This window comes from Ruegeria sp. AL1, from assembly GCF_056540905.1.
Genome location: NZ_JBQFXP010000005.1, coordinates 57,184 through 111,542, shown reverse-complemented (window position 1 = coordinate 111,542; position 54,359 = coordinate 57,184). Strand labels below are relative to the sequence as shown.

61 protein-coding genes (2 of these 61 only partly in view) are annotated in these 54,359 nt (G+C 60.2%); 26 read left to right on the top strand and 35 right to left on the bottom strand.

All coding sequences use genetic code 11. The features are described from left to right. On the top strand, positions 1–702 hold the 3' portion of the coding sequence (locus ACRZ9X_RS09685) for a hypothetical protein (protein ID WP_480518216.1). 291 nt of this gene lie to the left of the window's left edge; the window shows 702 of its 993 coding nt (coding positions 292–993); the start codon falls outside the window, past its left edge; it ends in the stop codon at positions 700–702. On the opposite strand, the gene ACRZ9X_RS09680 is transcribed toward ACRZ9X_RS09685, so the two are convergent. Genes ACRZ9X_RS09680 through fdhD form a run of 5 tightly spaced genes read right to left on the bottom strand, consistent with a single transcriptional unit; the run spans position 699 to position 5,286 of the window. After that, positions 699–2,768, bottom strand: a complete 2,070-nt coding sequence (locus tag ACRZ9X_RS09680) for a molybdopterin-binding protein (protein WP_480518214.1) — start codon at positions 2,766–2,768, stop codon at positions 699–701. The genes ACRZ9X_RS09685 and ACRZ9X_RS09680 overlap by 4 nt on opposite strands. A 2-nt stretch (positions 2,769–2,770) precedes the next feature. After that, on the bottom strand, positions 2,771–3,262 hold the full coding sequence (mobB, locus tag ACRZ9X_RS09675; protein ID WP_480518212.1) for a molybdopterin-guanine dinucleotide biosynthesis protein B: 492 nt from the start codon (positions 3,260–3,262) through the stop codon (positions 2,771–2,773). Then, entirely contained in the window at positions 3,259–3,909 is a 651-nt protein-coding gene (gene mobA / locus ACRZ9X_RS09670) for a molybdenum cofactor guanylyltransferase MobA (protein WP_480518210.1), read from the bottom strand. The genes mobB and mobA overlap by 4 nt, the downstream gene beginning before the upstream one ends. 1 nt (position 3,910) lies before the next feature. Continuing rightward, the gene (locus tag ACRZ9X_RS09665; protein ID WP_480518208.1) at positions 3,911–4,348 is read right to left on the bottom strand and encodes a hypothetical protein; all 438 of its coding nucleotides are present in this window, start codon (positions 4,346–4,348) and stop codon (positions 3,911–3,913) included. Continuing rightward, entirely contained in the window at positions 4,345–5,286 is a 942-nt protein-coding gene (gene fdhD, locus ACRZ9X_RS09660; protein ID WP_480518206.1) for a formate dehydrogenase accessory sulfurtransferase FdhD, read from the bottom strand. The genes ACRZ9X_RS09665 and fdhD overlap by 4 nt, the downstream gene beginning before the upstream one ends. On the opposite strand from fdhD, the gene ACRZ9X_RS09655 reads away from it, so the two are divergent. Both ACRZ9X_RS09655 and ACRZ9X_RS09650 read left to right on the top strand, forming a co-directional pair. After that, the gene (locus ACRZ9X_RS09655) at positions 5,285–5,995 is read left to right on the top strand and encodes an AzlC family ABC transporter permease (protein WP_480518204.1); all 711 of its coding nucleotides are present in this window, start codon (positions 5,285–5,287) and stop codon (positions 5,993–5,995) included. The two genes, fdhD and ACRZ9X_RS09655, sit on opposite strands and share 2 nt — an antisense overlap. Then, positions 5,992–6,324: an AzlD domain-containing protein gene (locus ACRZ9X_RS09650; protein WP_480518203.1), complete on the top strand. Its 333-nt coding sequence runs from the start codon at positions 5,992–5,994 to the stop codon at positions 6,322–6,324. Before ACRZ9X_RS09655 ends, ACRZ9X_RS09650 begins: the two co-directional genes overlap by 4 nt. Here the strand turns inward: ACRZ9X_RS09650 and ACRZ9X_RS09645 are convergent. From ACRZ9X_RS09645 to ACRZ9X_RS09615, 7 genes are all read right to left on the bottom strand, one after another. Next, positions 6,313–6,945 carry a hypothetical protein gene (locus ACRZ9X_RS09645; protein WP_480518201.1) on the bottom strand — a complete coding sequence of 211 codons (633 nt, stop codon included), beginning with the start codon at positions 6,943–6,945 and terminating at the stop codon, positions 6,313–6,315. The two genes, ACRZ9X_RS09650 and ACRZ9X_RS09645, sit on opposite strands and share 12 nt — an antisense overlap. Positions 6,946–6,963: 18 nt before the next feature. Then, the gene (locus ACRZ9X_RS09640) at positions 6,964–7,098 is read right to left on the bottom strand and encodes an aa3-type cytochrome c oxidase subunit IV (protein ID WP_480518199.1); all 135 of its coding nucleotides are present in this window, start codon (positions 7,096–7,098) and stop codon (positions 6,964–6,966) included. Between the two features lie 68 nt (positions 7,099–7,166). After that, positions 7,167–7,727 carry a hypothetical protein gene (locus ACRZ9X_RS09635; protein ID WP_480518197.1) on the bottom strand — a complete coding sequence of 187 codons (561 nt, stop codon included), beginning with the start codon at positions 7,725–7,727 and terminating at the stop codon, positions 7,167–7,169. Beyond that, positions 7,714–9,552, bottom strand: a complete 1,839-nt coding sequence (locus ACRZ9X_RS09630) for a glycerophosphodiester phosphodiesterase family protein (RefSeq protein WP_480518195.1) — start codon at positions 9,550–9,552, stop codon at positions 7,714–7,716. The genes ACRZ9X_RS09635 and ACRZ9X_RS09630 overlap by 14 nt, the downstream gene beginning before the upstream one ends. Positions 9,553–9,616: 64 nt before the next feature. After that, positions 9,617–10,066, bottom strand: a complete 450-nt coding sequence (locus ACRZ9X_RS09625) for a DUF6173 family protein (RefSeq protein WP_480518193.1) — start codon at positions 10,064–10,066, stop codon at positions 9,617–9,619. Positions 10,067–10,070: 4 nt separating this feature from the next. Next, a complete protein-coding gene (locus ACRZ9X_RS09620) occupies positions 10,071–11,117 on the bottom strand; it encodes an MBL fold metallo-hydrolase (protein WP_480518635.1) in 1,047 nt (348 codons plus the stop codon). Then, positions 11,117–12,820, bottom strand: a complete 1,704-nt coding sequence (locus ACRZ9X_RS09615) for an acyl-CoA dehydrogenase family protein (protein ID WP_480518191.1) — start codon at positions 12,818–12,820, stop codon at positions 11,117–11,119. The genes ACRZ9X_RS09620 and ACRZ9X_RS09615 overlap by 1 nt, the downstream gene beginning before the upstream one ends. 137 nt (positions 12,821–12,957) lie before the next feature. Between ACRZ9X_RS09615 and ACRZ9X_RS09610 the strand changes: the two genes are divergently transcribed. Then, positions 12,958–13,908, top strand: a complete 951-nt coding sequence (locus ACRZ9X_RS09610; RefSeq protein ID WP_480518189.1) for an L-threonylcarbamoyladenylate synthase — start codon at positions 12,958–12,960, stop codon at positions 13,906–13,908. Here the strand turns inward: ACRZ9X_RS09610 and ACRZ9X_RS09605 are convergent, their stop codons facing one another. Next, the gene (locus tag ACRZ9X_RS09605) at positions 13,909–14,463 is read right to left on the bottom strand and encodes a YqgE/AlgH family protein (RefSeq protein ID WP_480518187.1); all 555 of its coding nucleotides are present in this window, start codon (positions 14,461–14,463) and stop codon (positions 13,909–13,911) included. Positions 14,464–14,611: 148 nt separating this feature from the next. On the opposite strand from ACRZ9X_RS09605, the gene ACRZ9X_RS09600 reads away from it, so the two are divergent. Both ACRZ9X_RS09600 and ACRZ9X_RS09595 read left to right on the top strand, forming a co-directional pair. Further along, entirely contained in the window at positions 14,612–15,424 is an 813-nt protein-coding gene (locus ACRZ9X_RS09600; protein WP_480518185.1) for a protein-disulfide reductase DsbD domain-containing protein, read from the top strand. Between the two features lie 4 nt (positions 15,425–15,428). Then, entirely contained in the window at positions 15,429–15,854 is a 426-nt protein-coding gene (locus tag ACRZ9X_RS09595; protein ID WP_480518183.1) for an NUDIX hydrolase, read from the top strand. Here the strand turns inward: ACRZ9X_RS09595 and ACRZ9X_RS09590 are convergent. The 5 genes from ACRZ9X_RS09590 to ACRZ9X_RS09570 all read right to left on the bottom strand — a co-directional run bounded on the left by ACRZ9X_RS09590 (position 15,845) and on the right by ACRZ9X_RS09570 (position 22,824). Continuing rightward, complete coding sequence (locus ACRZ9X_RS09590; RefSeq protein ID WP_480518181.1) at positions 15,845–19,246, bottom strand: efflux RND transporter permease subunit; 3,402 nt, start codon at positions 19,244–19,246, stop codon at positions 15,845–15,847. The genes ACRZ9X_RS09595 and ACRZ9X_RS09590 overlap by 10 nt on opposite strands. Before the next feature lie 5 nt (positions 19,247–19,251). Beyond that, positions 19,252–20,706: an efflux RND transporter periplasmic adaptor subunit gene (locus tag ACRZ9X_RS09585; RefSeq protein ID WP_480518179.1), complete on the bottom strand. Its 1,455-nt coding sequence runs from the start codon at positions 20,704–20,706 to the stop codon at positions 19,252–19,254. 106 nt (positions 20,707–20,812) lie between these two features. Continuing rightward, positions 20,813–21,355, bottom strand: coding sequence for a molybdenum cofactor biosynthesis protein B (moaB, locus tag ACRZ9X_RS09580; RefSeq protein WP_480518177.1), 543 nt, complete (start codon positions 21,353–21,355; stop codon positions 20,813–20,815). A gap of 108 nt (positions 21,356–21,463) precedes the next feature. Further along, a complete protein-coding gene (locus ACRZ9X_RS09575) occupies positions 21,464–22,063 on the bottom strand; it encodes a metallophosphoesterase family protein (protein ID WP_480518175.1) in 600 nt (199 codons plus the stop codon). Next, positions 22,063–22,824 (bottom strand): uracil-DNA glycosylase, encoded by a 762-nt coding sequence (locus tag ACRZ9X_RS09570; protein ID WP_480518633.1) that lies wholly within the window; start codon positions 22,822–22,824, stop codon positions 22,063–22,065. Before ACRZ9X_RS09570 ends, ACRZ9X_RS09575 begins: the two co-directional genes overlap by 1 nt. A gap of 85 nt (positions 22,825–22,909) precedes the next feature. On the opposite strand from ACRZ9X_RS09570, the gene ACRZ9X_RS09565 reads away from it, so the two are divergent. From ACRZ9X_RS09565 to ACRZ9X_RS09520, 10 genes are all read left to right on the top strand, one after another. Further along, the gene (locus tag ACRZ9X_RS09565) at positions 22,910–23,575 is read left to right on the top strand and encodes a scavenger receptor class F, member 2 (protein WP_480518173.1); all 666 of its coding nucleotides are present in this window, start codon (positions 22,910–22,912) and stop codon (positions 23,573–23,575) included. A 59-nt stretch (positions 23,576–23,634) separates the two neighbouring features. Next, positions 23,635–24,570, top strand: coding sequence for an aspartate carbamoyltransferase catalytic subunit (locus ACRZ9X_RS09560; RefSeq protein WP_480518171.1), 936 nt, complete (start codon positions 23,635–23,637; stop codon positions 24,568–24,570). Further along, a complete protein-coding gene (locus ACRZ9X_RS09555) occupies positions 24,567–25,085 on the top strand; it encodes a hypothetical protein (RefSeq protein WP_480518169.1) in 519 nt (172 codons plus the stop codon). Before ACRZ9X_RS09560 ends, ACRZ9X_RS09555 begins: the two co-directional genes overlap by 4 nt. Then, positions 25,070–25,456: a hypothetical protein gene (locus ACRZ9X_RS09550; RefSeq protein ID WP_480518167.1), complete on the top strand. Its 387-nt coding sequence runs from the start codon at positions 25,070–25,072 to the stop codon at positions 25,454–25,456. The genes ACRZ9X_RS09555 and ACRZ9X_RS09550 overlap by 16 nt, the downstream gene beginning before the upstream one ends. Continuing rightward, a complete protein-coding gene (locus ACRZ9X_RS09545; RefSeq protein ID WP_480518165.1) occupies positions 25,453–25,905 on the top strand; it encodes a hypothetical protein in 453 nt (150 codons plus the stop codon). The genes ACRZ9X_RS09550 and ACRZ9X_RS09545 overlap by 4 nt, the downstream gene beginning before the upstream one ends. Next, a complete protein-coding gene (gene pyrC, locus ACRZ9X_RS09540) occupies positions 25,902–27,182 on the top strand; it encodes a dihydroorotase (protein WP_480518163.1) in 1,281 nt (426 codons plus the stop codon). The genes ACRZ9X_RS09545 and pyrC overlap by 4 nt, the downstream gene beginning before the upstream one ends. Next, complete coding sequence (plsY, locus tag ACRZ9X_RS09535) at positions 27,182–27,787, top strand: glycerol-3-phosphate 1-O-acyltransferase PlsY (RefSeq protein WP_480518161.1); 606 nt, start codon at positions 27,182–27,184, stop codon at positions 27,785–27,787. The genes pyrC and plsY overlap by 1 nt, the downstream gene beginning before the upstream one ends. Then, positions 27,784–28,053 carry a hypothetical protein gene (locus tag ACRZ9X_RS09530; protein WP_480518159.1) on the top strand — a complete coding sequence of 90 codons (270 nt, stop codon included), beginning with the start codon at positions 27,784–27,786 and terminating at the stop codon, positions 28,051–28,053. The genes plsY and ACRZ9X_RS09530 overlap by 4 nt, the downstream gene beginning before the upstream one ends. 194 nt (positions 28,054–28,247) lie before the next feature. Next, positions 28,248–28,724, top strand: coding sequence for a YHS domain-containing (seleno)protein (locus tag ACRZ9X_RS09525; protein ID WP_480518157.1), 477 nt, complete (start codon positions 28,248–28,250; stop codon positions 28,722–28,724). A gap of 256 nt (positions 28,725–28,980) precedes the next feature. Beyond that, entirely contained in the window at positions 28,981–29,514 is a 534-nt protein-coding gene (locus tag ACRZ9X_RS09520; protein ID WP_480518155.1) for an outer membrane protein, read from the top strand. A gap of 43 nt (positions 29,515–29,557) precedes the next feature. Here ACRZ9X_RS09520 and ACRZ9X_RS09515 read toward each other — a convergent pair whose 3' ends face one another. Next, the gene (locus ACRZ9X_RS09515) at positions 29,558–30,541 is read right to left on the bottom strand and encodes a quinone oxidoreductase family protein (RefSeq protein WP_480518153.1); all 984 of its coding nucleotides are present in this window, start codon (positions 30,539–30,541) and stop codon (positions 29,558–29,560) included. A gap of 197 nt (positions 30,542–30,738) precedes the next feature. Here ACRZ9X_RS09515 and ACRZ9X_RS09510 point away from each other — a divergent pair, with 197 nt between their 5' ends. Further along, positions 30,739–31,596 carry a DUF2189 domain-containing protein gene (locus tag ACRZ9X_RS09510; RefSeq protein WP_480518631.1) on the top strand — a complete coding sequence of 286 codons (858 nt, stop codon included), beginning with the start codon at positions 30,739–30,741 and terminating at the stop codon, positions 31,594–31,596. A gap of 15 nt (positions 31,597–31,611) precedes the next feature. Here the strand turns inward: ACRZ9X_RS09510 and ACRZ9X_RS09505 are convergent, their stop codons facing one another. Then, positions 31,612–32,598 carry an NAD(P)H-quinone oxidoreductase gene (locus ACRZ9X_RS09505; protein WP_480518151.1) on the bottom strand — a complete coding sequence of 329 codons (987 nt, stop codon included), beginning with the start codon at positions 32,596–32,598 and terminating at the stop codon, positions 31,612–31,614. Between the two features lie 54 nt (positions 32,599–32,652). Further along, complete coding sequence (locus ACRZ9X_RS09500) at positions 32,653–33,345, bottom strand: COQ9 family protein (RefSeq protein WP_480518149.1); 693 nt, start codon at positions 33,343–33,345, stop codon at positions 32,653–32,655. Between the two features lie 111 nt (positions 33,346–33,456). On the opposite strand from ACRZ9X_RS09500, the gene rpsU reads away from it, so the two are divergent. Then, positions 33,457–33,663, top strand: coding sequence for a 30S ribosomal protein S21 (gene rpsU, locus ACRZ9X_RS09495; RefSeq protein WP_005614280.1), 207 nt, complete (start codon positions 33,457–33,459; stop codon positions 33,661–33,663). A 262-nt stretch (positions 33,664–33,925) separates the two neighbouring features. After that, on the top strand, positions 33,926–35,164 hold the full coding sequence (locus ACRZ9X_RS09490) for a CAP domain-containing protein (RefSeq protein ID WP_480518147.1): 1,239 nt from the start codon (positions 33,926–33,928) through the stop codon (positions 35,162–35,164). A 73-nt stretch (positions 35,165–35,237) separates the two neighbouring features. Here the strand turns inward: ACRZ9X_RS09490 and ppk2 are convergent, their stop codons facing one another. Further along, on the bottom strand, positions 35,238–36,155 hold the full coding sequence (gene ppk2 / locus ACRZ9X_RS09485; protein WP_480518145.1) for a polyphosphate kinase 2: 918 nt from the start codon (positions 36,153–36,155) through the stop codon (positions 35,238–35,240). 244 nt (positions 36,156–36,399) lie between these two features. On the opposite strand from ppk2, the gene ACRZ9X_RS09480 reads away from it, so the two are divergent. Beyond that, complete coding sequence (locus tag ACRZ9X_RS09480; protein ID WP_480518143.1) at positions 36,400–37,239, top strand: CPBP family intramembrane glutamic endopeptidase; 840 nt, start codon at positions 36,400–36,402, stop codon at positions 37,237–37,239. 6 nt (positions 37,240–37,245) lie between these two features. On the opposite strand, the gene ACRZ9X_RS09475 is transcribed toward ACRZ9X_RS09480, so the two are convergent. Further along, on the bottom strand, positions 37,246–37,704 hold the full coding sequence (locus tag ACRZ9X_RS09475) for an Lrp/AsnC family transcriptional regulator (protein ID WP_480518141.1): 459 nt from the start codon (positions 37,702–37,704) through the stop codon (positions 37,246–37,248). Between the two features lie 135 nt (positions 37,705–37,839). Here ACRZ9X_RS09475 and ald point away from each other — a divergent pair, with 135 nt between their 5' ends. Next, a complete protein-coding gene (gene ald / locus ACRZ9X_RS09470; RefSeq protein ID WP_480518139.1) occupies positions 37,840–38,958 on the top strand; it encodes an alanine dehydrogenase in 1,119 nt (372 codons plus the stop codon). A 191-nt stretch (positions 38,959–39,149) separates the two neighbouring features. On the opposite strand, the gene ACRZ9X_RS09465 is transcribed toward ald, so the two are convergent. Continuing rightward, a complete protein-coding gene (locus tag ACRZ9X_RS09465) occupies positions 39,150–39,962 on the bottom strand; it encodes a mechanosensitive ion channel family protein (RefSeq protein ID WP_480518137.1) in 813 nt (270 codons plus the stop codon). A 206-nt stretch (positions 39,963–40,168) separates the two neighbouring features. On the opposite strand from ACRZ9X_RS09465, the gene ACRZ9X_RS09460 reads away from it, so the two are divergent. Further along, entirely contained in the window at positions 40,169–40,867 is a 699-nt protein-coding gene (locus ACRZ9X_RS09460) for a glutathione S-transferase family protein (RefSeq protein WP_480518135.1), read from the top strand. A gap of 39 nt (positions 40,868–40,906) precedes the next feature. Here ACRZ9X_RS09460 and ACRZ9X_RS09455 read toward each other — a convergent pair whose 3' ends face one another. From ACRZ9X_RS09455 to ACRZ9X_RS09445, 3 genes are all read right to left on the bottom strand, one after another. Next, on the bottom strand, positions 40,907–41,353 hold the full coding sequence (locus tag ACRZ9X_RS09455) for a YtoQ family protein (protein ID WP_480518133.1): 447 nt from the start codon (positions 41,351–41,353) through the stop codon (positions 40,907–40,909). A 92-nt stretch (positions 41,354–41,445) separates the two neighbouring features. After that, positions 41,446–43,842, bottom strand: coding sequence for a phenylalanine--tRNA ligase subunit beta (gene pheT / locus ACRZ9X_RS09450; RefSeq protein WP_480518131.1), 2,397 nt, complete (start codon positions 43,840–43,842; stop codon positions 41,446–41,448). 78 nt (positions 43,843–43,920) lie between these two features. Further along, positions 43,921–44,724, bottom strand: coding sequence for a CE1 family esterase (locus ACRZ9X_RS09445; protein ID WP_480518129.1), 804 nt, complete (start codon positions 44,722–44,724; stop codon positions 43,921–43,923). Positions 44,725–45,103: 379 nt separating this feature from the next. Here ACRZ9X_RS09445 and ACRZ9X_RS09440 point away from each other — a divergent pair, with 379 nt between their 5' ends. Beyond that, positions 45,104–45,487, top strand: a complete 384-nt coding sequence (locus tag ACRZ9X_RS09440) for a hypothetical protein (protein ID WP_480518127.1) — start codon at positions 45,104–45,106, stop codon at positions 45,485–45,487. A 32-nt stretch (positions 45,488–45,519) separates the two neighbouring features. On the opposite strand, the gene pheS is transcribed toward ACRZ9X_RS09440, so the two are convergent. From pheS to ACRZ9X_RS09415, 5 genes are all read right to left on the bottom strand, one after another. Continuing rightward, a complete protein-coding gene (gene pheS, locus ACRZ9X_RS09435; protein WP_480518125.1) occupies positions 45,520–46,593 on the bottom strand; it encodes a phenylalanine--tRNA ligase subunit alpha in 1,074 nt (357 codons plus the stop codon). A 70-nt stretch (positions 46,594–46,663) separates the two neighbouring features. Further along, a complete protein-coding gene (locus ACRZ9X_RS09430; protein ID WP_480518123.1) occupies positions 46,664–48,034 on the bottom strand; it encodes a glutamate--cysteine ligase in 1,371 nt (456 codons plus the stop codon). 64 nt (positions 48,035–48,098) lie between these two features. Next, the gene (locus ACRZ9X_RS09425; RefSeq protein WP_480518121.1) at positions 48,099–48,626 is read right to left on the bottom strand and encodes a hypothetical protein; all 528 of its coding nucleotides are present in this window, start codon (positions 48,624–48,626) and stop codon (positions 48,099–48,101) included. After that, a complete protein-coding gene (locus ACRZ9X_RS09420) occupies positions 48,623–49,471 on the bottom strand; it encodes a GNAT family N-acetyltransferase (RefSeq protein WP_480518119.1) in 849 nt (282 codons plus the stop codon). The genes ACRZ9X_RS09425 and ACRZ9X_RS09420 overlap by 4 nt, the downstream gene beginning before the upstream one ends. After that, positions 49,468–50,193 carry a 16S rRNA (uracil(1498)-N(3))-methyltransferase gene (locus ACRZ9X_RS09415; protein WP_480518117.1) on the bottom strand — a complete coding sequence of 242 codons (726 nt, stop codon included), beginning with the start codon at positions 50,191–50,193 and terminating at the stop codon, positions 49,468–49,470. The genes ACRZ9X_RS09420 and ACRZ9X_RS09415 overlap by 4 nt, the downstream gene beginning before the upstream one ends. A 12-nt stretch (positions 50,194–50,205) precedes the next feature. Here ACRZ9X_RS09415 and ubiA point away from each other — a divergent pair, with 12 nt between their 5' ends. From ubiA to ACRZ9X_RS09400, 3 genes are all read left to right on the top strand, one after another. Continuing rightward, on the top strand, positions 50,206–51,168 hold the full coding sequence (gene ubiA / locus ACRZ9X_RS09410) for a 4-hydroxybenzoate octaprenyltransferase (protein WP_480518115.1): 963 nt from the start codon (positions 50,206–50,208) through the stop codon (positions 51,166–51,168). A gap of 66 nt (positions 51,169–51,234) precedes the next feature. Then, entirely contained in the window at positions 51,235–53,139 is a 1,905-nt protein-coding gene (locus ACRZ9X_RS09405) for an OmpA family protein (RefSeq protein ID WP_480518113.1), read from the top strand. Position 53,140: 1 nt separating this feature from the next. Then, positions 53,141–53,461 carry a hypothetical protein gene (locus ACRZ9X_RS09400; protein ID WP_480518111.1) on the top strand — a complete coding sequence of 107 codons (321 nt, stop codon included), beginning with the start codon at positions 53,141–53,143 and terminating at the stop codon, positions 53,459–53,461. A gap of 1 nt (position 53,462) precedes the next feature. Here ACRZ9X_RS09400 and ACRZ9X_RS09395 read toward each other — a convergent pair whose 3' ends face one another. The 3 genes in view from ACRZ9X_RS09395 to pgsA are tightly spaced (at most 3 nt apart) and all read right to left on the bottom strand, a layout consistent with a single transcriptional unit that may run on beyond the window. Next, positions 53,463–53,909 (bottom strand): molybdenum cofactor biosynthesis protein MoaE, encoded by a 447-nt coding sequence (locus ACRZ9X_RS09395; protein ID WP_480518109.1) that lies wholly within the window; start codon positions 53,907–53,909, stop codon positions 53,463–53,465. Position 53,910: 1 nt separating this feature from the next. Beyond that, positions 53,911–54,156 carry a molybdopterin converting factor subunit 1 gene (gene moaD / locus ACRZ9X_RS09390; protein WP_480518107.1) on the bottom strand — a complete coding sequence of 82 codons (246 nt, stop codon included), beginning with the start codon at positions 54,154–54,156 and terminating at the stop codon, positions 53,911–53,913. A gap of 3 nt (positions 54,157–54,159) precedes the next feature. Further along, positions 54,160–54,359, bottom strand: partial view of a CDP-diacylglycerol--glycerol-3-phosphate 3-phosphatidyltransferase gene (gene pgsA / locus ACRZ9X_RS09385; protein ID WP_480518105.1) — the 3' portion only. The gene runs 469 nt beyond the window's last position; 200 of the gene's 669 nt are visible here — the last part of the coding sequence; the start codon falls outside the window, past its right edge; it ends in the stop codon at positions 54,160–54,162.

Below are 54,359 nucleotides of genomic sequence, written 5' to 3'. Positions count from 1 at the left end.
ATCGACGCGATCCGGCATACATATGTCACCCAGCAACAGCGCGCAGCCAGTGCTTATGAACCCGCTGTGGGCAAAAAATTGGATGAAATCGCAAAATCGGCCAAAAAGACCGAAAGCGCACTGGCGACCTTTTCCTCGAACCGGACCGAGCCCGCGCGCGCGTCGGCACCGACCGGAACCGGGGCTCAGCCGTCACTTGAACTTGGAACCCCGGCCGAAGATATCGCGCCGCCCCTGCCGACCGATATCTTCATTCGCGCCCTCAACTTCCCCGAGACGCAGGATGATGCGGAAGGGTTCGACGCCCTGCGGCTGGCGCTAAAGGACCGCAAGGCGGCCAAGCTGGTGCAGGCCTCTCAGGACGTTCTGACCCTGCTCAGCCAGGAGGGGATATACATGGATGATCTGCGTCCAGATATGGCCCGGCCCGAGATCTGGCGTCAGTTCGCCCAGGGCGAGCGTGGCCGGGCTGTGGCTGCCCTGGGTGGAATTCGCGACCGGTCGTCACTGGCCCTGACGGCGGCCCGCATGAAACAGGATCCAATCTTCAAAGACGCGGCGCATCATTTCTTGCGGCAGTTCGACCACATGATCGTGGATTTCGAACCCGAGGCCAGCGACAGCGACCTTTCCGCATTGGGCGAGACGCGCACAGCGCGGGCTTTCATGCTGGTCGGTCGCGTCGCGGGTACGTTCGACTAAAGTCCGAAACTTCCATATGGGATGAATCGGACCATATCGCCCGGTTCTATATGGCGCGCGCCATCTTCGATCTCGACAAGACCTTCGGCCCAGCTGAGCCCGCTGATCCGGCCCGACCCTTCCGAGGCAAACACCTCGGCCCGGCCATCACGCATGCGGGCGCGCAGGTATTCGCGCCGCCCCGGTTTCTTGCGTTTTTCAAAGGCGGCGGGCAGATCAAACCCTTGTGGTGCCTGCCAGCCTTCGCCAGCCAAAAGTCCCAAGGCCGGGCGGGCAAAAATGAGCGTACAGACAAGTGCGGCAACCGGGTTGCCCGGCAGACCGAACACAGGCTTACCTTGCCACATGCCCAGCGCCAGAGGCCGTCCGGGTTTCAGGGCGATCCGCCATTCCTGCATCGCGCCCGCCGCGCGCAACAGGGCTGAGACATGGTCTTCGTCCCCTGCAGATGCGCCACCGCTGGTCAGGATCACATTCGCCTTTTGCGCCGCCTGATCCAACCGGTCGCGCAGGGCGGCGCGATCATCCGGAACACGCCCCAGATCGACCGGCTGAAAGCCCATGCGACCGATCAGTGACAGCAACATCGGGCGGTTGGCATCGTATATCTGACCGGGCCCGGCACTGTCTCCCGGCTCTATCAGTTCGTCTCCGGTCGACAACACCGCCACGCGCAACGTTTCGCGCACCGGAACCTCGGAAACACCAATGGCTGACAGCAAAGCCAGATCGGGCGGTGTCAACCTGCGCCCGGCAGGCAATGCAAGCGCACCAGCGGCCACATCCTCGCCTGCGCGGCGCGTATTGGCCCCTTTCTTTAGGGGGCCGTTAAAGGCGATCTGCCCATCCTCAGCGGTCACATCTTCCTGCAGAATGACCGTATCGACCCCTTCGGGCAGCGCTGCGCCAGTAAGCACGCGAAGCGCGAATCCGGCGGGCACAAAGCCCTCGAACGGGATACCTGCCGCCGCGCGGCCATCCATCACTGGCATCAGATGCGGCCCGTCATGCACAGGCCCGGCGAAGCCATATCCATCCACAGCCGTGTTGGGTTGCGGCGGGTTGGACCGCCTAGCATGGATATCCTGCGCCAAGATCCGATCTGCCGCAAGCGCAACCGGAACCGTTTCAACCACAGTTACCGCCGTCAACCGATCCCGCAACAACGCCAATGCGTCATCTACGGGCGTCCAGTCCACGCCCGCAGGCAGGGCAAAGCAGTCATTGCGCAACGGGGGCGGAGAAATCTCTGACTTGTTCTGCATCACGCCAAATATCCACCCTTCTTCCTGCGCGCTGACATCCAGATAGGCGTTCAGGTCAGCCTTGGCCATCTTTGCCAGAGACACCGCCACCTGTTCAACCTGCCACGCATCTTTGATCTGCCCCTTCGGGGCTGTACCCAGATCGAGTGACGGCCAGATCTCGACAAAGGAGACCGACGTCTCCAGCGGCTCGAACGGCCAGACCGAGACCTGACCGGGAAAGGCGCGGCGCAGTCTTGCCAGCACTGCGATGCCGGTCATGACCTGACCTCCGACCGCGCCTGCCCCGCCCATCTGCCAGCAAGTGAAACTGCCCCTGGCAGCGGGCAGGGTTTCGACCTCCCGGCGCTCTGGAAACGGGTTTTCGTAATCTGCTTTCGTCGAAGGCAAACCGTCAATGTCACGGCGCAGACCATTGAACCAGAACGGGCCCTTGCCACCGAACATCCGGTTGATTTCACCCGCCAGGTCAAAGCGGTTATTGGCTGCGGGACTATCCTCGATCCGTGCCTCGAACCAATCCCAAAGGGTCAGGGGATCGTCCGACCCGGTCAGCGCACGTGCGAATCCTTTCGGATAACCGAACGGAAAGTCGAACCCCAGACAAAGGCGTCGGCCCGCAGCCAGCTCATCCTCAATCAGATCCTGCAGCCAGCGTTCCGCGACCTGCCGGTTGCGCAGGTACTCGGGCCCGATCATGACGCCGGGACGCATGACACATCCCCAGATCGCATCCTTGCGCGGACGTATCCCCGTGTCATTTCCACCGGACCAGTCGACCATCGCAAAGGTGTCAAACATCCTTACAGGCCGGTTTCGCGCAGAATGAAATCCGCGATGGCGGCTGTGTCGTCCAGATCGAACACCGGGCGGTCCAACTGCAGCGGCGTATCACTGGCCACCGCCCGGATGGTGGCGTTGTCCGTGGCGATCAACGGATTGCCGGTTTCGGCCCGAAACGCTTCGATCTTTGGATGCGCCTCGCGTTTGAAGCCTTCGATCAGCACCAGATCAACCGGAGATAACCGAGCAAGCAGCGCGGCCAAAGACGGCTCGGGCGCACCGCGCAACTCCTGCATGATGGCAACCCGCTGGCCCGAGGCCAAAAGCACCTCGGACGCGCCGGCGATACGATGGCGATAGCTGTCTGTGCCCGGCTGATCGACGTCGACACCATGATGCGCGTGTTTGAGGGTTGAGACTGTTAGCCCACGACCAGCGATCTCGGTCACCAACCGCTCCATCAGGCCGGTTTTGCCCGCATTTTTCCAACCCGTGACGCCGTAAAGCCTCATGCCAGCTCCAACAGGTCTTCGGCGCGCGCCAGATCGTCCGGCGTGTTGACGTTAAAGAAAGGATCAAACGGCTCGGCCGAAAACAACGCCTCGCGCCCGTCATGTTGGTCCGTCCACAGAACCACCTTACGCAACCCGTCATTCAGGGCCGCCCGCAAATCATCGCGCAGCGCAACAGGCCAGAGGCCAAAGGTCGGATGCCGATTGACCCGCTTGCCACCCCCTGATTTCAGCGCCTCATCCCCGGTGCGCGGTGAGGTGGCCAGCACAAGCGGATGGGCTTGCCCCTTTGCTGCATCGGTCAATCGCACCACCAGATCGCGCGGAAAGAACGGCGTGTCTGCGGCGGCAGTGACAATGCTGTCCGCACCCTTCTCGGCGGCCCAGTCCAAACCCGCCAGCACTCCGGCCAAAGGGCCCGCGAAGCCTTCGATCGTATCGGGCAGGATCGGCAGGTTCAGGTCAGAGAACCGCGCAGGTTCGCCATTGGCGTTCAGCGCCAGCCCACCCACCTGAGGCGCGAGCCGGTCGATTACATGTGCCATCAGGCTCTGCCCGCCGATTTGCAGCAGCCCTTTGTCGCCGCCGCCCATCCGGGTCGCCAAGCCGCCTGCGAGGATCACTCCTAGTGGATTGGTCGTGGGCATGTCATCTCCATGGGACGGGTCTTAAAATTATCAGATAGAGCATGACGCTGATAATGGACAGATAAAGAAATTCGACGGCTAAAAAACTCAATCCAACAATACCCAGCCCAACAAAGATCATGCTTAGAAACCACCACAGACGGGCTGACCTGATTGCCGAAGAAGCGTCTTTCGGCGTTTCAGGAATTGGAGGTGCTCCCCAGATCAGAAGGCGAAAAAATAGTCTTGAACGCCTGCAGCTCTTTGAGACTCCCATTGGAACAGGCATGGGGTTTTCTGCTGGAAAGTCATAATTTCGAAGCTCGATTATGTGTTTGGCATACATAAGCTGAAGATACTGACTGAGCCCATTCCAAACCTTCCAAAATACCAACAAACAAAAGAAACCTGAACCAATCCACGTAAAAGCAGCAATCACGATCCACCACGGGTCAATCAATGTTTGGCACTCTTACGTCGATGTTTCTTGTCCTCAACCGCCACACTGTCCGGGTCAATATCGCGCAGCAGACGGTCCTCGCCGGACAGGCAAACAAACCGTTGACCACGCATTCGGCCAATTAGAGTCAGACCGACCTCACGCGCGATCTCGACGCCCCAGGCGGTGAAACCCGACCGCGACGCCAGCACCGGAATACCCATCATGGCTGTCTTGATCACCATCTCGGATGTCAACCGCCCGGTGGTGTAAAGGATTTTGTCCTCTGCCCTTTCACCCTCGGACAGCATCCAGCCTGCGATCTTGTCGACTGCGTTGTGGCGGCCCACGTCCTCCATATAAACCAGCGGTCGGTTTTTGCGGCACAGTACCGTGCCGTGGATGGCCCCTGCCTCAAGGTACAGCGACGGCGTCCGGTTGATCTTGGCCGCAAGGTCATAGAGCCACGAAGTCCGTACCTGCACCTGCGGCAGGCGCACATTCTCAAGCCCCTCCATCATGTCACCAAACACCGTGCCCACGGCGCAGCCGCTGGTGCGGGTTTTTTTCTTGAGCTTGTCTTCGTAGGAAGTTTCGCGTTCGGTACGCACGACAACAGTTTCAAGATCATCGTCATAATCGACACGCGTGATCTGGTCATCCGCCAGCAACATCCCCTGATTGCGCAGGAACCCCAGCGCCAGATATTCAGGATAATCGCCGATGGTCATCGCGGTCACGATCTCCTGAGAATTGAGGAAAATCGTCAGCGGACGCTCTTCGACCACCGAGATCTGGCTGACCTCTCCATTCTGGTCGACGCCCTCAACTGCGCGGGTCAAACGCACTGCGCCCGGATCAGGAGCGATGATGTAGTCCGAAAGGTTCAGTTCCGTGGCCAATTGCAACCCTTTCCCAAGACCGCTACTGCTGCGGGCAACACCATAGGATCTAGACATGGCAGACACCACATCCAAGTCATACTTCTGGAAGGGTTTTCGCGACGGGACGCCTTTTGTCGTTGTCGCTGTTCCTTTTGGTCTGCTGTTCGGCGTCTTCGCCACCGAGGCCGGGCTGAATGTAGCCCAGACCATCGCCTTTTCCGCCACGGTCTTTGCGGGTGCTGCGCAATTTACCGCGTTGCAATTGCTGCAGGATAACACGCCGACCGCCATTGTGCTGGTTTCGGCGTTGGCCGTTAATTTGCGCGTGGCGATGTATTCCGCCTCGCTGACACCTTACCTTGGGGCCGCGCCGCTGTGGCAGAGGGCTTGTGCCGCGTATTTGATCGTGGATCAATCTTACGCCTGCTCGATCGTTCAGTTCGAAAAAGAACGGAAGATGACAGTCCCGCAGCGGATGGCCTATTTCTTTGGTGCAATCACCCCGCTTACGCCGACATGGATGCTTGCCACCTATATCGGCGCGGTGCTGGGTGCGCAGATCCCGGAAAGCTGGGCGCTGGATTTTGCACTGCCGATCACATTTCTGGCCATGATCGGCCCGATGATGCGGACGCTCGCGCATGTGGTCGCGGCCTTTGTCGCCATCAGCGTCGCGCTGCTGACCGTGGCCGTCCCGTTCAATCTCGGCCTGCTGATCGCCGGAGCCGCAGGTATGATCGCAGGGGCTCAGGCGGAGTTGATGATGGAGCGCAGAAAACCATGACGCAGATCGACCCCATCACTTTGTGGATCGTCATCGCGGGGCTTGCGCTCGGCAGCTATGCCCTGCGCTTTACCTTTATTGGTCTGGTCGGTGACCGTCCGATGCCCCCGTGGCTGCTGCGGCATTTGCGTTACACGGCGGTGGCTATCATCCCGGCCCTCATCGCGCCTCTGGTCGTCTGGCCGACGGCCACCGACGGGCAACCTGATGCCCCACGGATGGTCGCGGCTGCCGTGGCGCTGGCGGTCGGAGTGACAACAAAAAACGTGATCGCCGCGATTCTCACCGGGGCAGCGACGCTTTACGGGCTCCTGTTCTTATTGGGTTGAGACCGTTTCCAGCTGATTCAGACGCGCATTGTTGGCCGCCAGACCCTTCTGAAGGTCGGCATCGTCATTCTCGCGGTATTCAGTCGTGACAACACCCGGTAACTGGCCAAACTGATCGGACAGCTTGACCGGGTAGAATGTCACGTCAATCTCTTCAAAGCCCGGCACCTGACGCAGGATGCCGGCAGTCGAATTTGCGCAGAACGCACTGGCCACCGGGCCGGATTGTTTGGCCAGCTGCAGCGCGATCTCGGCCTGCTGCGGCGTCACCTCGATGGTCTGGATGCGGGCATAGTGGGTCTCGCGCGCGTGGCTGCTGCGATAGGCGCGTTCCACATTTGGCGTGATCCCATACAGAACATCATCCCGGATTGGCACGACATCCGCCCGGAATGAGCCTGCGGGGTCAAAGATCACCCGTTCGCTGCCACTGATCATCAGCGAAGTGTGCGCGCCCGATCCTGTGCGGGTGTTGATCATCGTGTACAGCGTCAGGGTCGATGGCCCCGGGTCACGATAGGACCGGGCCACGATCTCGGCCTGATCAGATTGAGGGCGCTGTGACCCGGTGCAGCCCGCCACCAATACGGCCAGCAGGCAGGCAATGACAATCCTGAACACGGGTGAACCTCGTCCGTTTTAAGACGCGAACACCGCCAGGAAGACGCAGAGGAAGAAGATCGCCACCACGCACCACGTGGTGAATTTGACGAACCCGTCAAAGGTTTTGGTTTGAACGGTGATGTCCATCTCGCCGTGCTTGTGTTCAGCCATGTGTCACAGATTCCCAATTCGCGTGTTTGAGATGTTGGATAATCGAAATTCGCAGGCCTGTCACCACGTCATTCGCGCGCAGGTGGCGTCGTAGCAAAGACCGAACAGCCCGGATAGCCGAACCCCCATCGCCAGGGCAATCCGCTGCATGGGCCACCACCGAATCGAACCGCCATATACATCGCCTCGGCCGTGATAGAATGGACGGACCGGATTTGTTCGGGCGTCATGTCATAACGCACGGCGTATTCGTCGGCATGGGTCTTGCCATGGTCCTTAACGCAAGACCGCAGCGCATCGTCCGCCGCCAGACGGGCGTCGAAACTGTCGTCGGGTTGATGCACGCCACCTGCATTGTGATAGGCCTGGTCGTGGGTCACGCAGCAATATTCCCAAGGCGGATGCGCCTCATATAAATCCGCCAGCTTCGGGAACGTTTCCGCCACCAGACGCCAGCTGGACGACAACCCGCCCGAACACCCGTCGGTTTCAAACGGCGCAAGCGCGGCCCCTGTGCTTTGCGCCACAAGCGCCCGGTGTGCGGGCAGTTCCACCACACGCATAACCTCTTGCGCGGTGGCGGGCACAGCAAGCCAAACTATGGCAAGAGACAGGTTAAGGGCTCGCATCGCGCATTTCCTTAGGGTCCATGGACATGCCGAACCGGGTCGCCAGCCATAACAACAGTCGTTCCGCAGGCCCCATCTGAGCGCGGACCCGCAGCACTTCGTTGGCCATTGCCGGGCGGTCCGTGATCAGCCCGTCGACGCCCATCGACGCCATGGCGGACATCTGCAGCGGGTCATTCACCGTCCAGACATAGATATCCTTGCCCGCCGCCTGAATTGAGCGCACCAACCCCGGTGACGCCATCGCAGCGTTGACGGCCACAAAATCGCCTTCCAACCCCGACAAATCCCCAACTGCCGTCGCCGCCAAAACACCTGCCCGCCATTCCGGGCGCAGCTTTTTCATCTTCTGCACCGCCGGGTATTTCAGCGACATCGTCGCGATGTCGTCCTGCATTTCAAACTCTTCGACCAGCTCGGCGACGCGGTTTTCCAGATCGATGTCATGGCCATAATATTTCAGCTCGATGATAACCTTGGAACGTCCCTTGGCCGCCGCCAAAACCTCACGCAGTGTGGGCGTACGCTGATCGGCATATTCCGGATCGAACCAGCTGCCGATATCGATCTCGGCCACATCCGCCATGGTGGCGTCCCAAACTTTCAGCGGCACACCTGCCAGCTTCATGAAATCACTATCATGGGCCACGATCACTACGTCATCCGCTGACTCCTGCACATCGATTTCAACCCAATCTGCGCCATCTTCCATCGCTTTCAGGATCGCAGCCATGGTGTTTTCCGGCCGCAATGCGGCAGCACCACGATGGCCGATCACTTCGGCCCGGTCCGGCGCCTGCACCCGCTGCAACATGTGCTGCCCAACCCAGAGCCCGATCAGTACGGCAACAGCCGTAACCCCTACGGTCAGGAAAAGAGGCATCCGCAGCGATCCGGGCTCGGGATGCGCAGGCTCTGCGGTTTGAATATCGAAGAAACCGTCCAGCAATACCGCCAGCGCGCCTAGTGCGACTGCTGCCAGAACCAGCCCCCCCAAAGACCAGAGCCCCGCCACACCCAGGCTGTAGATCAACGCCAGACGCAGATGCGTCGCCCCCTGCAACGGAACCAGATCGAACAAAAGCCCTGCAGCCGCGGCGAGCAACGTGGCAATCGCGAGCCGCATGGCCAGCCAAAGCCCCAGCTGGATCTTGAGGCGCCCGCGTTTGCCCTCCATCCGTTGCGCGCTGATGCTGAACGCATGCGCGGGGTGGACGGTTTCAAACAGCACCAGATGCAGCGACAACGCCCAGGCCGACAATTGCCGGATCAGCACCCAGGCCATCACCAGAAGCACCGCACCGATCAGCGCGACAGCAACCCAGAATGACGGCGGGTGGAAGGTCAGGTAATAGTTGATGTCATACTCGGTCAGTGTCCACCACGCGATCACGGCGCTGACGACGGCGAAGGGCAGGATCAGGAGCAAAACGCGCAGCACAAAACGCGCCGCAAAACCGAACAGAGCGGGCAAGCGAGATAAGATCAGGCCGATCGCCGCACTTCCGGCGCGCCAGGGATCGCTCTCGCCCATACGCAAAGATCCGGCCATGACCGAAAACACAAAGACTTCGGCCAGGAGGAAAATACTGAGGGTCGTTATTGCGGCGATGAACCCGACAGGCGACAGGATGAAGGCTGCGATGTCCTGATCCGTCAAAGCAGTCTGATCGGACAATGACACGGCGAGGTTCACGGTGATCGCCACACCGGGCGCGATCAGCGCAATCAGCAGGAACCGAACGGCAACGTAGATGGGCACAAAAACGCGGCGACGGGTCCAAGCGCCCCGGTATGCGGTTGTAACGGCAGAAAAAACGGTCACATCGTGCCCCCTTGAATGATCAATTCATTCAAGGCCGTGAAATTCGGAATTGCAAGTCAGGTCATCAGCTTTCTTCCAGATCAGCCGCCAATCGGAACCCGATGCGGTTGGCTGGTTTATCCTCGACCGTTTTGGGCAATGCCCGCAACATCACGTTCAGCTGGCTGACATGCTGAACCAGCTGTGTCCGCGCACCCGTCGCATCCGATCCGAAGAAGGTGATTACATCCGGATCGAAATAGCCCATCCCTTCGATCCGCATCACACCGGCATCACCGCCGGTGAAGCCCATGGCAACCTCTTGATCACCATCCAGTGTTTTTTCAAAGTTCTGGATGTAGAGGATCAAACGTTCATAAGCCCATTGTGCCGGGCTTTTGGACTCGACTGGCTGTTGCAGTGCGCCCGGCAGCTCTTTGTTGCCGGATTGCGTTTCGGGGTTTGCGTGAACCTCATAGCATCGCGGCAGCGCTGCTGATTCAGCGGCTTCGGCCGAGGTTTCGATCTTGTCCATGGCTTTACCCTTTGCGTTGAAACGCCCACGCCCCGTCCGCGCGCCGCGTCCGGGTGACAACACCAATGTGGTAAAGGTGGTTCAGATGTGCAACCGCCTCGACCAGCGCCAGGCCATATTCGCCCTCGCCGATCTGGCGTTTGAACAAAGGGGCAAAGCAGCCTGCTGCGGTCTTCGGGACATCCAGAAAGTCGCGCAGACGATCCAGCGCACCGTGATGATTCTCGATCAACTGCTTCATACGCAGAGGCAGGCCGGTGAAGGGCAGCTTGTGTCCGCCCAGCGCCAGATGCTCTGGCCGAGCCAGCCCTTTCAGGCGTTCACAGGCTTCCAGCCATTCCGCAACCGGATCTGCCATGGGTTCGGTGACATAGACGCCAAGATTGGGACTGATCGAACTTAGAATCTGGTCGCCGGTCAGCACCAGATGATCATCGCGGCTCCAGAAGGTCGCGTGTTCGGGCGCGTGACCATTGCCGATATGCACATCCCAATCGCGCCCGCCCATACGGAGCACGCTGCCTTGTTTGATCCGGGTAAAGCCCAACGGCATCGGATAGACCATGTCGGCAAAATTGAAAGGCCGCTCGGACTGGCGCTTGGCCAGGACTTCGGGGGCCATCCCGGCGCTACGGTAATAACCCAGCGTTTCCTGCGGCCAGGTGTCCTGCACATCCAGCGTCAGCATGCGTGCAAACAGCCAGGCAGTCCGGGTTGTGATCAGCTCGGCCCCGTGTTCCGACTGAAACCAACCTGCATTGCCAACATGATCGGGGTGGTGGTGAGTAACCACAACGCGTGACACAGGTTTGCCCGCCAAGGGCCCCGCCATCAGCGTTTCCCAGATCGCACGAGTCTTTTTCGATGAAAATCCGGTGTCTATTACCGTCCAGCCGTCGCCATCATCCAGCGCATAGACATTGACATGATCCAGCGCCATGGGCAGCGGCAGGCGCATCCACAGTACGCCGTCGGCGATTTCGATCGCCTCGCCCGGTGCCGGAGGTTCCGGCCACGGGTAACGGATCGTCAGAGATGCGTCGCCATCCATCACGCGACAAGCTCATCAGGGCTGAGGGCATAAATATCCTCGGCCCCGTTCTGCGCCTGAACCAGCAAGCCGGAATATTCCGGCAGCAATGCGTTGATGTAGTACCGCGCCAGCTTGAATCGGGCACCCTCGGGTTCGACCAGCGCCGCTTTGAGGTGATAGTGCGCCCCCAGAACCCGGGCGAAGGCTTTCAGATATGGCAATGCTCCCGCGAAACGCGTGTTCATGTCAGATTGCGACACAAGCCATTCCGTGACCTCGCGCAGGCTCTCGGTTGCTTCCCACACGGGACCGGCCAGTTCCGGCATGGTTGCCCGGGCCTGCTCGGCGTGATCCTCGATTTCATCCAAAAGATTCGAGGCCGCCTCACCCCCATCCATCATCTTGCGCGCCACCAGATCCATGGCTTGAATGCCATTGGTGCCTTCATAAATCGCCGTCACACGCACATCGCGATAATACTGCGCAGCACCGGTTTCCTCGATAAAGCCCATGCCGCCATGGACCTGAACGCCCTCTTCCGAGACGCGCATTCCGGTTTGCGTACCAAAGACCTTCCCAATCGGCGTCAGAAGCGCCGCACGCGCCACCCATTCAGGATCACCCGTCGCATCAGCCATGTCGATCGCCGCCGCATTGGCCAGCATGATGGCGCGTGCCGCAAAGGTGTCAGCGCGCATTCCCATCAGCATCCGTCGCACATCGGCATGATCGATGATGGTGCCCGAGGGCGTCTTGCCCTGCTTGCGCTCCAGCGCATAGGCAAGCGCGTGCTGATAGGCCCCTTCGGCGGCCCCGACGCCCTGCCCGCCCACGCCAAGACGTGCATTGTTCATCATGGTGAACATCGCCGCCATACCGCCGTGTTCTTCCCCGACAAGCCAGCCCCTGGCGCCATCGTACTGCATGACGCAGGTCGGCGATCCGTGCAGGCCCATCTTGTGTTCAAGCGAAACCACTTTCAGATCATTGGCCACACCGGGGTTGCCATGTTCATCCGGCAGGTATTTGGGCACCAGAAACAGCGAAATACCCTTGGTGCCGGGCACGCCATCGGGCAGCCGGGCCAGAACCAGATGGCAGACATTTTCGGTAAAATCGTTATCGCCCCAGGAAATATAGATCTTCTGGCCGGAAACAGCATAGGTGCCATCACCGTTTGGTTCTGCTTTTGACGTCAAAGCACCCACATCCGACCCGGCCTGTGGTTCAGTCAGGTTCATCGTGCCCGACCATTCACCCGCCATCATCTTGGGCAGATAAAGCGCTTTCAGCTCATCGCTTGCATGATGCTCCAGCGCTTCGATCTGACCCTGAGACATCAGCGGGGCCAGTTGCAGGGACAGGCAGGCGGCGCTCATCATCTCATTGACGGCCGTGGTCAGGGTCATCGGCAGACCCATGCCACCATATTCGGGATCACCGCTCATCGCGATCCAACCGCCTTCGGCAATCGCTTTCCAACCTTCGGCATATCCCGGAGAGGTCCTGAGAACGCCATTTTCAAGCCGCGCGGGTTCAAGATCGCCGGGACGCTGTAGCGGGGCCATCACCTCTTCGCACATCTTGCCCGCTTCGGTCAGGATCGCGCTGACCACATCCGCGCTTGCCTCCGAGAATTTTTCCGTGGCGGCGATCCGGTCAAAGTCGACGGCGTGGCGGAACAGAAATTCATAATCGGTAATAGGCGCGCGATAGGGCATGATTTTCCTTAAGGCTGTCTTGGTCAGCGGGCGCGGGCAGGGTTGGATTCTTCTGCGCCCACCTTTATGCATCTGGGTCTGAACGATTAAGTAGCCTTCCGAATGGTACACGCAATCAAAACGCGGCGTCACGCCCCATGATCCCCTACCGCACGCAAGAATTGTCCGCTGATCCCGGCGGCATCGCGCAGGCGGCGGATTTGCTGCGGCAGGGTCTGCTGGTCGCCTTTCCGACCGAGACGGTTTACGGATTGGGCGGTGATGCCCGTAATGGTGAGGCCGTGGCCAGCATCTATGCGGCCAAGGGGCGCCCAAGTTTCAACCCGTTGATCGCGCATGTTGCATCGACCCGCGCGGCGCAGCGGTTTGTGGAATGGTCGGATCAGGCCGATGCGCTGGCTCAGGCCTTCTGGCCCGGCCCCCTGACACTGGTCCTGCCGTTGCGCCCCGGGCATGAGGTTTCGTCGCTGGTAACCGCCGGGCTTGATACGCTGGCGGTTCGTGTGCCCGCCCATCCCACCGCGCGCGCCTTGCTGGCTGCCTTTGACGGGCCCGTCGCTGCGCCTTCGGCAAATCCCTCTGGCCAGATCAGCCCCACCACCGCAGACCATGTCCGCGCCGGATTGGACGGTCGGATCGCCGCCATTCTGGATGATGGCCCCTGTGGCGTCGGGCTGGAATCGACAATTGTCGGATTGGCGGGTGAGCCCTCTTTGCTGCGCCCCGGAGGTGTGTCTCTGGATCAGATCGAAAACGTCTTGGGCGCCCAACTTCATCATCATCAAGCGGGCGATATGCTGACAGCACCCGGCCAGTTGCAATCGCATTATGCCCCTGATGCCCCTGTGCGCCTGAACGCCACCGACCGAACCGGAGATGAGGTCATGCTGGGTTTCGGCCCGGTAGATTGCGCAGTCAACCTGTCCCAATCCGGTGACCTGATCGAAGCCGCCGCAAACCTGTTTGCCGCCCTTCATCGTTTGAACGATACCGGGCGTCCCATTGCGGTGTCGCCGGTCCCAAATGTCGGATTGGGCGTTGCGATAAACGACAGGCTGCGCCGGGCCGCCGCGCCGCGTGACAGCTGATCAGGCGCGCCCCGCACTGGCCGAAAGGCTCAGTGGATCAACGCCAAGCGTGGCCAGCGCTGCCTCCCATTTCTCGTCATCGGGCACGTCGAAAACCAGTTTGGAGGTAGCATCGGTGGTCAGCCAGCCATTCATGGCGATTTCATCCTCAAGCTGATCCGGCCCCCAACCGGAATAGCCCAGCGTCAGCATCGCGTTGAGCGGGCCCCGCCCCGAGGACAGATCCTCGAGCACGTCCAGCGTGGCCGTCATGCTGAAATCCTGGGATATCTGCATCGAGTGCAAATTCGCCTCGTAATCCGCGCTGTGCAGGACAAAGCCGCGCGACATTTCAACCGGACCGCCGAAATGCACCAGACGTTCGCCTACCGCAGGCACACGGCACGCGATGTTCAGCTGTTCCAGCAACGTCTTGAACCGCAGGTCTGACGGTTTGTTGATGATCAGACCCATCGCGCCATCGTCGCCATGGCTGCAGATATACACCACCGAATGCTCGAATCGCGGATCGCCCATGCCAGGCATCGCGATCAACAATTTGCCGGTAAGGTCCATGAGACAGACATCTTTCGGAAATAAACCCTCTCAACAATGCCCCCGCGAGGTGGGGAATGGCAAGGGATCAAAGGGGATTTCAGTGTATTTCATCACGGTGACCGGAACGTGACTTGGCATTCATGACCGCAATGCGCATTTTGGACATATGATGATGCTCTGGAAACCCGCCGCAGCCGCCCTGACTGCCAGCCTGATGCTGGCCAGCCCCTCTTTTGCGCAAGGGGTCGGTCAGCTTGTGCAACTCGAAGTGCTGGATGGCGGGAAAGCCGCTGACGGCACCTATCAGGGTGCGTTGCGCCTGACCCTGCAGGATGGGTGGAAAACATACTGGCGCGCGCCGGGCGACGCGGGTATCCCGCCGAATTTCGACTGGAGCCATTCAGGTAACGTGGGTGCTGTTGACATCACATGGCCCGCGCCCGATGTATTTGATCAGAATGGGCTGCGGTCAATCGGATACGAAGATCAACTGGTGCTGCCCGTAAGGATCACACCGGCCAACCCGTCCAAGCCCGTGCGTTTGCGCGGCGAAATGGATCTGGGGGTCTGCAAGGACGTGTGCGTTCCAGGCCGTCTGAATTTCGACCACACGCTGAACGCTGACGCGGGCCGCAACCCGGCCATTGCCGCGGCATTGGCGCAACGTCCGTTTTCCGCGCGCGAGGCCGGTGTCGCCGGAGCCAGCTGCGTTTTGCAGCCGACATCGGACGGCATGCGGATCGAGGCGCATATCGACATGCCATCTGCCGGTGGCACCGAAATCACGGTCATCGAGCCCGGAAACCCGACGCTTTGGGCCTCGCAACCGGAAACCCGGCGGCAGGGCAATACTCTGGTCACCAGCGCCGAGGTGATCAGCGCCTCGGGCGGTGCCTTTGCGCTTGATCGGTCCGAGGTGCGGATCACGGTTCTGGGCGACAATCACGCAGTGGACATTCAGGGATGTAGCGCTGGCTGATACAGTGACCCGTTTCCCGAAACTCGGGGCGCTGGCTGTTGTCTTGCGTCAGGACCATGTGTTGCTGGTCCAGCGCGGCAAAAAGCCTGACGCCGGGCTTTGGGGCTTTCCGGGCGGTCACGTGGAATTTGGCGAGACCGTGATGCAGGCCGCGGCGCGCGAATTGCGCGAAGAGACGGGCGTGATCGCCACCCCCTCGCATTATCTGGACAATCTGGACCTGATACACCGGGACGCGCACGGGCAGGTGCACACGCATTATCTGTTGGTGGGCGTGGCCTGCCGCTATGTTTCAGGCACCCCGAAAGCGGCGGATGACGCGCGCGATGCCCGCTGGTTTCCGACCGACCAGGTCCGTCAACGCACCCTGCCGATGAGCGACCGCGTACCGGAACTGCTGGACACGGCCATTCGCTCTGATCAGGCCTGAGCGCGCCCTGCAAGGCGGGCGTACAAGAGCCCGGACACCAAGACACCGGTCACAAAGATCAGCACAGCCCCGGCAGCGAATACACCAAATCCCATATGCAGGATGCTCATCCCATCCGCCCCGGGATAGAAACCCGCAAGCGCCGGCAACGGCGCGCCGGTCAGTGCGGGCCAGATCATACTGACACCCAGCCATGCCGCCAGCGCCAGGGCTGTTCCCCGCACTGCATTGCGCACGACCCGATCCGGGGCGCGAAACGCGCGGCGCATCGAGATCATGGGACGGGCCACGTCATTAAGGATTGCCAAAAGCGCCGGCACCAGCATCAGGATCAGCGCCATACCAAAGCCCAGCCCGTAAACCAGCGTAATCACCGTTGGTTTCAGGAATTGCGCCTGCTGTGATCCTTCATAAAGCAGCGGCGTCAGACCCAACACTGTGGTCAGAGTTGTCAGCATCACCGGGCGCAACCTGTCGGCTGTGCCTTCGATGATCGACGGAACAAGCCCGCGGTCGCGTCGGTAATCATCTATCGTGGTCACCAGAACAATCGAGTCGTTGATAATGATGCCGGTCATCCCCAACAGACCAACCACCGTGAACATACTCAGCGGGACATCCCAGATGTGGTGGCCCCAAATGGCCCCGACCAAGCCAAACGGTATAATGGCCATGACCACCAGCGGGCGCGTCCAGCTGGCAAAGACCCAGGCCAACACAAGATAAATACCGGTCAGGCATAGAATCAGACCGGTGCGGGCCTCGGTTAGGAATTCGTCTTCCTGTTCGCTGAGCCCCGACATGACCCATTCGACCTGCCGCTCTGCCGCGATGTTGGGCAGGATTTCATCCCGCATCGCCCGCTCGATCTCGGCCGCCTTTGCGGGATCATCTTCGGATATGTCTCCGTTGACCGACACGACGCGGGACCCGTTCTCGCGCCGCACGACCGCGAACCCGGCCTCCCGCTCGACCGACACGATATCGGCCAGCGGAACATAGACCCCGTCCGGAGACCGCATCAGCGTACGTTCCAGAAAATCGGCTGTCAGTTCATCTTCGGGCAGTTCGACACGAATTTCGGCGCTTCGGGGACCAACAGGATAAGTCGCGGCCTCGATCCCGCTCAACCGGTCGCGCAACACCCGGCCAAGCGTTTCGATGCGAAAGCCCAGCGCCTGACCCTGCGCGGTCAGGTCCAGACTGAACTCTTCCTTGTCATAGGCGAGACTGTCCTCCAACGCCGTGACTTCCGGGTATTTCGACAGCTCAGCCTTCAAATCCTCGGACGCCGCTTTCAAAGTATTCACGTCCGCGCCGGTAAACTGCACATCAATGGCATCGCCACCCGGGCCCGAGCGCCAGCCACGGAAGCTGAGCACTTCGACCTTGGGATGGCGCGGCACGAAGCTCTGCAACTCGCCGACAAATTCGAAACTGGAATAAGGACGCAGGTCGGCGTCGATCAGTTCGATGGAAATCCCGCCCAACAGAGCACCGTCTTTGCCTTCGGCGGCAGCAAGACCAAAACCGGCATTGCCGCCAACTTCCGCCAGCACGTAGTCAATCGGGTTGCGACCGTGGCGTTCTTCATAGATCTCACCCAGCTCATCGGTCGCTTTCTGCAGGATGCGCATCATCTCGATCGTGTCCGCGCGGGTCGCCCCTTCGATCATAACAAAATTGCCCGTCACAGAGCCGCGTTCCGGCGCGTTGAAGAACCGCCAGTTGACATCGCCACGAATGAACAGGGCGATCTGGCTGGCCAGCAGCACGCACATCGCCGCAACCACGACGTACCGCGCTCGGACGACCCACCCCACCAGCGGGCGGAACAGATGATCCCGCACCCAGCGAAAGCCCTTGTTCACAACCCGATTGGGCCAGTCATACCAATGCTCCTTGGCCGAATGCGCAATGGCGTGGGCCATATGATTGGGCAGGATCAGAAAACACTCGATCAGCGACGCGATCAAAACCGCGATGACGGTAAAGGGGATATCGCGGATCAACTCACCAAACCGCCCGCCGATGGCGGTCAGACCAAAGAACGCGATGACCGTGGTGATCGTCGCGGCAAAAACGGGCATTGCCATGCGCCGCGCAGCACGCTCGGCTGCAATCATCGGCGCCTCGCCCAGACGGCGGGCGCGATAGTCGGCGTGCTCTCCCACAACGATAGCATCATCCACGACGATGCCCAAGGTGATGATCAGGCCAAAGAGCGAGACCATATTGATGGACAACCCGCCCAGATACATCAGCGCAATTGCTGCCGACATGGCCACCGGGATACCCGCCGCGACCCAAAAGGCAATGCGGGCATTCAGGAACAGAAACAACAGACAGACAACAAGACCCAGACCCAGCAGACCATTGTCGATCAGAATATCCAGACGGTCGGTAATGGCCTGCGCCCGCGTGCGGATCAGGTCGATCTGAACACCCGACGGAAGACTGGCCTGCACCTCGCGCGCCACGTTCTCGACTGTGCGCTGAATGGCAATCGCATCACCCAGGTTGGAGCGATCAACCCGGATCGACATGGCCGGATGCTCATCGACAAAATAACTCCGGTCACGGGTCACGCCCTCCAGCCGGATTTCCGCGACATCGCCCACAACCAGTTTCGAGCCGTCCGCAAAGGTTCGCAGCGCGATACCCTCAATCTGCTCGGGGCTGCGCTTTTCGACACCGGTCCGAATGCGGGCTCCGGCGCCGGAAACCTCGCCTGCGGGGTTGGTGGTAACCTCGGCAGAAATGGCCGTAGCTATGTCTGACATCGAGATATCGTTGGCGATCAGTTGCGCGGTTGGCACTTCAACCACGACACGTGGGGCGGCCAATCCCCGGATCGTCGTGCGCGTGACGCCTTCGGCAAATAGTCGATTGATGAATTCGTCAGTGAAACGTGCAATTTGTTCGGGATCCGTAGGGCCTGTGATCACCACATCCGTAACCCGATCCCGCCAGGCCCCGCGCCGGATACGCGGCTCGTCGGCGTCTTCGGGCAAATCGGTTACACCGTCAACGGCGGTCCGGATATCCTCGACGGCCCGTCCCATGTCCCAATTGGGCTCGAATTCCATACGCACGCGGGTCCAGCCGGGATGAGAGTTCGCCTCGGTGCTGGTGACACCTTCGACGGCCAGCAATACCGGCTCCAGCACCTGAACGATGCCGTTATCCATGTCCTCCGGCCCGGCCCCGTCCCAGGTAACGGTCACGTCCACGCGTTCGAGGATGACATCGGGGAAGAACTGCGCGCGCATGTTCGGGATTGCGGCCGCACCCAGAACCAGCATGACCAGAAGCAGGAGGTTCGCGACCGTGCGATGCCGGGTGAAATAGCTGAGGATACCGCTTGCCGCCCCAGGGATCTCGCGCATCATGGCGATTACCCTCCGGCCCGGTTTTCCAGCCGCCGGACCAGAGCCGCGGGCACTTTGGCCTCGCTCAGCTGGGCCAGAACACGGGCTTTCACGTCCTTGGGCATGCGCTTGCTGGATTCAACCTGCGCCACAAGCTGGGCGCGCTTTTCATCAGAAAGCTCCACCAGATTTGCTGCCGCAGCGGCGTTGTCTTCCACACGCAGCGGGCGGACCCGGACACCTTCGCCCAGCAGAGGGGTTCGGCCAATAACCACTTCGCGCCCGTCCAGACCCTCGCCGCGCAACAGGATATGGTCCCCTTGGCGTCTTATCAGTTCGACCGGCAGCGCTTCCAGCCGGTCCTCTGGTCCCAGAACCAGAACGGTTCCCGTCGCGTCCAACGCCGAAGACGGCATACGGACCACTCGATCCAAGGGCTTTTCCTGCACTGAGACGGTCACAAAGTCGCCGGGCTTGAAGCCAGCCGCGCTGTCCATGCGCGCATAGATCAGGCGACCGGTCTGCCCTTCCCCGGCTGATCCGCTGTCGCGACTGATGCGGCCCTGTGCTGTCAGGTCTGTTCCGGTCACCTCAAGAGAGACAGTGACCGGCGCGTCAATTAGTTTACCCTGCGCATCCAACAGTCTGACATACTGGGCGGTCGAGACCCGGAACGCCACCTCGAGCGCGTTCGGGTCGACCAGTTCGGCCAGTTTTTCATTGGCGGCCACCAGTCGCCCTTCGACCAGTGAGACATCGGTCAATGTTCCGCTAAACCCCGCGCGGATGGTCATATCGCCCAGATCACGTTCGGCCGCTTCCAACGCGATGCGGGCCCGCGCCAGTAAAGTCGTGGCCTGATCAACCCGCGATTCAGCTTGCGCCAACGCGATCCGCCGGGCCAGAACCGCTTGCTGAGCCGCAGCTTCGGCCAGTTCGGCCTCTTCCACCGCCGCAGCCGCCCCGACGCCGCGGCTTTGCAAATCCTTTTGACGCTGCATCGCCCGCCCACGCAGCTCTGCCTGCGACTTGGCCGAGTTCAGCTCGTCCTGCGCCAACAACAGCGACCGTTCCGCATCGCGTTCTTCAAATTGCGCATCCAGCAGATCGGACTTGGCCCGATCCAGCGCCGCCTGCGTGTTGGCCGGGTCCAGTTCCACCAGAACTTCTCCGGTCGTCACCGCGCCGCCATCCTCGAAATCATCCGCCAAAGCGATCACACGACCGCCAAGGGCCGCCCGCAGTTCCAGTCTGCGTCGGCTTTGAACTTCGCCAAAGGCTTCCAGAACGGGCGTGACAGTCACGAATTCCGCCGGTCTGACGCTGACGGCGAACACTCTTTCCCGCGCGGGCGGCGCTGATTCATCGCGATCCAGAACCTCCTGCACAGCGCCCACGATCATCTGGGCGGCGACAAACAGCAGGCCCAGCGTCAGAAACGCCAGGAACACTCCTACAAGGCTTTGCCTCAGAAATCGCATATGTCACTCACCTAAACTGTATCAGGCTGCCATCTGTCAAAGGTAGCCGGGCTGCGAAAATTGCCAAGCCACAAAGCGGTTATGAACAGTTGAACGCAGGACCAGTCTACTTCCGTCGCAGATGTTCGTCCAATCGGGGCATAATTTCGACGAAATTGCAGGGGCGGTGGCGATAATCGAACTGTTTCTCAAGGATTGCGTCCCACGCGTCCTTGCACGCTCCGGGACTGCCCGGAAGCGCAAACAGATAGGTGCCACCCGCAACCCCGCCTGTCGCGCGGGACTGAACGGCCGACGTACCAATTTTCTCCATCGAGACGATGGTGAACACGGTACCAAAAGCCTCGATTTCCTTTTCATAGACGTCCCGATGCGCCTCGACTGTCACGTCGCGCCCGGTCAGCCCGGTTCCACCGGTCGAGATGATCACATCAATCTCGGGATCGCCGACCCACAACCGAAGCTGCGCAGCGATTTCGCCGCGCTCGTCCTGCGCGATCTTTCGGTCGGCAACCGAATGGCCTGCCTTTTCGATCCGGTCCACCAGCGTCTGACCCGAGCGGTCATCGGCCAGCGAACGGGTATCCGAGACGGTCAGAACCGCAATCCGGACCGGGATGAATTCCTTGCTTTCGTCAATGCGCGACATGTGGTGTCAGGCCCTTTCCATTGTGACAAGCGAGACGTCGAACGCAGCCAGCACCGCGCCCGCAGAAAAACAGGCACCCAGACCAGCTTTGCATCTGGATTGTCCGGTTCATATGGCGACCTCGAACCAGTTCGCCGTGGGGCCAAGATTGGCAATCTGGGTGCCTCCGATCATCCCGCGATAGCCCCAGCTGTCATGAATATGACCATGCAGCGCGAAGTGTGGCTGCATCCGTTCAATGGCGTCGCGGACAGCAACCGAACCGACCGCATCGCCCGCCGAGGTCTTGTCGCCATGGCACTTTGGCGGGGAATGCGCAATGAGGATATCGGTTCCCTCGCATCGGTTCAGCAACTCGGTCGCTTCGGCCTCGGTCAGATCGCAGGACCAATCGCCAAAAGGGGTAACGGGCACGCCATATCCCAAGCCAAACAACCGTATCCCATCCAGGGTCATTCCGGTCCCGTGCAGCACATGTGCGCCGTCGGGCGCCGCCTGGGTCAGCTCAGCGGCGCTTTCGGCATTGCCGGGCACCAGAACCAACGGAGCCGCGATGCCTGCCAGCCAACCCATTGCCTCATCCAGCCCTTGCCGCATGTTACAATAATCCCCGGCACCGATCACGAGGTCGGCACCGATGCTGGCAGTCACGATCTCTGCGGCCCGGTTGCGGGCCATGTGCAGATCAGAGAAGGCCAGAATACGCATCACGACCCCTCAAGCCGGGTCTTGAGCTCCAGCAAATCCGCCCAGGCCTGCCGCTTCATCTGAGGTTGACGCAGCAGATAGGCCGGGTGGAACATCGGGATGACAGGTAAATCCAGCGCCTGATCCCACTGGCCGCGCAGTCGGGTGATGCCGCGCTTGCCCAAAACGGCCTGACAGCTGATATTGCCCATGACCACCAGAACGTCGGGCTTAGCCAGCGCAACGTGACGCTCGAGGAAGGGCTTCATCATTCCGATCTCATCGGGCTTTGGGTCCCGGTTTTGCGGTGGCCGCCATGGCAGTACATTTGTGATATAAACGTTCCGTGTCCGGTCCAGATCAATTGCCGCCAGCATCCGGTCAAGCAGCTGTCCGGCACGACCAACAAAAGGTTTGCCTTCGCGATCCTCTTCCCGGCCCGGTGCCTCACCGATGATCATCACGCGCGCGCCTGCAATGCCGTCGCAAAAGACCAATTGCCGGGCCCCGCGTTTTAACTCGCACAGATCGAACGCGTCCATGGCCGCCCGCAGCTGATCCAATGATCCGGCACCCTGGGCTGCAGCCCGGGCGACCGCGACCGGGTCGACTTGGGTCGATTTTTCAACCACAGCAGGCGCAGATGGCTTTCTGGGCTTGGGCGCGGTGTCAGGCAGCGCGTATCTGTCAATCGGGTCATCCCCGATTGCGTCCGTTACGCCCAGCTCAACCTGCCAGTCCAGCAGCGCCCGCGCGGTGTGATAATCCAAAGCCGATTCCATTGCCCTCAATCTAACCACCTTTTGACCGAGGGAAAGCGAATAGACCTTGATCAGGCGACCCCGCGCACCGACCATGGGTGCATTCATGATGCAAATTGTGCGATTCCTTCTGATGATTGTGCTGCTGGCGACGTTCAGCAGTCAGGGTGTTGCGCAAATTCAAGACAGGTATGGCATCCATAACCGGGGTGGTCTGAGCGACCGGACCCGTCAATGCCGCGCAGGCCAGTTCAAATGCGGTGTGCGCTGTTGCTCGGCGGGGCAGAGATGCAGTTTTGACGGCCACTGCATCCGTGCGGGCGGCACCTATTGCGGCGGCGGACGCAGCTGCGGACCGTTCGAACGCTGCGTGGCCGGCGGCACCCGCTGCGCGCCCAAAGGGGCAAACAAATGCACCTCGCGTCTGGACTGCCCCGGCGGCAATTTCTGCAATGGACGCGGAGAATGTGAACCGGTATCGCCCGGTCTGGACACGGGCAGAGTGGTCCCGAACCGCCCAAATCTCTGCGACGACGGCCGCGCATGCGCCTCGGGAACCGCCTGTTTACCGGGCGGCGGCTGCACCCGTCCGGGATGGTTTCTGTGTGAAGAGACCGGCTCGCAATGCCGCACGGGGTTCAAATGTTCTGCGCAGCAGGGATGTGTCCCGGTCAAAGCCGTGGATTGCGGCAACGCCCGATGGTGCAAACCCGGCGAGCAATGCCTGCCCGACGGCGGGTGCGAGAAACTGCCCCATGGGTCCGATCCCTAGGTTGCCTTGCGCCGCACGGCTTTCTATAAGCGGGCCGATTGTCAGACAGGAGCCCGCCCATGCGTTTCGCCCATCGTCACCTTCTTGGCATCGAGCATCTGTCGCAATCCGATATCACCGCCATTCTTGATCTGGCCGAGACATATGTCGATCTCAATCGCCAGTCGGCAAAACGCTCCGACGTTCTGTCCGGACTGACACAGATTAACATGTTCTTTGAAAACTCGACCCGCACGCAGGCCAGTTTTGAATTGGCGGGCAAGCGTCTGGGCGCGGATGTGATGAACATGGCGATGGAGGCCAGCTCGATCAAAAAGGGCGAGACCCTGATCGACACGGCGATGACGCTGAACGCCATGCACCCTGATCTGCTGGTGGTTCGGCATCCGCATTCGGGCGCGGTCGATCTGCTGGCGCAGAAGGTGAACTGTGCCGTATTGAACGCGGGCGACGGGCGGCACGAACATCCGACGCAGGCCCTGCTGGACGCCCTGACGATCCGCCGCGCCAAGGGTCGCCTGCATCGGCTGAACATCGCAATTTGTGGTGATGTGGCCCATTCCCGCGTGGCCCGGTCGAATCTGATCCTGCTGGGCAAGATGGAAAACCGAATTCGCCTGATTGGCCCGCCGACCCTGGTGCCCGGTCAGTTTGCCGAATTCGGAGCCGAAATTTATGATGACATGACCGAAGGGCTGAAAGACGTTGATGTCGTCATGATGCTGCGTCTTCAACGCGAGCGGATGGATGGTGGCTTCATCCCTTCCGAGCGAGAATATTATCACCGCTACGGTCTGGACGCCGCCAAGCTGGCGCTGGCCAAACCGGATGCCATCGTCATGCATCCTGGCCCGATGAACCGCGGGGTCGAGATTGACGGCACTCTGGCCGATGACATCAACCGGTCGGTCATTCAGGAACAGGTGGAAATGGGCGTTGCCGTCCGCATGGCCGCGATGGAATTGCTGGCCCGCAATCAGCGCGAGGCCGCATGAACAATCTGACGGTCGCCCCACATGAACGCGGCGTCCTGCGCCTGTTTACGCTGGACATGCGCGCCGAAGAGGCGAAGTTCCTGCGCGAACCGGGCGCAGCCGATCAGGTTCTTGGGGTCACGGGGTTGGACCCGGCGCAGATCGACATCTTTCCCGTCACGGACCTCGAAGATCTCGGCCTGTACGGTTACTTGAACGACGGATGTGGCGTCTCAGAAGACCAGTTGAACCGCACCTTGCTGGAGACCATCGAAGGCTGGGTCATGATCCTGCGCAGCGCTGCGTTTTGCGGTAAAGCCGCGACATTGCAGCCCGACCCAAGGGTCTGCCTTCTGGGGCTGTATACAGAGGAGGCGACGAACTGGTCGGGCGGCAAGATCGAGACCGAAAGCGCCAAACCCTTCTCCGCCCCACATGCGTCACCCGAAGAAGGCACATCGCGCCGGCTCGGTTCGGCCCTTCTGGCGTTGATTTTGCTGCTGGCCATCGGAGGTGCATTGTGGCTGATCCTGTGATCTTCGCTGCGGACAAGGGCGCGTATATCCGCACAAACACTTGGATCGCCGCGTTCGCTATGGTCGGTGCCATGGCCATTCTGTGGCTGATCGGCAATCCCTACATCTGGACCGGCGCGCCCGCTGGTCTGGCAGCCATCGGCATCCGCGCATGGTATCTGGCCTCGGAAGAACTGGTTAACCGGTGGGAGATGTCCGAGACAACCCTCACCGGCCCCGGACCACGCAAGGTGGCGTTGAACCAGATCGAGGCTGTCAACACTATGGGCAGCTTTGTCCAGATCGTCACCAAGGGCGGCGATAAGCACCTGATCAAGTACCAAGCCGACCCCGCCGACACCAAAGCCGCCATTGAAAGGGCCATGGGATGAGCGACGAGTGGTGGCGTGAGAAGATACCCGAAACCGAAAAGATACTTTGGGTCGGACAACCACATAACGGATTCTTCCCGCCCTACGTGGGGTGGGCCTATGGCATTCTGATCTTCTGTCTGGGTCTGGCATGGCTGGCAAGCCCGTGGTTCGCTGAAACCATCCGAGACCTTTGGAAGTTGGCCAGTTGCACCATCGTCTTGGCTTTTGCGATGTGGTGGGATCGTTTGATACGAACCAGCCGAATGTATGTCGTCACCAACCGTAGCATCTGGTGGATCAGCAAGATTTTTAAGCCCAAGTGCATCCCCATCCATCCAAATCTGAGCTTTTATTGCAGCCATCGGAACATCGTATTTTCCCGTCTCAGATTCCTCGTCTTCGAATACCTGCCTGACCCTGATGCCGCTTTGAAAGCGTTGACCCAAGCCCGAGAGGCCTCGACATGACTTCGTTCGTTTTCACCAACGCCCGCCTGATCGACCCCGAGGCCGGGACGGACACACTTGGCTGGCTGCACGTTTCAGATGGCCTCATCGCGGGCCGGGGCGAAGGCGCGGCCTCAATCCCGGACGCGCAGGTAATCGACTGCGGCGGGCAATGTCTGGCCCCCGGGATCGTCGATATCGGGGTCAAGGTCTGTGAACCGGGTGAGCGGCACAAGGAAAGCTATAAGTCCGCCGGTCTGGCCGCCGCAGCCGGAGGCGTCACCACCATCGTCACCCGCCCCGATACGCTGCCCGCTGTCGACACGCCCGAAACGCTGGAGTTCGCCACCCGGCGTGCGCAGGCGGATGCCCCTGTCAACGTCCTGCCGATGGCGGCGCTGACAAAAGGGCGCGAAGGGCGTGAGATGACCGAGATCGGGTTCCTGCAAGATGCTGGTGCGGTGGCTTTCACCGACTGCGATCATGTCATCATCAACACCAAGGTATTCTCCCGCGCGCTGACCTATGCAAAATCCTGCGGCGCGCTTGTGATTGCCCACCCGCAGGAACCGGGCCTAAGCGCCGGAGCCGCTGCCAACAGCAGCAAATTTGCAGCCCTTCGTGGTCTGCCTGCCGTGTCCCCGATGGCCGAACGTATGGGACTGGACCGTGACATTGCACTGCTGGAAATGACCGGCGCGACCTACCACGCTGATCAGATCACCACCGCCCGCGCCCTGCCCGCGCTGGAGCGTGCAAAGCGCAATGGGCTGGACATCACCGCCGGAACCTCGATCCACCATCTGACGCTGAACGAGCTGGACGTGGCCGACTATCGCACCTTCTTCAAGGTCAAACCTCCGCTGCGGTCGGAAGATGACCGGCAGGCGGTGATCGAAGCCGTCCGGACCGGGTTGATCGACACGATCAGTTCGATGCACACACCACAGGACGAGGAAAGCAAGCGCTTGCCATTTGAAGAGGCCGCCTCGGGCGCGGTGGCACTGGAGACCCTGCTGCCTGCAGCGCTGCGGCTTTATCATTCCGATCAGCTGGACATGCCGACACTGTTTCGTGCGATGGCCCTGAATCCGGCGAAACGGCTTGGGCTGGAGAAGGGCCGCCTGACCGAGGGCGCGCCCGCCGATCTGGTCCTGTTTGACCCGGATGTACCCTTTGTGCTGGACCGGTTCGCGCTGAAATCGAAATCTCAGAATACGCCGTTTGACGGCGAGCGGATGCAGGGTAAGGTCACCGCAACCTATGTGGCCGGAAACGAAGTCTACCGGAGAGCCTGATGCCCCTGATCGACAGCAGCATGACCGAACTGATCCTCTGGGCCGCACTTGGGTACCTGATGGGATCGATCCCGTTTGGCATGATCATCGCGCGGGTTATGGGGTTGGGCAATCTGCGCCAGATCGGCTCGGGTAATATCGGCGCAACCAATGTCTTGCGCACGGGAAACAAGGCCGCAGCGGTGTTGACCTTGCTGTTCGACGCCGCCAAAGGCGCGGTTGCTGTGCTTCTGGCGCGCGCGATTGCCGGAGAGGACGCGGCGCAAATCGCCGGGCTGGCCGCGTTTCTGGGGCACTGTTTCCCGATTTGGCTTGGTTTCAAGGGGGGCAAGGGCGTCGCCACGTTCATCGGTCTTTGGCTGGCACTGGACTGGCGGGTTGGCGTTGCTTGCTGTGTGACTTGGCTGGTCGCGGCGGCGGTCTGGCGGATATCGTCGGTTGGCGCATTGGCTGCGGCGGCACTGTCGACGATCTGGATTCTGCTTCTGACCGACGCACACAGCTTTCTTCTGGGCGTTGTCCTGACCTTGCTGGTCTATTGGCGCCACAGCGCGAATGTCTCGCGTATCCGCGCCGGAACCGAGCCGAAAATCGGACAATCTTGACCGCGTCCGATCCGTTCCTGTCCGCTTTTTTCGCCATTCCGGTCGGCACGTCGAAGGGATGGTGCGCAGACAAACGCTATGTTGTCAGCCGGTCAGAACACGCGCGGGGCAAATCCCACAAGCTGGTCGCGCATGAGTTGGGCGGTCGAGATTACATCAGCCTGAACCTTTACCTGACAAAAATTGGCGGCCCATTGCTGCGCCCGTGCGAAATGCCCGCGCAAAAAGTCGTGGAGTTTGTGTTGTCCTATGTGCCGGAGGACTAAGAGGCTCTCTGCATTTGTGAACAGGTCTTATTCACCCACGCACATTCACAATTGATTGTTTTGAACGTGATGAGCAGACCGCCCACTTCGAGATCGTGACGGCCAATTACCGACCGCACAGACCAAAAACTTCAGGGTCGCCCAGGCACAATTGCTGTGTCGTCCGGTGGCTCAGTTCACGAAAGGTGAAAACAATGAACAAGTTCAAATCCCTCATCGGCGGCGTCGCGCTGTCTGTCGCAGTTGCAAGCACGGCTCTGGCCGCTGGCGTAGAACTGAACGCAAGCTCGACCGGCCTGGCGCTGCAGGGTTATGACCCGGTTGCCTACTTCACCGTGGGTGAGGCCACCAAAGGCGACTACAAGATCACCGCATTGCACAATGACGCGCTGTACCGCTTTGCATCGGAAGAAAACAAAGTAGCCTTCGAAGAGAACCCCGAAGCGTACCTGCCCGCATATGGCGGCTACTGTGCATTCGGCACCGCGATGGGCTTCAAGTTTGATGGCGACCCGAACTACTGGAAAATCGTTGACAACAAGCTGTACCTGAACCTGTCGAAAGACATTCAGGAACGCTGGGAAGGCGACATCCCGGGCTTCAACGAGCGCGCCGACACCAACTGGAAAGAAATCGCAAGCAAAACGCCTGCGGAACTGCAGCAGCAGTAATCAGCTTAAGACATGATCAAGTCGGCGACGGATCCCCTCCGTCGCCGATTTGCGTTTGAAATCGCCCAATTCAAATCCAATTTCAGAACCGAAGCGTTCAAAGCAAGTGAACCAGCGCACGCATCGATGCGCCCAAAACGTTCAGGTCGGAATAGTAAGCACCGCGATGATCCGGGCCCCGGGTCAAGTCGTATTCAGTGTTACAAGGCTGTGGATTTCTGACACCTCAGCCGCAATTTCGACGAAAGGAACGAAGATGACGGGAAAGTTAGCACTCGTAACCATGGTCTCGATTTTGACTGCGGGTTCAGCAATGGCTCAATCGGCAACAGACTGGACCGGTTTCTACGGCGGCGCGCAGATCGGTTACATCGATGTCGATACAAACCTTTCAGGCGTCGATGGCGATGGTGTAATTGGCGGCATCATCCTGGGCTACGACTACGACACTGGCGATTGGGTTTTTGGCGGTGGCTTTGACTATGACTGGACCGATGTCGATCTGTCTGGCGCAACTACGGTCGAAGATGTCTGGCGCATCAAAGCGCGAGCCGGATACAAAATCAATCCGCAAGGGCTGCTATACGGAACCGGTGGTTATGCCGAAGCGGGTACAGAAGATTTGGGCAGCGACGACGGCTGGTTCATCGGTGCGGGCTATGAACAGATCGTTGCACCGAATGTCAGTATTGCCGGAGAGCTGCTGTATCACGAATTCGACGATTTTGACTCGACCGGTGTGGACGTTGATGCGACCACTGTTCAGGTTCGCGTCGCCTATCGATTCTGACCAAGGTCCTTTAGGGCCCGGCATAGGTGTCGGGCCCTGACCGTCAGGGCACGAGGATCGTGCTTCCGGTCGTCTGGCGCGCCTCAAGCGCGCGGTGGGCATCGCTGACGGCTTCCAAAGGGAATTCCTGATCCACGTGAATCTTGACCTCACGCCCTTCCACCTTGCCGAACAGACGCCGGGCCATCGCCTGACAGACCGCATGATCGGCAATATGCGTAAACAGAGTGGGTCGCGTGATTTTCAACGATCCCTTTTGCGCCAGCAGTCCCAGATCCATCGGCGGAACAGGGCCCGACGCGTTGCCGAATGAGATCATCATACCAAGCGGTTTGAGGCAATTCAGAGAACCTTCGAACGTGTCAGCACCGACCGAGTCCATCACGGCATCAACGCCCTTTCCACCGGTGATTTCAGCCACCCGTTGAACAAAATCCTCGGTCCGGTAGTTGATGCAATGGCTCGCACCGTTGAACTGCGCCAGCTTGCATTTCTCATCCGTTCCGGCCGTTCCGATAAGGGTAATACCTTCGGATTTGGCCCATTGGCAGGCGATCAGCCCCACGCCTCCGGCTGCCGCGTGGAACAACACTGTGTCGCCCCGGCGCAGCGGTGTGGTGCGATGGAACAGGTATTCAACGGTCATACCTTTCAACATCATGGCCGCAGCCGTCCGGAATGAGATGCTTTCGGGCAGCGGGCATACCTGCGCTGCAGGCATTACACGCGCTTCGGCATAGGCACCTGCAGGACCCGCCGCATAGGCAGCACGCTGACCGGGTTGCAGATGCGTTACGCCATCCCCGACAGCCTCGACAATCCCGGCCGCCTCCATGCCCAGCGCATGCGGCAGTTCCATCGGATAAAGCCCCGATCGTTGATACACGTCGATGAAATTCAATCCGCAGGCATGATGGCGAATACGGACCTCTCCGGGGCCCGGATCGCCCAACACTCTGTCCTCGATCTGCAGGACCTCAGGTCCGCCGGTTTCGTGAATAATAACAGTACGTGCTGTCTGCTGCATGATGCCCCTCCCACTGGTTGACACAAAGCTAACATGCCTGTGCGCCGGAGCAATCCTGCAGTGGCGAAAGGGTGATCGGGCAACTGACCGTGGTTGTGCTATACTGAATTCAGGCGCAAATGGCTGATCCGGCCAGGGAAGACCACAATCCGCCGGACACATCCTGCCGCGCACCCATGCCACGGAAGGGGATGATGATGGACAAGACAATCGGAAACCCGATCAGCTGGGCCGCCCGCAACCTGAGGGCGACCGGAGATCATGTCGCGGAAACCGTGACCGAAATCGGCAGCGCGGATATTCGCAACCTGCCCACCGTTCAAACTCTGACGATGCAGGACCTGCGCACCTGTTTACGCGCGGGGTATACGGATTTTCTGGAAACCCGTGCGGATGCCGTATTTCTTATCCTGATTTATCCGATCGCGGGTCTGGTAATGTTTGGCCTGGGTCTGAACATGGACATGGTGCCGCTGCTGGCCCCATTGATTGCCGGATTTGCCCTGATCGGCCCGGTGGCCGCCGTAGGACTGTACGAGATCAGCCGCAAACGCGAACAGGGTGGTAAAGCGCGCTGGCTGGACGCGTTTGGCGTGTTCCGATCCCCCTCGTTCGGCGCAATTCTGGCGCTTGGCTTCTATATGGTCATGCTGTTGCTGGTCTGGCTGATGGTGGCGCAGAGCATTTACGCACAGACCCTTGGCCCTGAACCACCGGCGTCACTAGCCACCTTCCTGACCGAAGTGTTCACCACCTCTGCGGGTTGGGGCATGGTGATCTTTGGCACGGCTGTCGGGCTTGTATTTGCCCTCGTGGCGCTGGCTTTGAGCGTTGTGAGTTTCCCGCTGTTGCTGGACAAGAAGGTCGGCGTTCCTGTGGCCGTCGTCACATCTGTGCGGGTGCTGCGTCACAACCCACGTGTCATTCTGACCTGGGGTGCTATCGTTGCGGCCATGTTGGTCTTGGGATCGATCCCAATGTTGCTGGGCCTGATCGTGGTCATGCCCGTCCTGGGTCACGCAACCTGGCACCTCTATCGCCGCGCGGTTGCATGACCGGAGCCGGTTACCTTACCTGGCGACCTTCAGGACGATCTTGCCGATATGGCCCGAGCTTTCCATACGTGCATGGGCCGCCGCCGCATCGGCCAGATCATACTCACTGTCCATAACCGGGGCGATCCTGCCGGCGTCCAGCAACGGCCAGACCGCCTCGCGCAGGTCCTGCGCAATGCGGGCCTTGGCCAGATCACTTTGCGGGCGCAGCGTGCTGCCGGTCAGGGTCAGACGCTTGACCATCATCATGGCAAAGTTCAGGTCGACCACGGGGCCTTGCAAGAAAGCGATCTGAACCAGCCGCCCATCCTCGGCCAACGCCTTGACGTTGCGCGGGATGTAATCGCCCCCCACCATATCGAGTATCAGGTTCGCGCCGCCTTCGGCACGCATGGCGGCCACAAAATCTTCATCCTTGTAGTTGATCGCTTTTTCGGCCCCCAGCCGTACGCAGGCGTCACACTTTTCGGCTGATCCGGCGGTCGCAAAAACTCGCGCGCCAAAGGCATTGGCCAGTTGGATCGCCGTTGTCCCGATCCCGCTGGACCCGCCATGGACCAAAAACCGTTCACCGGCCTTCAATCCCCCGCGTGTGAAGACATTCGACCAGACCGTGAAGAACGTTTCCGGCAGGCACGCGGCCTGCTTCAGATCGAGTCCCGAAGGAACCGGCAGGCAATGGGCCGCAGGTGTCGCCACATATTCGGCATATCCACCGCCCGGCAACAAGGCGCAGACCTGATCGCCCAGGGACAAACCTTCGACACCGGGACCAATGGCCACAACCTCGCCCGAAGCTTCAAGCCCCGGCAGGTCGCTGGCGCCAGGCGGCGGATCATACGCCCCCGCCCGTTGCAACGCATCGGGGCGGTTCACACCGGCGTAGGCGACTTTCAGGACGACCTGACCCACACCTGCTTCGGGCATGGGTCGATCTGTCATCTGTAAAACGTCAGGGCCACCCGGCTGCGTAATCTCAACGGCGCGCATCGTCTGGGTCATCAACAAATCTCCTTTGCGCCATGCCTAGCAGTCGGATCAGGCAAGGCCCAGCCGCTATTTTCTGGGAGATAACGCACCCGGCAGATCGACTGGCATCTTTGCCGGGGCGCGAACCTGCGACGCCACCCAGTTGGGTACTGCCAGGAAAGGTTTGAACAGCGGATTGCCATTGACCTGCGCCTTGAGTTTCTCGAACTGCATCACCCCGTCAATTCGGCGATCCAGAAACTCCCACGTGGCCTGATGCGCGGGCGAATCATCCCCCAGCCAGTACAGCAATGTCGAGGAGTAGACCCCCGAAAGCGTCGCGCGTTTGGTGTACCAGTTCACATCGTCAGACGTATCACCCAGTGCGCTCCAGATCAGGTCGCAGGTGCCCCAGATCGCCTTGGCCCCATCCGCGGCGTGAATGGGCAGCGCAAACAGGGTCACACCGCGCCGCACCGCTTCTTTGTCGTCCACCGCCTGCAACCGAAACCGAACGGCGGCCGCAATTTTCTCGCGGAACTTCAAACCGCTCAGATCTTCGGATTTCAGACGTTCCAGCATAGCCTGATCGCCCCGCGCATGAAACGCCAACGCCAGATCAACAGCCCCACGCGGGCAGATTGCGCGGGCCAGCCCGGCATCCATGTCACAATCTGCAATGGCGCCACGAAAGCTGGTCTCGGACCAGCCGTCAAACGGAACATGGTCCAGAATGGCGTTCAACAATTGCTCTTTATTGTCTTCAAATGTCGCGGTCATGTCGGCTCTCCGGGTTCTTGCACCAGTACTAGACAAGTTAGGGGCGCTTTGCTATACGGCCACTTCCTGCAATTTCCTTGCAACTCTATCTAGAAAGGTGGTGACAACCACATGCAGGTTAGTGTTCGCGACAATAACGTCGATCAGGCGCTTCGTGCCCTGAAGAAAAAGCTGCAGCGCGAAGGCGTGTTCCGTGAAATGAAGCTGAAGCAACATTTCGAGAAGCCGTCCGAGAAAAAAGCGCGCGAGAAAGCTGAAGCGATCCGCCGTGCCCGTAAACTGGCACGCAAGAAAGCCCAGCGCGAAGGTTTGCTCTAAGCACCTGACGCTCGTCCAGCTTTGGATGACACTATTTGACGACCCCCGAGGCATCGCCCGGGGGTTTGTCGTTTTAAAGCCCCCTCGACAAATTCGCTCCCACCGGTTGGCAACCCGGAGATGCGCAGGTTTCTGCACATGCCGCATCAACTTGTGGTGGCATTCCGCCCAACTATGATCAGGGCAGAATTGTGTCTTCTCGCCGCCCAATTCTCGCCACTAATGTCCCGGCAAAATAATAAAATTGACCGGAGGCAGAATCATGTCCACTGCAAGTACACTCGAGCGCCAAATGCTCGCGCTTATTAATGGTGAACGCACAAGCCGGGGTTTGCAGCCCGTTCAGCTTGAGCTTCGTCTGAATGACGCGGCTGAGGATCACAGCCAATGGATGCTGAACACCGACACGTTCAGCCACACCGGTGTTGGCGGATCCAGCGCCACTCAGCGTATGCAAGCCGCGGGTTTCGACTTTTCAGGCAGTTGGCGGTCAGCCGAGAACATCGCCTGGCAGAGCATTCGCGGAGCACCGGGTCTGGCGGATGACGTGATCAATCTGCACACCAACCTGATGAACAGCCCCGGCCATAAAGCCAATATTCTGGACCCGAATGTTACCGTGATCGGCATCGGCATCGAAACCGGGGATTTCAATGGCTGGAACGCCATCATGGCCACCCAGAACTTTGCCCGGACGTCCGCACCGCTTCAGCTGGACAGCGGCGGATCAGCAAGCGGGCCCGGTACACCGCCACCTACGCCCAGCGCACCACCCGCCCCTGGTGCGCCCAGCACTCCGGCGGCACCCAACGACACAGCGTCAAACCCGGTCAAGAAAGTTGTATCAGGCAGCAAGACAGGCACCGATGGGGATGACTGGCTTGTCCTCAAGAAAGGCGGCAGCCTGTATGGCAAAGATGGGGATGACATACTGGTCGGCTCATCCAAGGGGAACAAGCTGTACGGCGGCACAGGTGACGACCGGATGGACGGGCGCTCCGGGAAAGACAAGATCTACGCCGGGGACGGGGATGACATCGCCAAAGGTGGCGGTGGGAAAGACCGTCTGTATGGCGAGGACGGAAATGACAAGCTGTATGGCGGTGGCAAGAAAGACAAGCTTTACGGCGGCAATGACAATGACTTGCTGAACGGCGGCGGCGGAAAAGACAAGCTGTACGGTGGCGCAGGGAATGACATCCTTCAAGGCGGCGGCGGAAAAGATAAGCTGAATGGTGGCGCTGGCGATGACATCATGACCGGTGGAGGCGGCGCCGACAGGTTCATTTTCACCTCGGGGAACGACCGGATCACCGACCTGAGCAAGAAAGACAAAGTTGACTTGCGGGCATTGGATTCCATCACCAGTTTTGGTGATCTCAAGGCAAATCACGCGCAACAGTCAGGGTCGGACGTTCTGATTGACGATGGGCTAGGCAATACGCTCCTGCTCGAGGACATAAGCCTCAGTAGCTTGAACAGTGACTACTTCCTGATCTGATACAGGTTTGCGTTTCCACTCAAGAAGCAGCCCGCCATTTGGCGGGTTGCTTTTTTTGCCTCTCGGCATCCATTCAGTAAATCTTGGGAACGTGCAACTCATCCGGCAGGATGCGGCGTTCATATTCCGGGTTATACCGCCGGTCTGGCAGGTTCACCTTTTCCTGCGGCACGTCATCATAAGGGATCTTGGTCAAAAGATGCTCGATGCAATTCAAGCGCTCGCGTTTTTTGTCATTGCCTTCGACGATGTACCACGGAGCCTCGGGGATATTGGTGCGGAAGAACATATCCTCTTTGGCTTTGGTGTATGCCTCCCATCGAATGCGGGATTCCAGATCCATGGGTGAAAGCTTCCATTGTTTCATTGGATCATGGATGCGCATCAGGAATCGCAATTGTTGCTCCTCGTCGGTGATCGAGAACCAGTATTTCAGCAATATGATCCCTGACCGCACCAGCATCCGCTCGAATTCTGGAACGTCCTGAAAGAACTGTTCAACCTGATCTTCGTTGGCAAACCCCATCACCCGCTCGACACCGGCTCGGTTGTACCATGAGCGATCGAACAACACGATCTCACCGGCGGCAGGCAAATGCGGCACGTAACGCTGGAAATACCACTGGCTTTGTTCCCGGCGGCTGGGGGCTGGCAAGGCCACGACGCGCGCGACCCGAGGGTTCAGGCGTTGTGTGATCCGTTTGATAACACCACCTTTGCCTGCGCTGTCGCGCCCCTCAAACAGGATGCAAACCTTCGCCCCGGTATGCACAACCCAATCCTGCACCTTTATCAGTTCGGCTTGCAGACGCAGCAGATTGCGGAAATAGACTTTGCGGTCCAACATGTCCGGATGCTGATCCTTGTAGATCTTCCGGATTTCCATGGAAAGCATGGGCTCGCTGAATTCGATCTCAAAATCCTCGTCCAGCGTGTCTTCCAGTTCGGCTTCCAGCCAGTCTTTCGGGGCGCTGTCGTTCTCATAAACCAATGCCTGCTCCTTCTTTCCTGTCGGGCGCGGATCATATCGGGGCTGTGTAACCGGCGGATGTCGATCAAAAAGGACCGTGCACGCCTGTCAGAGTGACAATTTGGCCTTGTCCGCCACAAGTTACAAGTTGTGGAATTGACGCAATGCGCACTGTTTGACCCTCGGCGGGTCAATGCCGGGCAATTTTGCATTGCCATTTCGCGCCGCCGTACCGCATCTAAGACCGTGGCAATGCAGAGGTGTCATGACATTCTTTTGGAACATGCTCCCGGTGACCTGGCCATGGCTGGTTCTGAGTGTTGCGCTGGTTGCGGGCTGGGTCCGCTGGACCGAGCTGTCCGCACTGTTGCTTGCGCTGTTTCTGGTCATCGCAGTGTCGTTGAATCTGATATCACCGACCGCGCTATGCGTCGTTCTATTGGGTTTGCTGGGCGCGTCACAATTACCAAAGCTGCATGGCATGCCTGCTATCGCCGGGCACGGTGCGTTCGTCATCTGGTGTGTGGTGCTGGGCGCGCACCTGCTGCCGGGAGTGCACAACCTGCAGGTGCTGGATCAGGTCCGTTCCGGCCCTGACAGCGCAGTCTTCACCCTGTTTCTCAATCTGGACAAACCTATAGTCGCCCTCGCGGTTTTTCTGGCCTGGCCCGCCCTGTTGACCGCCAAACACCCGACCCAATTTCTTCCTCTGACTTTTGGGCTGGTGCTGCTTCCCATCTTGTTTGCGCTGGGCCTATCGGTCGGGGCGATCCGACCCGAAACCGCATTGCCTGAATGGTGGCTGCTGTTCGCACTGTCGAACCTGTTCCTGACCTGCCTTGCCGAAGAGGCATTTTTTCGCGGCTACGTGCAATCTGTTTTGTCGGCCCGGCTTGGATCAATTGCCGGCGTGATCGGTGCGAGTTTTTTGTTCGGGCTGGCTCATGCTCCGGGTGGCGCTGCACTGGTTGCCTTCGCCAGTCTGTTGGGGCTGGCTTGCGGGTTGGGGTACCATGCAACGGGTCGCCTCTGGGTACCGGTTGCGATGCATTTCATCTTCAACATGGCGCATCTGGTTCTATTCACATATCCCGCCCCGGCCTGAGGCCCGTCACACCGGCAGCGCAGTTGTCTTGAAAACCGTCCGCAGTGCAAACGAGCTCTGCATTTGCGATACCCCCGGCAGGCGCGACAGGTATTGCCGATGAATTCGTGCAAAATCCTCGGTGTTTTCGGCAACGACTTTCAGGATATAATCGGCGGTTCCGGCCATCAGGTGACATTCCAGAACATCGGGGATGCGGGCCACCGCCTTTTCAAACGCCTCCAACACCTCTTCTGCCTGACCTTGCAGGGTGATCTCGACGAAGACAGTCGTCGGAACGTTCATTTTCCGCGCGTCCAGCAAAGCAACATAATCGCGAATATACCCCTCTGCCTCAAGTCGCTGCACACGTCGATGACAGGCCGAGGGGGACAGATTGGCCTGTTCTGATAGTTCGGCGTTAGACATCCTGCCTTTGCGTTGCAGGGCCGCCAGAATCTTTCGATCTGTTGTATCTATCGCCATTCGCGCACATCCATTGCGGAACTCAAACCATATCTCGAATAATTTCCCGTATTTTGGGCAATTGACAAGTGGGGTTTCACAGAAATTGCGTCCTGGTTTGCCCATAAATTGGGCAGTTTATGAACGGAGTCTCTCATGAAAATCGGTTGCCCCAGGGAAATCAAACCGCAAGAATTCCGGGTTGGCATGACCCCAAACGCCGCTGGCGAAGCCGTGGCACGTGGCCACGAAGTGATCATCGAAAGCGGGGCCGGAGCAGGGTCAGGCTTTGACAATGCCGCATATGAAGCGGCAGGCGCGCGGATCGTGGACACTGCCGACGAGGTATTCGCCACCGCCGACATGATCGTCAAAGTCAAAGAGCCGCAAGCGGGCGAGCGCAAGATGCTGCGCGAAGGGCAGCTGCTGTTCACATATCTGCACCTCGCCCCGGACCCGGATCAGACCCATGATCTGCTGGAGTCGGGCTGTACCGCAATTGCATATGAAACGGTGACTGACGCCAATGGCGGATTGCCGCTGCTTGCACCCATGTCCGAAGTGGCTGGCCGTCTGGCCCCGCAGGTAGGATCGTGGACGCTGCAAAAGGCCAACGGTGGGCGCGGCGTGCTGATGGGTGGTGTTCCCGGTGTCGGGCCAGCCAAGGTGGTCGTAATCGGGGGCGGCGTGGTCGGCACCCATGCTGCCAAGATCGCAGCGGGTATGGGCGCAGACGTCACCGTTCTGGACCGATCCTTACCGCGACTGCGCTATCTCGACGACGTGTTTAGCGGCCATTTCAAGAACCAGTACTCCACAGCCGGGGCCACCGCAGAACTTATTCAGGACGCTGATATGGTGATTGGCGCGGTTCTGATCCCGGGCGCGGCGGCGCCAAAGCTGATTACCCGGGACCAACTCTCGTCCATGAAGCCCGGCGCGGTTCTGGTCGATGTTGCAATTGATCAGGGCGGGTGCTTTGAAACTTCCAAAGCCACAACACACGCCGAGCCAATTTATGAGATCGACGGTATCATGCATTACTGCGTCGCCAATATGCCGGGTGCTGTGGCCCGCACGTCAACCATCGCCCTGGGCAATGCGACGATGCCGTTCATGCTGTCGCTGGCGGACAAAGGCTGGAAAACCGCCTGTCAGGATGACCCACATCTGATGGCTGGTCTGAACGTCCATGCCGGGCAACTGACCTACTACGCGGTCGGTAAGGCACTGGGTATCGATGTTGTCTCGCCCGGTGTCGCCATCAAATCATAAGCGCTCCGGCCCCTGAAAGCCCCCTCTTTTGAGGGGGATTGCAGCGTTAAAAAAACAGCGCCGCGCCTTTGGTGCGGCGTTGTTTCGTTCGTGATCCCATTGCGCGGGTACATCAGCGCCGCGCGGTACGCGCGGCGCTTTGTCCAACCGAAGAAGGGTATTTCCAATGCCCGCCCGACGGGCGGGAGCATTCAGCCCTTTTTCTGAATCTCGACCGAATGCGGGTAAGGGATCGAGACACCCTTGGCATCAAAGGCTTCCTTGATGGTCTTGGTCAGCTCAAACTTCACATCCCAATACTCCGCCGCGTCGCACCACAGTCGTGCCGTCAGGTCTACCGAACTGTCTCCCAGATTGGTCACACGGACCCAGGGTTCCGGGTCTTTGTGAATGCGCTCATCCGACGTGGCCACATCCATAATGATCTTCATCGCCTCATCCGCGCTGTCGCCATAATCAATCCCGAAAACCAGATCGACCCGCCGCGTGTCATGCGCTGAGAAATTGGTGATCACGGATCCCCAGGCCTGTCCGTTCGGCACAATGATCTGCACATTGTCAGGTGTCACAAGCTCGGTCGTGAACAGGTTGAGGTCTTTCACGGTCCCGGCTGTTCCCCCGATATCTACATACTGACCCAGCTTGTAAGGCCGGAAAACCACAAGCATCACACCCGCGGCAAGATCGCTCAGCGTACCTTGCAGGGCCAGGCCGATTGCAAGCGAAGCAGCACCCAAAATAGCGACAATACTGGTGGCCTCGATCCCGAATATGCCCAGAACGGCCACCAGCACCATGGCCAGAACCGCCCATTTGATCAGGCTGGCTACAAAATTCCCAAGCGTCGGATCAATATGCGGCGTCACGTTGATCCGCCTGCGCACCATCCCCCCGATCGCCCCGGCAACGATCCATCCCAGGATCAGCACCACAAACGCCTTGATGGCATTGATAATCAGCGGGGCGAACGCACCCACCTGTGTTACGACCTCATCCACGCGCATCTCCTTTTCGCGTCAAACCCCGCAACGCCATCGCGGGTCTCACGAAACTGTGACGAATTGGCACTCCCGGGTCTAGGGCAGAGATGCGCCAGTTTTCCCCGCTGTTCCAAATTACACAGCCAATGACCGGTGGCGCACACCGCTAAAGCTGGCAGAACCCTCGTTTCATCCCTACCTTCAGTCGGTAGCTTAATCAGGAGCACGTCATGCTGGACACCGCAACACACCCGATCACCGCCCGCTGGCCCGCAAAGTCCCCGGACAAAATCCAACTCTATTCCTATCCCACGCCAAACGGCGTCAAAGCCTCGATCATGCTGGAAGAAACCGGCCTGCCCTACGAGGCACATCTGGTCACGCTGGCCGATGCGGATGTCAAAAGCCCCGAATTCCTGTCGCTTAACCCCAACAACAAGATCCCCGCGCTCATCGACCCCAATGGCCCCGACGGCGAACCTCTTGGCCTGTTCGAAAGCGGCGCGATCCTGCTGTATCTGGCCGAGAAAAGCGGCCAGTTTCTGGGCGCATCCCCTGCCGACAAACATCGCGCCACGCAATGGCTCATGTTCCAGATGGGCGGCCTGGGACCAATGTTCGGACAATTGGGCTATTTCCACAAATTCGCCGGAAAAGAGATCGAAGATCCCCGCCCCCGCGAACGCTATGTCGCCGAAGCCAAGCGCTTGCTGAACGTCCTGAACACGCAGCTCGAAGGACAGGACTGGATCGCCGGAGATTACACGATCGCCGACATTGCGATCGTTCCCTGGCTGCGTGGTCTGGATTATTACGGGGTGAAAGAGATCGTAGGCTGGAGCGGGTACGACAACCTGCAACCTTATGTCGACCGCTTCCTCGACCGCCCCGCCGTGCAGCGTGGGCTCAGCATCCCAGCGACAGAATAATGCCAGAAGGGTGAGGCACAACAGCCTCACCCAAACCCGTTAGCCGGGCAGTTTTCCGGTCAAAACATAACGCAGCACATCGACCACCTGCGCAGGCTCTTCTGCCACCGCCAACGCGGCCGCATCGACCTCTTTCAGTGCGTGCTGATGCTCTGGACCATGCAGGACGATCAACGACTTGCCCAAGGCAGCCGCATAACCTGCGTCAAAAGCCGCATTCCACTGCTTGTATTTGTCACCGAACCGAACCACGACGACATCAGCATCGGCAATCCCTTTGCGCGTCCGGATCGCGTTGACCATCGCACCCTTGTGGTCATGCCAGTATTTATCCGGCTCCGCCCCCAAAATCGAGACGCCACAATCATCACTGGCCCCGTGATCGGTCACAGGGCTGTCAAACGTCACATCCAACCCTTGCGCGCCATCGACAATCTGCTCGCGCCAGTCGGTGTGAATTTCACCCGACAGATAAACCTTCAACATCCGGCTCTCCTCCGCATTTGGGGCGCAGTTGGGGAAGGATCACCCAGGCCCCTTCATCTTTTCCAAAATACTCCCGCCGGAGGCGTCCGCCCTTACCCCCGCAGCGTTCCGCCCGTGGCTTTTGCAACTTTCTCGACAATCTTGGCGCTGACGGCCTCGATATCCTTCTCCTTCAAGGTCTGATCGGTCGGCTGCAGACGCACGGTGATGGCCAGAGATTTCTTGCCCTCACCCAGACTGCCACCGATGAATTCGTCAAAGACACGCACATCCTCGATCAGCGCCTTGTCGGCGCCGGCCGCTGCATTGACCAGTGTCAGCGCCTCGACAGCTTCATCCACGACAAAGGCAAAGTCACGTTCTACGGCCTGCAGGTCGCGCAATTCCAGCGCGGCACGGGTGGCTCCGGACTTGCGGGGCATGGGCACCTCGTCCGGCCAGATGGTGAACGCCATGGCCGGGCCTTTGATATCCAAAGCCTGCAGCACGCGCGGATGCAATTCCCCAAAGACGCCCAGCACCTTTTTCGGACCCAGACAAATCTTGCCATGACGGCCCGGATGCCACCAGGCATCCCCATCGCGTAGAATCTGTACCTTGGCCGGAGCACCAATTGCGGCCAGAACAGCCTCTGCGTCCGCTTTCGCATCATATACGTCAACTGGACGAGACGCACCGTGCACGTCCTTTGGCCCATCCCGTCCCACCAGCAAGCCGGTAATCTGGGTTTTCTGATCGCCGGGCTCTCCGTCATGGAACACCGGGCCCACCTCGAACAGCGCCACATCCGCATATCCGCGCGCCTGATTGCGGGCCGCGGACTGCAACAGTCCCGGCAGCAGGTCGGGGCGCATATGGCTCATTTCGGACGAGATCGGGTTTTCCAGACGGGTGGCATCGTTTCCACCGCCGAACAACGCAGCCGAGGCCTGGTCGATGAACGTATAGGTCACGCATTCATTGTAGCCCAGCGCCGCACAGGTCCGCCGCGCCATCGACTGACGTCGCTGCGCAGGCGTCATCACAGCTTTGGGAATACCATCGGTCACGCGCGGCAGCGGCTTGCCCTGAAGCTTGGTCAGGGACGCAATCCGCGCGACCTCTTCCACCAGATCGGCCTCGCCCATCACATCAGGCCGCCAGCTGGGCACATGCGCCATCTCGCCTTCCAGACGGAAGCCCAGACGGGTCAAAGTCTGCCGCTGCTCGCTTTCCGGGATATCCATCCCGACCAGCGACTGCACCCGTTCCGCATCCAGCTTATAGGCCCGCGCATGGTTCGGTGCCTTGCCCGCCTCAACCACATTCGAGGCCTCACCGCCGCAGATATCCAGGATCATCTGCGTCGCATGCTCCAGCCCTTCCCGGGTGTATTCGGGATCCACTCCACGCTCAAAGCGATAGCGCGCGTCCGAATTGATCTTCAACGCGCGCCCCGTCAACGCGATCTGTACGTGATCCCAGAACGCGCTTTCGAGGAAGACATTCACCGTTTCTTCGGTGCAACCGGTCTCCTCGCCGCCCATGATCCCGGCAATCGATTCCGGCCCTTTGTCGTCCGAAATCACCATCATGCCGGGCTGCAGCGTGTATTCCTTCTCATCCAACGCCACCAACGTCTCGCCGCCTTGGGCGCGATGGACCCGCAGGTTGCCCTGCACCTTGTCCGCGTCGAACACGTGCAGCGGGCGGTTGTGGTCAAAGGTCATGTAGTTGGTGATATCGACCAGCGCCGAAATGGGCCGTAACCCGATGGCCTTCAATTGATCCTGCAGCCATTGCGGGCTGGGGCCATTTCTAACGCCCCGGATCAGACGCCCGGTGAAATGCGGTGCGCCGTCCAGCGTGTCCTCATCAATCGTCACCTTGATCGGGCATTCAAAATCACCGGGAACCGGCACGTAATCCCGCTGTTTCAGCGTACCAAGCCCGCGCGCCGCCAGATCGCGCGCTATCCCCTCAACGCCCAGCGCGTCCGGACGGTTCGGCGTGATCGCGATCTCGATCATCGGATCTACCTTGGACGGCTCATTCTCGGCCAGCCAATCTACGAACTTGTCACCAACCGCGCCAGAGGGCAGTTCGATAATGCCGTCATGCTCATCCGACAGCTCCAGCTCGCGCTCGGATGCCATCATGCCAAAGCTCTCAACACCCCGGATCTTGCCAACATTGATGGTGATATCCAGCCCGGGAATATACATGCCCGGCTTGCACACCACGACAGTGATGCCTTCGCGCGCATTTGGCGCGCCACAGATGATCTGCAGATCGCCCTCGTCGGTTTCCACCGTGCAAACGCGCAGCTTGTCCGCGTCGGGGTGTTTTTCCGCGTGTTTCACATGGCCCAGCGTAAAGCCCGCCAGACGGTCCGCCGGGTTGACGATCTCTTCAACCTCAAGGCCAAGGTCGGTCAGCGCCTCGGCGATCTCATCAACTGACGCATCCGTATCGAGGTGGTCTTTCAGCCAGGACAGAGTGAATTTCATTGCTCGGGGCCTTTTTTGGCAAACATCCAGTCGGCACAGGCAATGGCAAAGATTGCGCCAAGGTGCAAGCGCTGCGGCTTACGGATAGGTCGGGGTGCGGCCCAAAAGCTCGTCCAGTTGCCGCCCGATCCAGCCATGGGGGATGAAATGCCCGCCGGGATGGGTGTCCAGCGTGACTTGTCCGCGCGCGCAATCGGTCCACTCCACGCGGCTGAGGGTCAGGATCGGCACCACGCTCCAATCCCCGCGCGGGGTGGCATCGTGGCAGTCATAGGCCGAACGCCAAAGCGACACGGGATAGGTCGTGTCACCATCCTCGCCATAGGGAAAATCCATCACCGTATCGCTGAGCCCATGCACATGGCGCGCCTCGCGCGGGGCTTCGGGACAGTGCTCAGTCTGGCGAATGCTGCCCGCGACGGCCAGCAAGGCGGCGATGTCATTGCCCGACTGGCACACATAGCGCCACGCCATCGCGCCGCCGAAGGAATAGCCCGAGACATAGATGCGTTCGGGATCAACCGGATAGCGCTTTGCCACGTCGTCCAGAACCGCATCTGCAAAAGGCACATCCCGCGTGTCCGCCGACCAGAAATCCCAGCTTTTGCCCAACCCGTTCGGGGCCACCAGCAATACGCCACGCAGCTTGGTCGCACCGGCGATGCGCTGATGGTTCACCACCACGGTCCCCTGCCGCGCCCAGCCGTGGAAATGCAGCAAAACGGGCAGAGGCGTTTCGCCGTCCCACCCCTCGGGCTCCAGCACATGGTATGAGCGGTCGCCGACCTCACAGGCCGTATCGCCGTGGCAGTCGGTTTTCCAAGGCCCCATGGCGAGTGCCGGGGTAGCGGTGAGCAGCAGGAAAATCAGTCGGTATATCATAGGCCGGAGCCTAGCCGCCTGACGCCAACTGTCACGTCACAACCCCGTGCGAGCCTGTAAAATAGCACCGTAGGCCGGGCTTCAGCCCGGCACCCCACACATGGCGGGCTGAAGCCAGCCCTACATCAGATCAAAGCACCAAGCCGCGCTACCGCCAGACCGCGAGGTGGCGATCCTCGGTTATTGCTGGGCACTATAAGTTCTAAGTGTGAAGCTCTCTGCCAATCGAGGTTTCCTACTTTCCTAGCGGTAGGATAGCAAATTTGTTATCTTTGCAAAATCTTCGGCATGCAATTCGACCAGTTCTGGCTGATCGCGATTAACCTGAAGCTACTTAATGTTGCCAATTTCTTAAACAAATGACGCGTGGAGCGATATTATGAAAAACAGTTTAACGATTTTAGTGAGCTATCTTTTGCTGATTCCAACAGTTTTGTTTTCTGCGCCTCCCGGCGGAATGACAGAAGCGCAATTGAACGATCTACTAAAGAACGGGGCTACCCTGAATCTAGGAGGTGAGGGGCAAGGCTATACTGGCTCATTGAAATTGAACAAAAATGGCAAAGGGAACGGAAAGGCCAAAACAGACAGCGGTACAGAGATCATACTCAAGGGAACATGGTCCATCAAAGGAGATCAGTTCTGCCGCAAATGGAACGGCATAGATGGCGGAAACGAGGTATGCGAAACTTGGGTGCTAACGTCCCCTCGTTCCGTAGATGTATATAACGGTGACCAAAAGATCGGCGTAAACTCCTGGTAGCAGCCCGTCTATTGCAGCACTTACCGTAACTCTTACCTACTCAAACCACCATGCAGGTTCGGCATATCCAGTGCCGCAAACCCATAGTGCCGCAGCCAGCGCAGATCGCTGTCAAAGAACGCCCGCAAATCAGGAATGCCATATTTCAGCATCGCCAGACGGTCGATACCGATCCCGAACGCAAAACCCTGATAGACCTCTGGATCAATCCCACCGGCGGCGATCACCTTGGGGTGGACCATACCCGAACCCAGAATCTCCATCCAATCGTCGCCTTCGCCGATCTTCAGCTGACCATTGTCCCAGGAACAGCGGATATCGACCTCGGCCGACGGCTCGGTGAACGGGAAATGCGAGGCGCGGAAGCGCAGTTCGACATCGTCGACCTCAAAGAACGCCTTCACGAACTCTTCCAGAACCCATTTCAGGTTCGCCATCGAGATGTCCTTGTCGATGGCCAGCCCCTCGACCTGATGGAACATCGGCGTGTGGGTCTGGTCATAGTCGGCGCGGTACACGCCGCCCGGGCAGATCACGCGGATCGGCGCGCCCTGTTTCTCCATCGAGCGGATCTGCACCGGAGACGTATGCGTGCGCAGCACATGCGGCGGGCGATCGTCGCCCTCGGCGCGGTGCATGTAGAACGTGTCCATCTCGGCCCGCGCGGGGTGGTGGCCGGGGATGTTCAAAGCGTCGAAATTATACCAGTCATCCTCGATCCGGGGCCCTTCGGCGACGGAGAACCCCAGTTCCGCGAAGATCGCGGTCAGTTCCTCGGTCGCCTGACTGACCGGGTGGATCGAACCCTGACGGCGCGCGCGGGTCGGCAGGGTGACGTCCAGCCATTCGGTGCGCAGACGCGCGTCCAGCGCGACGTCGGCTAGCGCGGCCTTCTTGGCGGCCAGCGCCGAGTTGATCTCATCCTTCAGGGCGTTCAGCGCAGGGCCTGCGACCTGACGCTCTTCGGGCGTCATCTTACCCAGCTCGCGCATCTTCAGCGCAACCTCACCTTTTTTGCCCACGGCAGCGACGCGGATCGCCTCAAGCGCGTTTTCGTCGCCTGCCTCGGCGATTTGGCCCAGATATTTTGCCTTAAGATCGTCCATGACGCCCTCTGAATTTGGTCGCCAACCTGCTATCGGCCCTGCCCCGCGAATGCAAGCGGGACGGTAAGGATCAATAGCTGTATTCGGGGAAAATCCGGGTCAGATCGCCGTTCCAGTCGCCGTGATAATGTTCCAGCAGCTCGTCAGCCGGGACCTGACCGGTTTCGATACTGTCTTTCAGCGCGTTGAGGAAATGCGTCTCGTCCTGCACCAGGCCCCCGGCGCCGGGGCGGGCGCGGGCTTTCAGACCGGCATCGGCAATGCTCACCACCTCGCGCGCCAGATCATGCATGTTGATGCTGCCGACCTGCGCCTGCAGGCCGCCTTTGGCCGCCTCGACCCGCAGCGCTTCACGCGTTTCGGCATCCCAGCCCTTGACCAGATCCCAGGCCGCATCCAGCGCGCCCTGATCATAGGTCAGGCCAACCCAGAAGGCGGGCAAGGCGCAGAGCCGTCGCCATGGGCCGCCGTCCGCGCCGCGCATCTCCATATATTTCTTGATGCGGGCCTCGGGGAAAGCCGTTGTCAGGTGATCAGCCCAATCCGACAGCGTCGGCGTCTCACCGGGCAGCGCGGGCAGTTTGCCCTGCAGAAAGTCGCGGAAGGACATGCCCAGCGCGTCGATGTATTGCCCGTCGCGATAGACGAAATACATCGGCACATCGAGCGCATATTGCACGTAGCGTTCAAAGCCAAAACCGTCCTCGAACACAAACGGCAGCATCCCGGTGCGCGCATCGTCCAGATGCCGCCAGATATAGCTGCGCCAGCTTTTCTGGCCGTTGACCTTGCCCTCGAAGAACGGCGAGTTCGCAAACAGCGCGGTCGCCACCGGCTGAAGGGCCAGTGCGACGCGCAGTTTCTGCACCATGTCAGCCTCGGACCCGAAGTCGATATTGACCTGAACCGTGCAGGTGCGCCGCATCATGGCGCGGCCCATGGTGCCTACTTTTTCCATGTAGTCGTTCATTAGCCGATAGCGGCCCTTGGGCATCAGCGGCATCTCATCATGGGTCCAGATAGGAGCGGCCCCCAGACCGATGAAGCCCACGCCAATCTCATCGGCGATATCCTTCACCTCACGCAGGTGGGTGTTCACCTCGTCGCAGGTCTCGTGGATGGTCTCCAGCGGAGCACCCGACAGTTCCAATGCGCCACCCGGTTCGAGGCTGACATTGGCGCCGTCCTTTTCCAGCCCGATCAGCTTGTCGGCCTCGCGCACCTCGGCCCAGCCGTGGCGGTCGCGCAAGCCCTCAAGCACGGCGACGATCGAGCGGGTGCCTTCGAACGGCAGAGGTTTCAGCGTGTCCTTGCAATAGCCGAACTTTTCATGCTCGGTGCCGATGCGCCAATCTTCTTTGGGCTTGCAGCCCGATTCCAGATATTCGGCCAGTTGCTCATGGCGTTCGATCGGCCCGCCGCCGGACTGGGGGATGGACATGAACCGGTCTCCGATCCTGCTGTGTCTGTCTTTGGGTCAGTCGTGGGGGGAAATGCCGCCAGTGTCAATGCAGGCGCAGATGCGCCGGGCGCGATGGCGTCTTCTCCCAGATCACCACGGGATGCACCGCACCACCGTTGAGTTCCGACAGCATCTGTTCGGTTTTCAGCCCCGGCAGGTTCGAGAATACGTCGAACAGCGCCTCGGCCCCTTCGGCGTTCACCGGAATGTGAAGGGTCGGCTGGCCGGGTTGATCCAGCACCCACATTGCCGGGCGCGAGGTCGGGTCGAGCGCCAGCCGCTCGATCTCGCGCGTGGCGACGATGCCACCGTCGAGCGGACCGAGATAGGTGATCTGACCTTCGTCGATGGTCACAACGCCGGGCCCACCCGCGCCGGTGCGGAACCGTGCGCGCTGCACGCCGATGATCGCCAACGCCGCGGCGACTACGACCAGCACCCAGCCCATCCAGCCCAGCAGGCCACCGGGGCCGTTAATCCAACTGAGGCCCAGCAGCAAGACAAACCCCGCCACCAGAACTTCGCGCCAGCGCCACAGGGCCAGTTTGGCTTCGGGTCGGATGAAACTCATGCCGTGTCCTTTGGATTGGTGAACAGGATCAGCGAGTAGTGCCCCGCAGGTTTGAACCCAATACCGATATAGGCGCGCGCTGCAGATTCGGAAGCGGCAAACAGCACCGCGCGGGACACCCCGACGTTTTGCGCCTCAAGCAGATGCAGGGCAACGGCGCGGCGGGCATGGCCGCGCCCGCGCAACTCGGGCGGAGTATAGACGCCACCGATCTGCACGATCTCGGGCAGGCGGGCATTGAACCCGGTCATGGCGACGGGCTCGCCATCGACCAGAAGCACCCGATGCGAGTCTCGTGCCGTGTAAGCGTCGAAGTCTTTACCAGCCTGATCGGCGGCGCGCGCGGGATCGAAATCCATCGCCTCGATCAAATAGTCCCGCCGCCAGCCTTCGGTGACCGAGCGATCCAGATCGCCCATCGGCACCAGCCGCGCACCGGTCAGATCGGGCAGCACAAGTTGCTCCAGATCCAGCGCAAACCCCGGCTCATCACCGTTGAGCGTCGCGGGCCGGTCATCCCAGCCGGCAAGCCTCATGATCCGCCGCGCTTGCCCAGCCTCGGCAGCAAGGCCGAACAGCGGATGCCCCCGGATCAGATCAATCGCCCCGGCCAGCTCATTGTCCGAGCAGTCGGGGCATTGCGGCAGCACCATGCCCTCATTCGTGATCGCAAAGACGGCACGCAGGGGATCGCCCAGCACCCAGACTTTCAGCGCGCGGGGGTCGGACGCGCGCAGGCCGTAATCGCGCAGATTGGCCAACGGGAACATCGAGGTCTGGATGTGCTGAGACAGAAACCTATCGATCAGCGGCACATCGCTGTCCTCAGCGGCGCGCCACGTCATGCCCAGTCTCCCAGCGCCTGCTGCCACATGGTCATGGCCGCGACCGCCGCCGTATCCGCACGCAGGATGCGGGGACCGAGACTGACCACATGAGCGAAAGGCAAACCGCTCAGCCGCTTGCGCTCACGTTCCGAAAATCCGCCCTCGGGGCCGATCAGAATGGCCCAGGGCTGACCCTTCTCATGTGCGGCCAGACGCAGGGCCGAGCCGACCTCAGCCTCGTCACAGAACATGAGTTGACGGTCCTCAGGCCATGCGTCCAGCACCCGGTCGAGCCGTTGCAGATCGGTGACCTCGGGCACAAAAGTGCCGCCGCATTGTTCCGCAGCCTCGACCGCGTGAGCCTGCAGGCGATCCTGCCGGATGCGTTCGGAATTGGTGAACTCGGTCTGCACTGGCATGATCCGCGCGGCGCCCATTTCTGCTGCCTTTTCAACGATGAAATCGGTGCGGGCCTTTTTGATCGGCGCGAACAGCAGCCACAGATCGGGCGGCATCTGCAGCGGTTTGCTCTGCTGGGCGCAGGTCAGTGACCCGCCGCGCTTCCCGGCCTCGGCCACCTCGGCCAGCCATTCGCCATCGCGCCCGTTGAACAGGGCGACCTGCCCGCCCACGGACAGGCGCATGACGCCGAACAGGTAATGCGCCTGTTCGCGCGTCAAAGGAACCGATTGCCCCGGACCCAAAGGGTGCTCTACATACAGTCTGATCTTCGCAGTCATGAGACCCTACATATGCAAGGCAATGCCCCAACACCAGACGGTCAGGTCGCGGATGCGGTCAGCGGCAACTGGGTCGACACCCATGCCCCGGCCTTTGCCCGGCCCTATCTGAGGCTCAGCCGCGCTGACCGGCCCATCGGCACATGGCTGCTGCTGATTCCCTGCTGGTGGGGTCTGGCGCTGGCGATCCTCAGCGATGGATCGCCGCGATGGGAGGACCTGTGGATCGCCATCGGCTGCGCCATCGGGGCGTTCCTGATGCGCGGTGCGGGCTGTACGTGGAACGACATCACCGACCGCGACTTTGACGGGCAGGTCGAACGCACCCGCTCGCGTCCGATCCCTTCGGGTCAGGTCAGCGTGCGGCAGGCGGTGATCTGGATGGGGCTGCAATGCCTGCTGGCGCTGGTGATTCTGCTGACTTTCAACCGGGCCGCGATTGCGATGGGGGTCCTGTCGCTGCTGCCCGTCGCTATCTATCCGTTTGCCAAGCGGTTCACCTGGTGGCCGCAGGTGTTTCTGGGGCTGGCCTTCAACTGGGGTGCTTTGCTGGCCTGGGCCGCGCATACGGGCACGGTCGGCTGGCCCGCGATCATCCTCTATCTGTCCGGCATCGCCTGGACCCTGTTTTATGACACCATCTATGCCCATCAGGACGCCGAAGATGATGAGCTGATCGGCATCAAATCCACCGCCCGGCTGTTTGGCGAAGACACCGCGAAATGGCTGAAGTATTTCCTGATTGCCACCGTTGGCCTTATGGGTCTGGCGATTATCGACGCGACCTTGTCACGGGCATCGATCCTGGCGCTGGTCGTTGCGCTGTCGGGGCCATGGGCGATGGGCTGGCATATGGCGTGGCAATTGCGGGGTCTGGACACCGAAGACAATGCCAAACTGCTGCAACTGTTCCGCGCCAACCGCGACACCGGCCTAATTCCGCTGATCTTCCTCTGCGTCGCCCTGATGCTCTGATTGCACCCGCCCGCCCGGCTGGGTATGAGTCCGGAACCCAAGGCCCGAGGAGTCGCAACCCAACCCATGCATTTGCCGTATGCCCTCGCCGTCACGCTGATATTCGCGGTCTCTGCCGCGCTGTCCGTCTTCGGCGCCAGCATTGCTGTGACAAAGATCGAGGACGCCTCGGAACTGGCGGTGCGACGGGCACTGAACCTGCAAGGTCATGATTGGGCCGAGGTCGAATCGGACGGGTTGCGCGTGGTTCTGACCGGAACAGCCCCGGACGAAGCCACCCGGTTCAACGCGCTGACAGCTGCGGGAACCGAAGTTGATACGTCGCGGGTCATCGACGAGATGGAGGTCGCGCCCACCGCCGATCTGACGCCGCCACGGTTCTCGGCGGAAATTCTGCGCAATGAAAGCGGGATTTCCGTTATCGGTCTGGTACCTGCCACCGAAGACCGTGAGGCCATGATCAACCGCCTGCAAAGGATGGATCAGGACAGATCGGTGTCGGACCTTATGGAAAGCGCAGATTATCCGAAGCCTGAAGGTTGGGATGATGCCATCGGGTTTGCGCTGGATGCACTGACAAGCCTGCCCCGCGCCAAGATCTCTGCCAGTCCCGGGCTGGTTCGGATCACGGCCATCGCGGAAAGCCAGCAGGAAAAGGAACGGCTGGAACAAGACCTCAGCCGGGCGGCCCCTCCCGGCCTGCGGATCGGGCTGGACATCTCGGCGCCCCGTCCGGTGCTTACACCTTTTACGCTGCGCTATCTGATCAATGATGAGGGCGGACAATTCGACGCCTGTTCCGCGCAGGATGAGACGGCGCGCGAAGCCATCATAGAAGCGGCCCAACAGGCCGGGCTGACCGGGCCCTATAGCTGCACCATTGGCCTCGGCGTACCCTCGCCCCGCTGGGCGGACGCGGCGGAACTCAGCATCAAAGCATTGGCAGAGATTGGTCATGGCTCGGTTACGCTGTCGGATGCCGATATCACTCTGGTGGCGGCGCAGGGCACAAGCACGGCCCTGTTTGACCGCGTCGTGGGTGAGCTGGAAAACGCGCTGCCTGACGTGTTCGCCCTGCATGCGGTGTTACCCGAACCGGAAACGGAAGACGCGACCGGCCCGGTGGAATTCACCGCGACCCGCAGCCCCGAAGGGCTGGTGCAACTGCGCGGGCGCCTGAGCGACGACACCTTGCACAGTATGGCCGACAGTTTTGCCCGAGCGGCCTTTGGATCGACGCAAGTCCATATGGCGACCCGCATCGTGTCTGATCTGCCGGCTGACTGGCCTGTGCGGGTCCTGGCCGGGCTGGAGGCGCTGTCGCAGCTGCATAACGGCGTGTTGACGGTCACGCCGGACAACGTGACCCTTTCGGGGCTCAGTCATGATCCCGATGCAAAACCCCGCATCGCGGGCCTGTTGTCGGAAAAGCTGGGCGATGCGCAGGATTTCACGCTTTCGATCGCCTATCAGGAACCACCTGAACCCGAGGACGCCCTGCCCGACCCCGAGCTCTGCGAAGAACAAATTGCCCAAGTTCAGGCCAGCACGAAGATCGCGTTTGAACCCGGCTCGGCCACAGTCGCCTCGGATTCGCGTGACGCGTTGAATCAGATCGCCGATATTCTGCGGGATTGCGGCCCGATCCGGTTGGAGATTCAGGGCCACACTGACAGTCAGGGGCGGGAAGAGATGAACCAGCAGCTCAGCCAGGCGCGCGCGCAGTCGATTTTGAACGAGTTGCGTGGGCGTCGAATCCCGACCTCAAGCTATACCGCTGTCGGTTATGGAGAGACGCAGCCCATTGCCGACAATGACACCGAGGATGGGCGCGAGGAAAACCGTCGCATCGAATTCCGCCTGATCCGCCCCGAACCGGTCGCCAACACCGAAACCGGGCTTGAGGCGATGGAAGCCGAGGCCGAGACCCCTGAAACCGACGCAACGGATGCGGGCGCAGAGGACCAGTAAGTTGAACAGAACCGAATTCATCATCGCCACCGCCATCATCCTGTTCGCAGCCTTCTGCATGGGCTGGTTTGCCAACTGGCTGGCCCACCGTCTGTCGCGCGTGCGCCAAAGTGACGTGGCCGATCTGGATCGCATGAGTCAGGAGCTGCACGAGGCCGAAGAAACCCGCGATCAGGCCATCACCTATCTGCAACAGCGCGAGGCCGAGCTGACCAATCAGCTGACCCAGACCGAGGCTGAACTTGCCGCTACAATGGAAGTCGTCCGCGCCGCCCGACAAGAGGCCGAGGAACTGCGCGGCCGTATCAACAACGCAGACTGATTTACCAGCGGGTCAACGCGTCTTCATCCTCGTCCTTGGCGGCCACCCATTCGGCACCGGATGTGGTGATTTCCTTCTTCCAGAACGGCGCGCGGGATTTGAGGTAATCCATCAGAAACTCTGCTGCCTCGAACGCATCTTTTCTGTGAGGCGACGCGGTGGCCACCATCATGATCCGGTCGCCCGGCGCAAGACGCCCATGGCGGTGGATCACCAGCACATCACCCAGCGACCAACGCGCCTGCGCCTCTTCGGCGATTTTGGCAAGCGCCCGCTCGGTCATGCCGGGGTAATGCTCGATCTCCATCACGTCCAGATCGCCGGTGGCCAGATCGCGCACGACGCCGGCAAAGGTCACAATAGCACCGTTTGCCGCCTCATCGCCCGAGGCAAAGGCGTTGACCTCGGCCCCCAGATCAAAGGGCGCTTCCTGAACGACGACGCGCATGTCAGCCCCCTGTCATGGGTGGGAAAAACGCAACCTCGCGCACCCCAGTCAAAGGAGCGTCAAAATCCGACAATTCCTGATCCAGCGCCACGCGCAGGGCCGAAAGATCGGCGAAAGCGGCGGCATAGCGATCCTCGCGCGCGCTCAGCTCGGCAACCAGATCATTGACCGTGGCCGCCTGCGTTTCGACCTTTTCTTTCGGCAGGCCGATGCGTTCGCGCACCCAGGCGAAATACAGCACGTCCATCCGTTAGCTCTCCTTCAGGTGGGGCATCGCTTTACGTAGGTAATCATAGCCGGTGATCAATGTCAGCGTGGCGGCAATCCACAACAACCACAGCCCGATCTGTCCGGACCAGTACATGCCGGTGAGATGCCAGCGCAGGTGATTTACGTCCTCAACCTGGCCCGAGATCACCTGCTCGACCAGATCGGCATCCATACCAAAGG

Excerpts from the sequence above, each read along its gene's own strand:
- ACRZ9X_RS09565 (WP_480518173.1), top strand. The coding sequence starts at position 22,910 with ATGATGCAAATTGTGCGATTCCTTCTGATGATTGTGCTGCTGGCGACG.
- ACRZ9X_RS09525 (WP_480518157.1), top strand. The coding sequence starts at position 28,248 with ATGAACAAGTTCAAATCCCTCATCGGCGGCGTCGCGCTGTCTGTCGCA.
- pheS (WP_480518125.1), bottom strand. The coding sequence starts at position 46,593 with ATGGACGATCTTAAGGCAAAATATCTGGGCCAAATCGCCGAGGCAGGC.
- moaB (WP_480518177.1), bottom strand. The coding sequence starts at position 21,355 with ATGTCGCGCATTGACGAAAGCAAGGAATTCATCCCGGTCCGGATTGCG.
- pheT (WP_480518131.1), bottom strand. The coding sequence starts at position 43,842 with ATGAAATTCACTCTGTCCTGGCTGAAAGACCACCTCGATACGGATGCG.
- ACRZ9X_RS09505 (WP_480518151.1), bottom strand. The coding sequence starts at position 32,598 with ATGACCCAGACGATGCGCGCCGTTGAGATTACGCAGCCGGGTGGCCCT.
- ACRZ9X_RS09620 (WP_480518635.1), bottom strand. The coding sequence starts at position 11,117 with ATGGATGGCGACGCATCTCTGACGATCCGTTACCCGTGGCCGGAACCT.
- pyrC (WP_480518163.1), top strand. The coding sequence starts at position 25,902 with ATGACTTCGTTCGTTTTCACCAACGCCCGCCTGATCGACCCCGAGGCC.
- ACRZ9X_RS09640 (WP_480518199.1), bottom strand. The coding sequence starts at position 7,098 with ATGGCTGAACACAAGCACGGCGAGATGGACATCACCGTTCAAACCAAA.
- ACRZ9X_RS09605 (WP_480518187.1), bottom strand. The coding sequence starts at position 14,463 with ATGGACCTTACCGGCAAATTGTTGATCGCGATGCCTGGCATGGGCGAT.
- ACRZ9X_RS09475 (WP_480518141.1), bottom strand. The coding sequence starts at position 37,704 with ATGGCGATAGATACAACAGATCGAAAGATTCTGGCGGCCCTGCAACGC.
- ACRZ9X_RS09515 (WP_480518153.1), bottom strand. The coding sequence starts at position 30,541 with ATGCAGCAGACAGCACGTACTGTTATTATTCACGAAACCGGCGGACCT.
- ACRZ9X_RS09445 (WP_480518129.1), bottom strand. The coding sequence starts at position 44,724 with ATGATATACCGACTGATTTTCCTGCTGCTCACCGCTACCCCGGCACTC.
- ACRZ9X_RS09555 (WP_480518169.1), top strand. The coding sequence starts at position 24,567 with ATGAACAATCTGACGGTCGCCCCACATGAACGCGGCGTCCTGCGCCTG.
- ald (WP_480518139.1), top strand. The coding sequence starts at position 37,840 with ATGAAAATCGGTTGCCCCAGGGAAATCAAACCGCAAGAATTCCGGGTT.
- ACRZ9X_RS09415 (WP_480518117.1), bottom strand. The coding sequence starts at position 50,193 with ATGACTGCGAAGATCAGACTGTATGTAGAGCACCCTTTGGGTCCGGGG.
- ACRZ9X_RS09405 (WP_480518113.1), top strand. The coding sequence starts at position 51,235 with ATGCATTTGCCGTATGCCCTCGCCGTCACGCTGATATTCGCGGTCTCT.
- ACRZ9X_RS09520 (WP_480518155.1), top strand. The coding sequence starts at position 28,981 with ATGACGGGAAAGTTAGCACTCGTAACCATGGTCTCGATTTTGACTGCG.
- ACRZ9X_RS09460 (WP_480518135.1), top strand. The coding sequence starts at position 40,169 with ATGCTGGACACCGCAACACACCCGATCACCGCCCGCTGGCCCGCAAAG.
- ACRZ9X_RS09490 (WP_480518147.1), top strand. The coding sequence starts at position 33,926 with ATGTCCACTGCAAGTACACTCGAGCGCCAAATGCTCGCGCTTATTAAT.
- ACRZ9X_RS09650 (WP_480518203.1), top strand. The coding sequence starts at position 5,992 with ATGACGCAGATCGACCCCATCACTTTGTGGATCGTCATCGCGGGGCTT.
- fdhD (WP_480518206.1), bottom strand. The coding sequence starts at position 5,286 with ATGTCTAGATCCTATGGTGTTGCCCGCAGCAGTAGCGGTCTTGGGAAA.
- ACRZ9X_RS09585 (WP_480518179.1), bottom strand. The coding sequence starts at position 20,706 with ATGCGATTTCTGAGGCAAAGCCTTGTAGGAGTGTTCCTGGCGTTTCTG.
- ACRZ9X_RS09680 (WP_480518214.1), bottom strand. The coding sequence starts at position 2,768 with ATGTTTGACACCTTTGCGATGGTCGACTGGTCCGGTGGAAATGACACG.
- ACRZ9X_RS09655 (WP_480518204.1), top strand. The coding sequence starts at position 5,285 with ATGGCAGACACCACATCCAAGTCATACTTCTGGAAGGGTTTTCGCGAC.
- ACRZ9X_RS09500 (WP_480518149.1), bottom strand. The coding sequence starts at position 33,345 with ATGACCGCGACATTTGAAGACAATAAAGAGCAATTGTTGAACGCCATT.
- ACRZ9X_RS09480 (WP_480518143.1), top strand. The coding sequence starts at position 36,400 with ATGACATTCTTTTGGAACATGCTCCCGGTGACCTGGCCATGGCTGGTT.
- ACRZ9X_RS09590 (WP_480518181.1), bottom strand. The coding sequence starts at position 19,246 with ATGATGCGCGAGATCCCTGGGGCGGCAAGCGGTATCCTCAGCTATTTC.
- plsY (WP_480518161.1), top strand. The coding sequence starts at position 27,182 with ATGCCCCTGATCGACAGCAGCATGACCGAACTGATCCTCTGGGCCGCA.
- ACRZ9X_RS09465 (WP_480518137.1), bottom strand. The coding sequence starts at position 39,962 with ATGCGCGTGGATGAGGTCGTAACACAGGTGGGTGCGTTCGCCCCGCTG.
- ACRZ9X_RS09610 (WP_480518189.1), top strand. The coding sequence starts at position 12,958 with ATGATCCCCTACCGCACGCAAGAATTGTCCGCTGATCCCGGCGGCATC.
- ACRZ9X_RS09600 (WP_480518185.1), top strand. The coding sequence starts at position 14,612 with ATGATGATGCTCTGGAAACCCGCCGCAGCCGCCCTGACTGCCAGCCTG.
- ACRZ9X_RS09455 (WP_480518133.1), bottom strand. The coding sequence starts at position 41,353 with ATGTTGAAGGTTTATCTGTCGGGTGAAATTCACACCGACTGGCGCGAG.
- moaD (WP_480518107.1), bottom strand. The coding sequence starts at position 54,156 with ATGGACGTGCTGTATTTCGCCTGGGTGCGCGAACGCATCGGCCTGCCG.
- ACRZ9X_RS09575 (WP_480518175.1), bottom strand. The coding sequence starts at position 22,063 with ATGCGTATTCTGGCCTTCTCTGATCTGCACATGGCCCGCAACCGGGCC.
- ACRZ9X_RS09395 (WP_480518109.1), bottom strand. The coding sequence starts at position 53,909 with ATGCGCGTCGTCGTTCAGGAAGCGCCCTTTGATCTGGGGGCCGAGGTC.
- ACRZ9X_RS09615 (WP_480518191.1), bottom strand. The coding sequence starts at position 12,820 with ATGCCCTATCGCGCGCCTATTACCGATTATGAATTTCTGTTCCGCCAC.
- rpsU (WP_005614280.1), top strand. The coding sequence starts at position 33,457 with ATGCAGGTTAGTGTTCGCGACAATAACGTCGATCAGGCGCTTCGTGCC.
- ACRZ9X_RS09635 (WP_480518197.1), bottom strand. The coding sequence starts at position 7,727 with ATGCGAGCCCTTAACCTGTCTCTTGCCATAGTTTGGCTTGCTGTGCCC.
- ACRZ9X_RS09420 (WP_480518119.1), bottom strand. The coding sequence starts at position 49,471 with ATGACGTGGCGCGCCGCTGAGGACAGCGATGTGCCGCTGATCGATAGG.
- ACRZ9X_RS09430 (WP_480518123.1), bottom strand. The coding sequence starts at position 48,034 with ATGTCCATCCCCCAGTCCGGCGGCGGGCCGATCGAACGCCATGAGCAA.
- ACRZ9X_RS09510 (WP_480518631.1), top strand. The coding sequence starts at position 30,739 with ATGGACAAGACAATCGGAAACCCGATCAGCTGGGCCGCCCGCAACCTG.
- mobA (WP_480518210.1), bottom strand. The coding sequence starts at position 3,909 with ATGCCCACGACCAATCCACTAGGAGTGATCCTCGCAGGCGGCTTGGCG.
- ACRZ9X_RS09625 (WP_480518193.1), bottom strand. The coding sequence starts at position 10,066 with ATGGACAAGATCGAAACCTCGGCCGAAGCCGCTGAATCAGCAGCGCTG.
- ACRZ9X_RS09570 (WP_480518633.1), bottom strand. The coding sequence starts at position 22,824 with ATGGAATCGGCTTTGGATTATCACACCGCGCGGGCGCTGCTGGACTGG.
- ACRZ9X_RS09425 (WP_480518121.1), bottom strand. The coding sequence starts at position 48,626 with ATGAGTTTCATCCGACCCGAAGCCAAACTGGCCCTGTGGCGCTGGCGC.
- ACRZ9X_RS09440 (WP_480518127.1), top strand. The coding sequence starts at position 45,104 with ATGAAAAACAGTTTAACGATTTTAGTGAGCTATCTTTTGCTGATTCCA.
- ACRZ9X_RS09560 (WP_480518171.1), top strand. The coding sequence starts at position 23,635 with ATGCGTTTCGCCCATCGTCACCTTCTTGGCATCGAGCATCTGTCGCAA.
- ACRZ9X_RS09545 (WP_480518165.1), top strand. The coding sequence starts at position 25,453 with ATGAGCGACGAGTGGTGGCGTGAGAAGATACCCGAAACCGAAAAGATA.
- mobB (WP_480518212.1), bottom strand. The coding sequence starts at position 3,262 with ATGAGGCTTTACGGCGTCACGGGTTGGAAAAATGCGGGCAAAACCGGC.
- ubiA (WP_480518115.1), top strand. The coding sequence starts at position 50,206 with ATGCAAGGCAATGCCCCAACACCAGACGGTCAGGTCGCGGATGCGGTC.